We start from the raw sequence: 55325 nt of genomic DNA, 5'->3' as shown, positions 1-55325 counted from the left end.
CGGTGGCAGCGTCATGGCCTCGAGCTCTTCGCGAATGCCGTCGAACGCCTGGGCGGCGGTATAGCCCTCGGCGGGGTCGGCCCCGACGGTCAGCGTGCGCACCCGGTTGCGGCGTTGAATCAGCGCTTCCTCGCTATCGGTATCGAAGGAGGAGACCACCTGGCTGATGGGCACGAAGCGCTGCTGCGCGGCGCTCCACACGTTGCGGTTTTCCAGCAGCGCCACATCGTCCCGTTCGGCCGCCGGTGGGCGGGCGACGATGGGCAGCAGGTGCTCGCCCTCACGGTAGGTGCCTGCCCGAATGCCCGACGAGGCAAACTGCAGGGTCTGGGTGATGTCTTCACGGCTGACCCCGGCAATGCGGGCGCGCTCCTCGTTGATGCGCGGCCGCACCACCAACTCCTGCTGACGCCAGTCGGTGCGCGGGTCGATCAGGTAGGGGCTGTCGGCCATGATGCGCTGGGCCTGGTCGGCCAGCGAGCGCAGCACTTCCGGGGAGGGCCCCTGAAAGCGCGCCTCGATGTCCGCACCATCGCCTGGGCCGAACTGTAGCCGCTGGGTGCGTACCTGCGCGCTGGGAAACGCTTCGTTCAGCTCTCGGTAGAAGCGCTGGTCCAGCGCGGGAATGGCGTCCAGGTCTTCGGTGCGCACGATGAACTGGGCATAGGCGGTGTTGGGCTGCTCCGGGGCGTAGGTGAGCATGAAGCGGGTAGCGCCCTGGCCGATGAAGCTGGCCACCGATACCACGTCCTCCTGCTCCAGGATATACGCCTCGATATCGGCGGCGTAGTCGGCGGTCGAGCGAATGTCGGTGCCCTGGGGCAGCTCCACATTGACGAAGAACAGCGGCGTGTTGGAGTCCGGAAAGAACGACTGTGGTATCAGGCTGAAGGCCCACAGGCACACGGCGGTGATCAGCACCAGCGCGCTGACGGTGACGATGCGTATGCGCAGTGCCAACAGCAGCACCCGGCGATAGGCGCGATAGAGCAAGCCGCCGTACAGCTCGCGCTTGCTGGGCTCGTCGTCGTTCTCCTCGTTCTCCTCGTTCTCGTGCTGGTGCTCGCCTGCTTGCTGCTCGTCAGCGGACTGATCCTCGTCGTCGCCTTTTTGGCGCAGCAGGTAGTAGCCAAACAGCGGGGTGACGGTGATCGCCAGCAGCCAGCTCAGCATCAGGGACACCAGAATGACCATGAACAGCGAGTAGAGAAATTCGCCGGTGACATCGTCCGACAGGCCAATACCGGCAAAGGCCATGATGCCGATCACCGTGGCGCCCAGCAGCGGCAGCTGGGCACGCTTGGCGGCGCTGCCTGCAGCCTCCTTGGCGCGCTGGCCGCGCTTGATGTTGGTGACCATGCCTTCGGCGACCACGATGGCGTTATCCACCAGCATGCCCATGGCGATGATCAGCGCCCCCAGCGAGATACGCTCCATCTCGATATTTAACAGCCCCATGAACAGCAGGGTGCCCAGCACGGTGAGCAGCAGGGTACTGCCGACCACCACGCCGATGCGCCAGCCCATGGCCAGGCACAGCACCCCGATCACGATGGCCACCGACATGGCCAGGTTGAGCAGGAAGTCGTTGATGGCATCGTTGACCACATGGTGCTGTTCGTAGAGAGGATGCAGCTCTACGCCCAGCGGCAGGCGGCTTTTCAGCTCTTCCATGCGGGCTTCGACGGCTTCGCCCACTTCGATGATGTTGTCGTTGGCGGCGCCCGCAATGCCGAGCGTGAAGGCATCCTCGCCGTTATAGCGAATCAGCTGGTTGGGCTGGTCGCTGGGCTCGCGGTAGACGGTGGCGATATCCATCAGCGACACCTGTTCGGTGGTGCCGGGGCGGCCGATGCGGATGGCTTCGATCAGCGCGGTGCTGTCGATGTCGCTACGCGCCACCAGCCGCACCTGGCGTTCCCCTACCCGCAGGCTGCCCGCGTTTTCCACAGCGTTTTCGGTCTGGATGGTGTTGATGACCTGATTGATGGGAATGCCCAGGGTGGTCAGGCGCTCGTTGGAGATGTCGATGTAGATGGTCTCTTCCCGCTCGCCTGCGGTGGTCACCCTGGCCACGCCGGGTACTGCCAGCAGCTCGCGCTGAAGAAACGTCGAAATGTCGCGGATCTCCCGCGTGGTGAGCCCATCGGCCGTGACCGCATAGAAAAGGCCGTACACTTCACCGAAATCGTCGTTGACCTGGGAGCCCAGCACCCCCTCGGGCAGGTCGCCCTGGGCATCGTTGATCTTGTTGCGCAGCTCATCCCAGATTTGCGGCAGTTCGTGGCTGCGGTAGCTGGAGTGGACTTCCACCTGGATTTCCGAGCGCCCAGGTAGCGACTTCGACTTGATGACGTCGATCTGCTCCATCTCCTGGATGGCGCGCTCCAGACGTTCGGTGACCTCCTCTTCCACTTCCACGGCGGTGGCGCCGGGGTAGGGCGTATTGATGATGGCGTTGGGGATGGTGAAGGCGGGGTCTTCGAGTTTGCCCACCGTATTGAATCCCCAGATACCGCCCAACAGGCAGATCACCACGATCAGCCAGGTATTGAGAGGCCGTTCGATGGACAGCTTGGCGATGTTCATGGCGGCTCCTAGAGGGCGTTATCCAGCGGTTTGACGCGCATGCCGTCGCGCAGCAGGTGTACCCCGGCCGCCGCAATCGACTCGCCAGGCTGAACGCCTGCCACCAGCATCACGGCGTCGTCGCTCAGCTCACCCACGGTGACCTCCCGGGGCGATACCGTGCCCTCGTCGGGGTCGTAGACCCACACGCGAAAATCACCGCTCTCGGTGGTGTCCAGGGCGCTGGCTGGAATCATCATCACCCCGGACACCAGCCGCTCGGCGGGCTCGATGAACACGGTGGCCGTGGTGCCGGGCAGCGCCACCAGGTGCTCGCCTTGGGCGGGCGCGAACTCCACCTGATAGGTCTGGGCGACCTCGTCGGGCTCGGTGATGTGTTCGCGGTACTCCAGCGCAATGCGCTCGCCGGGCAGCGTGGCGATCTCGGCTTCGGCGTTGAAACCGTGTTCGCCATCGAGATGCTGCATCAGCGCTTCGGGCACGTTGATGCGAATGCGCAGCTCCGAGATGTCCTGAATACGGACGACTTCGGCATTGGGCGGCAGCGTGGTGTGGTTTTCCACCAGGCGGCGGGCAATCAGCGCATCAAAGGGCGCGTACAATGAGGTGTAGGCCAGCTCCTGGCGGGCGCTCTCCAGCTGGGTAGCGGCCAGCTCGGCATCAGTGCGGGCCGCTTCCAGCACCGAGGCGGAGACGGCGTTATGGCGATACAGATTTTCCTGCCGCTGCAGATGCTGACGGGCCTGGGTCAATTCCGCTTCCGCGGCGCGCACCTGCAAGGCGTAATCGGTTTGATCGAGCTGGGCGATCAGCTCGCCTTTGGCCAGCGTGGTGCCCTGTACGGCTGGAAAGGTGGTCAGGCGCCCGCCCACCTGAAAGGCCAGATTGACGGTGCTCACGGCATCGACGCGACCCACGAAACGACGGCCCGAAAAGGCCTGCTGCTGGCCGGTCTCAAACAGTTTGACCACCTGAGCCGGAGGCTCGGGGGGCTCTTCGGCGTCTCTGCAACCTGCCAATAACGTCACGCATGCCAGCAACCCGGCCAGAGTGGGTAGCCACTTCCCCTTGCGGATGAACCTCATTCAATGCCTCCCTGCAAGTCAATGGGGGATCACGGTGGTGTGATGTATCCCCTGTTTCGTTAGTCTCCTATAATAGGTACTCTTAGCCACTTCGAACAGGTGTTTGGTTAAACGCCGCCCTAAATCGGTATTCACCCGAACTGCAAGGATGATCAGCGTGCACAGGAATCGCCCGTGGGGCCCCCGCCTCAAACCGTTCACCACTGCCTCAGCGCTGGCCTTGCTGCTGGCAGGCTGTGCGGTCGGCCCGGAGTATCAAACGCCCGACATCGAGCTGCCGGAGAGTTGGCCTGCCCATATCACTCTGGAGCAGCAGGCCCGTGACGACTGGCACCGTTGGTGGCAGCGCTTCGAAGACCCGGCGCTGAACCGGCTGGTCGAGCGCGCCAGCGAAGACAATCTCGAACTGGCGATTCAGTTGGCGCGCATTCGCGAGGCCCGGGCCCAGCTGGGGTTTGCCGATGCCGAGCGCTTTCCCACCGTGGGCTATCAGGCCGAAGCCAACCGTGAGCGCACCCCGGGGGCGGCGCTGCCCATCGATGTTCAGCCCGTGCAGGAGCTGCTGACCTCCACCAATAATCAGTACTCCCTGGCCGCCAGCCTGGAGTATGAAATCGACCTGTGGGGGCGGCTGGCCAACCAGCGCGCGGCGGCCATGGCCGCCCTGCAGGAGAGCCTGTTTGCCAGAGACGCCGCCGAGCTGGGCGTGATCGGTGACGTGGTCACCACCTACGTCAGCCTGAAAAGTGCCGAAGCCCAGCAAGCGCTGATGGAAGAGACCCTGGCCGCGTACCAGGAGACCTATCGCCTTCAGGCGCTGCGCTTCGAGCATGGCGACATCAGCGAACTGGAACTGCGCCAGGCCGAAGCCGAGTGGCGCAACCTGCAGGCAGAGCTGCCGTCGCTCAAGCAGCAGGTGGAAACCCTGCGCGGGGCCCTGGGCACGCTGGTGGGCATGTCCCCTGATGAGCTGCTGACTACCCTGGACACCGGCACGTCGCGGCTGGATGACCTGGCCCAGCCGGTGGGCATACCTGCCGTGATGCCGTCGGCGATGCTCCAGCGCAGGCCCGATATTCGCTCGGCAGAAGCGGCGCTGATTGCGGCCACCGCCCAGATCGGCGTGGCCGAGGCCAACCGCCTGCCGTCGCTCAATCTCAGCTCCTTTTTGGGCACTGCGGCCGCCAGCACCAGTGATCTGTTCAGCGATGTGGCCCGCACCTGGGGCGTCGGGGCCTCGGTGATGGGGCCGCTGTTCGACTTCGGTCGTAGCCAGTCCGGGGTGGAAAGCGCCGAAGCGCTGGCCGAACAGGCCGAAGCGCAGTATCGCCTGACCGTGCTGACCGCCTTCAACGAAGTGCGCGATGCGCTCTACAGCTACGACTTCAGCGAGCGACGGCTGGCCGCCATCGACGAACAGCTGGAGGCCGTTGCCCGCACCCGGGAGCTGGCCGTGCTGATGTACGACCAGGGGCAGGTAAGCCAGCTGGAGCGCCTGGAGGCCGAACGCAACCTGCTCTCGGCCCGTTTGGCCCAGGCCGATGCGCGCCGTGAGCAGCTGGCAGCCACGGCGACGCTGTTCAAGGCGCTGGGCGGTGGCTGGCAGGAAACCCCCGTTTACTGATTGCCGGTACGGTAACCACAGCCCGGGCGGCTCCGCTGGCCGCCCGCATCTGTTACCATGCTGCGCTTGCGATCACTTCATCTCTGGTTTTGCTGCCACTGGAGCTGCCATGCCTCCCTGCGCGTCCTCTGCTGCCGCTTCTGATTCCCTTGCCGCTTACCCCTGGCTGCCCGACATCGGCCCCGTCGATGCCGCCGCCGCTGAGCGCACCCGTGCCTACCTCGACACTTTGACCAAGCCGCCCGGCAGCCTGGGCAGGCTCGAAGCGCTGGCGATTCAGCTCAGCGCCATCACGGGCAGCGCCCGCCCTCGGGTGGATAGCCCCGCCGTGGTGGTGTTTGCCGCCGACCACGGCGTGGCCGCTGAAAGCGTGTCGGCGTTTCCCCAGGAGGTGACCGCGCAGATGGTCGCCAACTTCGTTCAGCAGGGCGCGGCCATCAACGTGTTTGCCCGCCAGCTGGGCGCTCGGGTGGACGTGGTGGATGTCGGGGTGGCGTCGCCGCGACCGCTGCCGGGAGCCACCGATGCCCGCGTGCGTTCGGGCACGGCCAACATGCTGCACCACGACGCCATGCCGCTGGACGACGCGCGCCAGGCCATGCAGGCCGGCATGGCAGCGGTCGAGCGGGCCGTACAGGCGGGGGCCAATGGGCTCATCGTGGGCGAAATGGGCATAGCCAACACCACCGCCAGCAGCGCCATGCTGGCGGCCTTGCTAGGGGTGCCTGCCGCCCAGGTGGTGGGGGCGGGCACCGGCATCGACAGCACCCAGCAGGCCCACAAGGCGGCGGTCATCGAACGGGCGCTGGCCAATCGCCAGGCGAATCCTGATGACCCTCTGGAGGTGTTGTGCAAGCTGGGCGGCCTGGAAATCGCCGCCATGGCGGGCGCGTACCTGGCGGCGGCGGCCTACCGCCTGCCCGCCGTGGTGGATGGCTTCATTGCTACGGTGGCGGCCCTGACCGCCTGCCGCATGGCCCCGGCACTGCGCGACTACCTGGTGTTTGGCCACCGTTCGGCGGAGCCGGGCCACGCCCTGGCGCTGGAAGCCCTGGCGGCGCAGCCGCTGCTGGCCCTGGAAATGCGCCTGGGCGAGGGCAGTGGGGCGGCGCTGGCTTACCCGCTGCTACAGGCTGCTGCCGCCATGCTCAGTGACATGGCCACGTTCTCCCAGGCGGGGGTGAGTGGCAAGGCACCATGAGCATCGACTTGCTGAGCCTGCCCGCTCTGGCCGGATGGGTCGCGCTGGCCATCGTCATCGATTTGATCGTGGGGGACCCGCGCGCGCTGCCCCACCCGGTGGTGATCATCGGCAAGGCGATTAGCGCCCTGGAGCACCGCTGGAACAAAGGCAGCCCCCGGCGGCGGCGCCTGTTGGGCGGGTGCCTTACCCTGGTGGTGGTGCTGGGCACCTTTTCGGTGGCCTGGCTGGGGCTTGCGCTGTTGTCGTGGGTGCACCCCTGGCTGGGGCTGGCCGCCGAGCTTTGGCTGCTGGCCACCACGCTGGCCATCAAGGGGCTGGCGGATGCCGGGCGGGCCATTGCCGCCCCGTTGCGGCAGGGCGACTTGCCCGGCGCGCGGCAGGCGCTTTCCAGAGTGGTGGGGCGTGATACCCAGGCTCTGGATGAAGCCGAGATTACCCGAGGCGCGGTGGAAACCGTGGCGGAAAACACCGTCGATGGCATTACCTCGCCGCTGCTGTTTGCGCTGCTGGGGGGCGCGCCGCTGGCGCTGGCCTACAAGGCCGTCAATACGCTGGACTCCATGGTGGGCTACCGGAACGAACGCTACGGCGACTTCGGCTACGCCTCGGCCAGGCTGGACGACCTGGCCAACTGGCTGCCTGCCCGGCTGACCGCCCTGTGCCTGTGGCTGGCGGGCGTGCTGTATGGGGTGTTTCACCGCTCACCTCTGCGCTGGCGAGGCGCCCTGGCGGCCACCTGGCGCGAGGCACCCCGCCACCCAAGCCCCAACGCGGGCTGGCCCGAGGCGATGGTGGCGAATTTGCTGGGCGTCCAGTTGGGCGGCACCAACGTCTACCAGGGGCAAGTATCACACCGGGCCACGCTGGGCACCGCCCATGATTTACTGAAAGCCAGCCACATCACTACCACGATTTGGCTGATGCACGGGGCCTGGTTAATGTTCTTCCTGCTGCTGTTCTTCCTGCAGCTGTGCCTCGTGATGGCGACGGTGGCCGGGTGATGCGCGACCAGCCCGGCAACCTTCCCCTCGACCATTGGCCAAGCCACGGTGGCCAGGCCGCCGCGCTGCTGCAGCGCTTTGGCCTGCCTGCCGACCACCCGCTGGAAGATATCAGCGCCAACCTGAACCCGCTGGGCCCGCCCGACTGGGTAACCGGCTACCTGGCCCAGCGCTTGGCTGGGCTGGGCCGCTACCCCGAACCGGACTACCGCGCCGCCAGGCAGGCGATTGCCGAACACGCAGGCGTGGAGCCGGGGCAGGTACTGCTCACCAATGGTGGCGCGGAAGCCATCTTTCTGGCGGCGGCGCACCACGCTGGCCAGCAGGCGCTGATCGTCACCCCCACCTTTGGCGAGTACGCCCGGGCCTGCAACGCCCACGGTGTGCGCATCAGCGAGCTTGGCCTGTTGCCGGGCACCTTCGACCCGCCCGCGGCCGCGTTGCTGCAGGCGGCGGCCAGCGCTGATGTTGTGTTCGTTTGCCGCCCCAACAACCCCACCGGCACGCTGCTGCCCGTGGCGCTTATCGAGGCGCTGCTGGACGCCTTGAAACCGGGGGCCTCGCTGGTGGTGGATGAAGCCTTTATTGACCTTGCATTGGAGGCTGCACCGCTGACTCCGCTGCTCCAACGCTACCCGGCGTTGATCCTGCTGCGCTCCATGACCAAATTCTTTACCCTGCCGGGCCTGCGGCTGGGCTACGTGCTGGCCGATGAGGGGCGTATCGGCCAGCTTCAGGCGCAGCAACCGCCCTGGAGCGTCAATCATCTGGCCGCCGAACTGGTGCCGCCGCTGCTGGCGGATGAGGACTTTGCTCGGCGTACCCACCAGTGGTTGGCCCGTGAGCAGCCGCGCATGGGCGCTGCCCTGGCCGCGCTGGGGCTGGAGGTGGTGCCCAGCCACAGCTGCTTTCATCTGGTGCGGCCTGGGGCCGCCCAGCGGCAGCGGGGCATTTCCAGTATCGTGCTGCTTGAACGCCTGCTTCACCAAGGTATGCTGGCGCGACATACCCATGGTTTTGCTGGCCTGAAGGGTGGTTGGCTAAGGCTGGCACTGCGCGATGGTGTGACCAATGATCGGTTGTCAAAGGTGCTGAATGATTGTCTTTGTTAGTGGAGGGGCTCGGTCGGGCAAGAGCCTGGTGGCGGAGCAGTGTGTTCAGCAGTACGCCGACGGCAAGACGTGTTACTACGTGGCCACCGCCGACATCTACGACAGCGAAATGGCCGAACGGGTAGGCCATCATCAGGCCCGCCGCGCCAACCACTGGGTCACCCTGGAAGCTCCGCTCAACATCGAACAGGCCGTCGCCCAGGTGCCCAACGGCCATGCCGCCCTGTTGGACTGCCTGACCCTCTGGGCCAGCCAGGTGATGTTCAATACCCAGGAGGGCGCCGCCCCGGTCAGTGAAACGGAAGCCTTTGCACTGTTGGTGCGTGCGCTTCACGATGCCCGCCGCCGGGGGGTGACGCTGGTGGTGGTCTCCAACGATCTCAACGAAGCGCCCCTGCCTGCCTCGGCAGAGGTGTGGCGCTACGTGGAATTCCTGCAAAGGTTGCACCGCTGGCTGGCGGCCCAGGCCGACCGGGTGGTGGAGGTGGTGGCCGGGCAGTCCATCGAATGGAAGGCGGCTGGCGCACCATGAAACACGCTCTGTACGGCATGCTGCTGGCGCTGCAGTTTCTGACGCGCCTGCCGATCCCCGTTGCCTGCCCCTGGACACAGGCCACCCGGCGCTGGGCCATTCGCGCCTACCCGCTGGTGGGCCTGATGGTGGGAGCGCTGCTGGCCTGTGTCGCCCTGCTGTTGGGCCAGTGGCAAACCCCATCGCCCATCACGGCGCTGGTACTGCTTAGCCTGTGGGTGGCCATTTCCGGTGGCCTGCACCTGGATGGCGTGATGGACCTGGCCGATGCGCTGGGCAGCAACCAGCCCGTGGCCCGCCGATGGGAGATCATGAAAGACCCGGTGGTGGGCAGTTTTGGCATGCTGGCGCTGGTGTTTCTGCTGGCCTGGAAAGGGGTGCTGCTATGGGCGCTGGTGCACTATCAGGCGCCGCTTGGCTGGCTGGTGGTGGCCCCCGCGCTGGGTCGGCTGGCGGGGGTGGCCCTGCTGGTGTTGACGCCCTGTGCCCAGCCCAGCGGTCTGGCCTTTAGCTGGCAGCAGTCGCTGGGCCGAAGAGACGTGGTGCTGGCCCTGCTGCCGCTGCTGGTCGGGGCACTGTTCATGCCGGGGCTGTGGGTCTGGCTGGTGGCCACGGCCTTGTGGGTCGTGCTGGTGCGTCAGGCGCTGCTGCGCTTATTTCACGGCATCAACGGTGACATGGTGGGTGCCACTATCGAAGGAGGAGAGCTTTGGCTACTGGTCTTGATGTGGAGCTGGTGGCAGTTCGCCACGGTATAACGTCCTGGAATCTGGAGCGTCGGTACCAGGGGCAGCGCGATATCCCGCTGCTGTTCCCGGACGCGGAAGCGGGCCTGCTGGCCCTGCGTGACGCTTTGGCAAGCGAGCGTTTCGATGCCATTCATGCCAGTGACCTGGGCCGCTGCCAGGAAACCCTGGCGTGGTCACAGGCGGCCAAGCCCGGCATGCCGGTGTACCGGGAGCCGCGCTTGCGAGAGCTGGATTTTGGCGAGTACGAAGGAAAGGTTTACGATGAACTCAAGGAGCTGCCGCACTACCGCGCCTGGATAGACAGCGCGGGCGAGCTGCAGATACCCGGCGGTGAGTCGTCTGGCCAGCTGCGCGAGCGCCTCGATGGCTGGCTGGAAGAGGTGGCGCAACAGGCGCGCGAACAGGGCCATCGCAAGGTGCTGGTGGTGACCCACGGCGGGGTGATTCGTGAGCTGCGCCGCCGGTTCGAAACGCTGGATTTCTGGGCGGGCATCGTCCATCAGGCCCAGGGCCGTCGCTGGCAGCTGACCTATCAGCCCAACGATGCAGGCAAAGGAGAGTGGCAATGCAACTGTTCATCGGCGGTGCCAGCGCAGGCAAGCGAGACGCAGTAAAACAGCGCTTTCCCGGCGCGGTGTGGTGGCGCCTGGCGCCGGGCCAGCGCTTGCAAGAAGTGTCCCACGTCATGCACCCCGGCACTCCGCTGGTGCTGCATGGCCTGTTCGAATGGCTCTCGGCGGCCATTCACTCCGACTTCAGCAGCGACGAATGGCGCGCCCACTGGCGCGAAGATCTGCAGCGCCTGGACGAGGCAGCGGCAGGCCAGCACGCCACCCTGGTGGTGATTGCCAACGAGCTGGGCCGAGGCCTGGTGCCCATGGCCCGGGACCAGCGCCGCCTGAGGGACCTCAGCGGTTGGTTCACCCAGGACGCCGCCGCCCAGGCAAGCCAGGTGTGGTACGTGCGCCATGGGCTCGTGCAAGCGCTGAAAAGCACGTCATAAAGTCCGACATAGTGCAGCATGCCCCGCCTGGCCAAAATTGACCTGATTAGCGCAAGTTGCTAGTTTACGCGCACTCTTAGGTGCTGATGGCGACCCTTCGCCCTCAGTTAAACGGGAAGTTGGTAAACGCGACTGCGTCAATCCAACGCTGCCCCCGCAACGGTGATCGAGACAAGAACGGCCAGGACGCCACTGTGCTCAGGCATGGGAAGGTGGTCGTTCGGAAAGGGTCGGCGCTTGAAAAAAGCGCCTCCTTTCGCTCGTCAGCCCGGAGACCGGCCCAGGAGTGACGGCTGAAAAAGCCACGGATTACCGGCATGCGGTGGGCATGTGCAGGGCGAATACCAGAGGCGTTCAGCCGATGCTTTCCCTTGTGTGCCCCTGCCCGGTCACTAAAAACACGCTGTGCGGGTGAGCACAGTGCGCAAGGGGTCCATCATGCAACGTTTATCTTCTACCGTCACGTTGGCGGCATTTGCCATGGCCGCCGTGCCCATGGCCGTTCATGCGCAGGCGCAGCAGCAGGCCTCGGCCAGTCACGATACGCTCAATCCTGTCGTCGTGACGGCGGCGTTGGCACCGCGTACCGCCAATGAAAGTCTCTCTTCGGTCACCGTTCTGGATGAAGCGACGCTTCGCCGCCAGGACCCGGTGAGCATCACGGACCTGCTGCGCGGCCAGCCGGGGGTCGATGTCACTTCCAATGGCAGTTTCGGCAAGAGCGGTGGCGTCTATATCCGTGGTACCGGTAATGACGCAACGACACTAATGATCGACGGTATTCGCCTGCGCTCGGCCACCGCGGGTGGCGCTGCCTGGCAGTACCTCGATCCACGCATGTTCCAGCGTGCCGAGATCGTGCGCGGCCCGCGTGGCAGTCTCTATGGCGCCGACGCGATGGGTGGTGTGGTACAGCTGTTTACGCACGATGGCGAAGAGGGTGGCCCCTACCCACGCTTCTCGTTTGGCGGCGGCTCCTTCGATACCCAGCGCTATAGTGCCGGCCTTTCCGGCAGCAGCGGCGGTACCCGCTATAGCTTTGCCGCCAGCCATTTCGATACCAATGGTGAGCCGGTGCGTCGTGGTGGTGAGGATATGGGCTACGACAACACCACGGCGCTGGCGCGCATGTCGCATACTTTCGGTAATGGCGCGGAAGTGGGGTTTCTGGCACTGAGGGCGCGCGGTACCACTGAGTATGATGAAAGTGGTAGCTTGGCTACGACGGACTATATACAGCAGGTGGCGGGAATTTACGGTGAGCTACCGATCACGGATAACTGGCGCAGCCGCTTGACGCTTAGCGAAGCGCGTGATGAGAGCGTCAACCATGCCTATGACTCCATCCTCGACACCCAGACACGCACGGCTCGCTGGGAGAATACCTTGAGTGCCGGTGTGCATGAGCTGATTATTGGCGCGGAGTACATGAACGATAGTGTGGCCGGCAGTAGTACAGGGAGCGGGCCGTTTGGAGGACCCTATGATGTCGAGGATCGCGATAACAAGGCTGTCTTCGGTCAGGCGCTGCTGGATTTCGCGCCGTTCGCCGTTCAGGCCGGCCTGCGCTATGACGACAATGAAGCTTATGGCGATGAAGTGACCGGCAGCCTGGCGCTCGGTTATGACCTGGATGCCCACCACACGCTACGTGCCAGCTATGGCACGGCGTTCAAGGCGCCGACGTTCAACGATTTATATTGGCCGGGTTATGCTAATCCTGATCTGGAGGCGGAAACCTCAGAAACCATGGAGTTTGGGGTGCGAGGTCAATATGCGCGTTGGTTTTGGGACGCGGCGCTCTATCAGACTGAGATCGACAATCTGATTGACTGGCAAAGAGGCGGCACGACAACGAATATTCCCACCACGCGCATTCGCGGTGTGGAGCTGAGTGCTGGCGCTGAGATCAATGACTGGACGCTGCAGGCAGCACTGACCTATATCGATCCCGAGGATCGAGAAAATAATCGGCGCTTAAATCGCCGAGCGAGCCAGAGCATACGCGTGGATATCGACAAGCAATTGAATGATTGGTCTTTAGGCGGCTCCTGGGTGGCTCAAAACCACCGCTATGAGCATGATGATTACAACAATGAGACTACCCGTTTGGGTGGCTTTGGGCTGGTCAATCTACGTGCCGGCTGGCAGTTCGCTCCCATGTGGTCAGCGCGCCTGACGGTGGAAAATGCCTTCGACAAGGAGTACGAAACCGCGCGTGACTACCTCAACGCCGGCCGTGCGGCCTTTGTCAGTGTTCATTTTGGCCAGTAGTGGCCAGTTCAGCGGGGCCCTTGGCCCCGCTACCATCTTCTGGGCTTCGCTCGGCCTGGCCCTGGCGGGGCTGGGTACGAGCGAGGCGCGCGCCGATGCGCCATGCGCCGTCGACGATACCGACAGGGAAGTGTGCCTGGCGGCTCCGGCGCAGCGTATCGCTACGCTCTCGCCGGGAGCCACTGAGTTGGTCTATGCCGCCGGGGCCGGCAATCAGGTTGTGGCGGTGGTGGCCTTCAGCGACTATCCGCCCGAGGCCAGGGATGTGGCTTCGGTGGGCAACCTGGGCCGGATTGATCTGGAGCGCTTGGTGACGTTGCAGCCCGATCTGGTGATCGGCTGGGTCACTGGTAACCCCAGCGAACAGCTCGAAACCATCGAGGCGTTGGGCATACCGGTGTTCTACATCGAGCCGCGTGACATCGAGGGCGTGGCCTCGGCGATCGAACGCTTGGCGCAGCTGGCCGGCAGCGAAGAAGAAGGCTATCGCGTCGCTGATGATTTTCGTGACGGCATGGCCGAGCTCGCCGCACGCTACGCCGAAGCAGAGCCGGTCTCGGTGTTCTATCAGGTGTGGGATGAGCCACTGATGAGTGTCAATGATGACCACCTGATCGGGCAGATGGTGGCGCTGTGCGGTGGGACCAATGTCTTCGGTGAGCTTCCCCGGCTGGTACCACGCCTCGATGACGAAGCAGTACTGGCTGTTGATCCGGAGGCGATCATCGCCGGCGGCATGGGCGAGGAGAATCGCGACTGGCTAACGCACTGGGAGCAGTACCCGAGCCTGACCGCAGTGGAGCGCGACAATCTATTCTTCGTGCCGCCTTCGCTGATTCAACGGCCGACACCGAGACTGCTTGAGGGGACACGTATTCTGTGTGAAAAACTTGAGGTGGCGCGTGGGCGTCGCTGAAGCAGGCATGCGTAGCATGCAGCGGCCACGGCATCTGCTCGTACCGCTTGCTGTGCTTGCCGGGGCGGGGCTTGCCGCACTGGCTCTGTCGCTGATAGTGGGCAGCGCTGACGTCACCCTCCAGGCGCTGTGGGCGGTACTACGTGGCGAGGGCGATGTCCTGTCGCGCACGTTAATCCTTGAGCTGCGCTTGCCGCGCTCACTGTCGGCATTTGCGGTGGGTGGCTTGCTGGCCGTGGCCGGCGCGCTAATGCAGGTGTTGCTGCGTAATCCGCTGGCCGACCCTTATGTGCTGGGGCTTTCCGGTGGTGCGGCGGTAGGGGCGCTTGCCGCCATGCTGGCGGGGGTTGGCGGTACAGTCATCACCGGCTCGGCTTTTGCCGGCGCTTTTCTTTCAACGCTGCTGGTATTTGGCCTGGCCCACGGCACCGGCAGCTGGACCCCTTCGCGGCTGCTGCTCACCGGCGTGGTGGTGGCTGCCGGCTGGGGCGCGGTGGTCACCCTGATGCTGGCGATCAGCCCCGCCGAGCGCCTGCCCGGCATGCTCTACTGGCTGATGGGCGATCTCTCCTATTCACGTACCCCCTGGCCGTCGCTGACGGTGCTGCTGGTGGTCTGCCTGTTGATCGTACCGTTGGGGCGTAGCCTCAACGTCATGGCGCGCGGGCCGCTGCAGGCCGCAGCGCTGGGGGTCAATGTGCGCCCGCTGGAGTGGAGCATCTACATCGCCGCCAGCCTGCTCACGGCCGCCGCCGTGACCAGCGCGGGCAGCATCGGCTTCGTGGGGCTGATCGTGCCGCACATGCTGCGCCTGGTGCTGGGCAACGACCAGCGGCTGATTCTGCCCGCCTGCGCCCTGGCCGGGGGCACGCTGCTGGTGCTGGCCGACACCCTGGCCCGCACCTTGATTGCTCCGGAACAGCTGCCCGTGGGGGTAATCACCGCGCTGCTGGGCGTGCCCACGTTCCTCTTTCTGCTCTACCGGAGCCGCTGATGACCCGCTTGGCCACCCAGGAGTTGATCATTGACGTGCCGGGGCGCCGTTCAGGCACCGCGCTGAACCTCACCATCGAGCCGGGGCAGGTGTGGGGCGTGCTGGGCCCCAACGGCGCGGGCAAGACCACGCTGCTGCACACTTTGGCCGGGCTTCACGCCCCCCGCTCGGGGCAGGTGCTGCTGGGCGACACGCCGCTTGGCCAGCTGCGCAGGCGACAAGTGGCCCAGCGGCTGGGGCTGGTGTTTCAGGAGCGGCTGGACGGCTTTCCCGCCACGGTACTGGAGACCGCGCTGATAGGCCGCCACCCCTACCTTTCCCTGTGGCAGCGGGAAGGTGCCGACGACTACGCCCGCGCCGAAGCCGCGCTGGCCGCGCTGGACGTGGCCCACCTGCGCGACCGCCTGGTGAATACGCTTTCCGGCGGCGAACGCCAGCGGGTGGCCGTGGCCACGGTACTGACCCAGGCCCCCAGCCTCTGGCTGGCCGATGAACCCACCAATCATCTGGATTTACACCATCAAAGTGCGGTGATGGCGCTGATGGCCGAACAGGCCGCCCAGGGCAGCGCGGTGATGATGTGCCTGCACGATCTCAACCTGGCCGCCCGCTGGTGCGACCACATTCTGCTGCTTTACCCCAGCGGCGAAGCCTGCTGGGGCCCCCGGGACACCATGCTGGTGCCCAGCGCGCTGGAGCGGCTCTACCGCCAGCGGCTGGCCACGGTAGTGGTGGACGGCGCGCCGGTGTTCGTGCCTATCAGTGGCTAGGCAGTCGTGCTCCTGAATCGCATGATCTGTCGGCCATCCGAGGGGTCTTCGATGAGATGCGCGTGTACGCCAAAGGTGTGGTGCAGCCTGCTCGGGGTCAGCACCTCATGAGGAGCGCCGCTATCGATCAGGCGGCCACCCTCCATGACGCCGATGCGATCACACTCCATGGCTTGGTTGAGGTCGTGTAGTGAGATGATGACCGTGATCGGTAGCCCTCGAACCAGTTGCAGTATCGATAGCTGGTGACGAATATCGAGATGATTAGTGGGCTCATCCAGTAGCAGTATTCTGGGCTGTTGAGCCAGCGCTCTTGCAATATGGATGCGCTGTCGCTCGCCACCCGAGAGGGTATGCCAAAGCCGATCGCCCATATGGGCCATGTCCACATCGAACAACGCTTTAGCCACGATGTGATCGTCTTCCATGGACCATGGACGCAGCGCCGAGAGAAACGGCGTGCGTCCCAGTGAAACCACCTGGCGTGCGGTGATCCGGTCAGTGGTTTCCGCCTGCTGTTCTACCAGCGCAATGGACTGGGCAATGGCACGCTGCCTGAGGGAGTGCATGGGCTGGCTGTCGAGCAATACCCTCCCGGACCTGGGTTTATTCAGGCCCGCTAGCAGACGCAGCAGGGAGGTTTTTCCCGAGCCGTTCGGGCCCACCAGGCCAAAGGTTTGGCTTGGTTCCACGGTGAGGTTGATGTCCCTCAGCAGCGGTGTACCATGCACCGCCCAATCTAGCCGTTCGGCCATCAAGCGCATCAGTACCTCCTGCCGCGAATGAGGATAAGTGCAAATGCCGGGGCGCCCACCAGCGAGGTAATCACGCCTATAGGTAGCACTTGGCCGGGTATCAGAATGCGCGATAGAATATCCGAGCCAATCAAAAATACTGCGCCCGCAAGCGCCGTGGCGGGTACCAAGCGGGTGTGTTGGCTACCCACAATAAAGCGCATGGCATGGGGAATCACCAAGCCGACAAAGCCAATCGCCCCCACAATAGATACCATCACCGCCGTCACCAGCGCCATGGCAATGATCAGCATCCCGCGCACCGGGCGCACCGCGATGCCCATGGAGGCGGCGCTGTCGGCACCAAAGGTAAACGCATCCAATGAGCGGCGGTGCCACAGGCAAACCAGCAGCCCAAAAAGGGCGGCTGGCACAGCCAGTGTCGCATCGGCCCAGCGAACTCCAGAGAGATTGCCCATTAGCCAGAACATGATGCCCCTTGCCTGCTCGGCACTTGCCGATTTGGTGATGATGAAGGCCGTCAATGCATTGAAGAGTTGCGAACCGGCGATGCCCGCCAGAATGATGGCACCCGCTGCCTGGACGCCACGTCCGCCACCCACGCCGCTGTTGGCTGCGTGGGCAAGCAGGACCACGATGCCAAAGGCGAGCAGGGCGCCGGTAAAGGCCCCCAGAGAGAGCGAAAGCACCCCGGCGCCCAATCCAGCCACTGCCACGGCAACCGCGCCGGTAGAGGCGCCAGCGGAAATACCCATCAGGTAAGGGTCGGCCAGGGGGTTGCGCAGCAAGGCCTGCAATACCACCCCCGCCAAGGCCAGGCTGGTGCCACAGCAGGCGGCCACGACGGCGCGGCTAAGACGATAATTCCAGATAATGCCCTCATCGATCCGGTCGACTGCGTAATCAGCCCCCAACAGCTGGTTGGCGAGTACTTTCAGGATGGTATCCACTGGAATGGCGGTTTCGCCGATGGCTGTGCCCGCGATCAGAGCCGTCACAAGCACGAGCGGGGTTATCCATAGCCAGCGCACCTCGAAACCCGCCGTCGATAGCCGCGTTAACGCGATGCTCATTCGTCAAATGCCATCGTCGCCAGCGCCTCGGCCAGAGTTTCAAGGCCGTAAATAGTGCGCATCGTGGCGCTCATGGCATGGGCATCCATCTCTACGATGCGATTATTCTGGACCGCGTTCATCTCACGGGTGACCGGGTCACGACGCAGAAACTCACGCTTGGCTTCAATATCGTCGGCAGGAAAGCGACGGCGATCCATTCGAGCGATCACGAGCACATCGGGATCCGCTCTGGCGATACTCTCCCAACCGACAGTGGGCCACTCCTCATCGGACTCGATCACATTGTGAATACCAAGCTTGTCCATCATATAGCCCGGTGCGCCGAGCTGGCCCGCCACGAAGGGGCTAACCCCCAGGTCTGTCGATGAAAACCAGAATGCCGCCGACAGGTCTTCCGGTAGGTCAAGGCTGCTCGCCAGCTCAATTGCACGCGCTTCGCGGTCAATAAGATCGGCTACCAAGGTTTCTCCAGCGTCTTGCACATCATAAATTTGGGCTAGCTCGGTAATGCCTTTATAGATTGAATCCGTCGAGAAGGCGGCGGTGCGGGTACCATCACCGCCGGTGGAGTTATCCTTGGTGTCGCAATCGGCGGGCATGACATAGGTGTCAATACCCAGCTCATGAAACTGCTCACGGGTAGCGACACTGCCGGTGGGGCCTACGTGCCACTCATACTGCGCTACCACCAGCTCAGGCCGTTTATTGACCACGGCCTCAAAGCTCGGGTCGTCGTTGGCGATCCGCTCGATCCCTTCATTGACCTCAGAAAACTGTGGCAACACCGGATTAAACCAAACCGACGTGCCATTCACTCGGTCAGCGAGCCCCAGCGAATAGAGGATCTCCGTGGCTGATTGGCCCACGGTCACCGTTTGCTCCGGGGCCGACGCTACACTGATCTCTACGCCGCAGTTGGTCAGCGTCAGCGGATAGTCGGTGGCGGCGTGTGCCACCTGAACGAGGCCGATGGCGCCTGCGGCCATGGCCATGGTCAATCTCAACATCATGTACCCTTCCGTGCATGATGAGCTCAGCCCTGGCCGTGACCTGCTGGCCAGACTGCTTTGCTCGAGGTAAGTAGTGGATCGGCAGTTCTCCTGACTGACGGGTCATGGCTAGCTCGCCTTCCCAGACGTGATGTCCAGTGGCATCGATGAGCGTCGCTCGCCGCCTACAGTTGCGGGGGCAGTTCCGTTTCGTGGCACGCCACGGCGGATTCTCTATTAAGTTCCGTTGGGAACACCGACGCTGGCCATTCTAGGGGGCGGGTAGGTGGCGAACAACTGAAAGGCCAGAAGCCTGTGCTGCCTGTGCTGGATTGATATGTTATATCATAATGTTTTTGAGCGTGTCATCGGCAGTTGATCATCTGCGCTGATGGTCATGCGGTTCTTCCCGCTCCATGGGCCGTCCGGGTTGGCCTCACGGCCAAGGTTTCCTCTATACTAAGCGACTTTTGTATAGCCACTTTTTCATGAATGTCATTCATGGGTGACGCTCTCTGTCTCGGTGGCGAGATGATGACCCCCAACGGGCATGGCCAGCACAGGAGGTGCCAGTGGATGAGTTTCCCTTTGTGTCGGTGATCGGCCAGGAATCGCTGAAAACCGCGCTGTTGCTCAATGCCATCAACCCGCGCATTGGCGGGGTGCTGATCAGCGGGCCACGCGGCAGTGCGAAATCGACCTTGGCGCGGGCCCTGGCCGCCCTCTTGCCCGGCGATGGCCAGCGTCCGCAGGCGCCTTTCGTTACGCTGCCGTTGGGCGCCAGCGAAGATAGGCTGGTCGGCAGCCTGGACCTGCAAAAGGTACTGTCGGCGGGGGAAGCCACTTTTCACCCTGGGCTGCTCGCCAACGCCCACGGCGGTGTTCTTTATGTGGATGAAGTCAATCTGCTGCCGGATACCCTGGTGGACCTGCTGCTGGACGTGGCGGCCAGTGGTACCAATATCGTCGAGCGTGACGGGATCAGCCACACGCATCCAGCGCGTTTCAGCCTGATTGGCACCATGAACCCGGACGAGGGTGAGCTGCGCCCTCAACTGCTGGATCGCTTTGGCCTCTGTCTTGAGCAGGCGGGCGCCATGAGTATCGACGAGCGGATCGCCATCGTGCAACAGCGGGAAGCCTTTGACCGCGACCCCATTGGCACTCTCGCACGGGTAGAGGATGCCCAGGCCGCCCTGTCCGAGCGGATTGCCCAAGCGCAGCGCTTGCTCGATGAGATCACCACCGAGCCTTGGGGTTACCGCATCATTGCCACCCGTTGCGAAGCCGCCGGGGTCGAAGGCCTGCGCGCCGATGTCACCTGGCATCGCGCCGCCCAGGCCCACGCGGCTTGGCGGGGTGTGGCTAGCGTGGAGCAGCAGGATATCGACACCGTGGAGCCCTGGGTGTTGGCACATCGGCGTACCCAATCGCCTGAGCAGAGCCCGCCGTCTCCCCCGCCTGAGCAGATGCCCTCAAAGGGCGAGGGCGGTTCATCCCATCCCCACAGTAAACAGGGCCAGTGGGGAGCTATGCCTCCCGTGGCCCAGGCATCGATTCGCCAGCCTGCGGTGAGCCTGCCCGATAGCGAGGCGCTGTTTCAGCGGGCTAAACGCACCGACACCGGCGCTAGCGCGGGTCTCGGCGCTGCATTGGACCAGGGGCGATCCCGAGTGGCGACTTCACGGCTGGACGGCTTTGCGACCATTGTTGCCAATCGCGGCCAGTGGCCCTGGCGGCAGTTGACGATGCGCAAGGCCCGAGCGGGGCAGGCGACGGCGCACCTGGTGCTGCTGGACACCTCCGGCTCGACCCTGGGCCAGCGCCTGTTGGGGCAGGCGAAAGGGCTGGTGGAAGCGCTGGTGACCCAAGCCTACGCCACGCGGGAGCAGGTAGCGGTACTGGGATTTGGTAATGGCGGGGTGATGCCGATCCTGTCCCGCCGCCGTGCACCCAAAAACGTCCGAGGCACGCTCGATAACGCCAAAGGCGGTGGGGGAACCCCCCTGCGGGAAGCGATCATTGAAGCCAAGCGGCTGATTCGTCAGTGGCAGCGACGCGAACCCGGGCTGCGGGTGCGCACTTACCTGATTACCGACGGCCGTACCCGGGAACACGTGGACGACCTTGCCCCCCTGGAAGAGTGCCTGCTGATCGACACCGAACAGTCCCGTGTCAAACGCGGGCAGGGCAAGCGGATTGCCTTGCAGCTGGGCGCGCGTTACTGGCCCGCTCCGTTTAGCCCACTACTGCCAGGGAGCCCCACCTGATGACCATGCCAACCGCCCACTGTCCCGCGCTGTTTATCGCTGCCCCGGCCTCAGGCCAGGGCAAAACCACCGTCACGGCGGGCTTGGCACGTCTGCTACGCAACCAGGGCAAGGTGGTGCGGGTGTTCAAGACCGGCCCGGACTACTTGGATCCGCAGATACTTGCCCAGGCCTCTGGCCAGCCAGTGGATCAGCTGGATCTATGGATGGCAGGCGAAGCCTACTGCCGCCAGCGTTTTCATGACGCCGCTTTTGAGGCTGACTTAATCCTGGTGGAAGGTGCCATGGGGCTGTTTGACGGCGAACCCTCCAGCGCGGATCTGGCAGCACTGTTCGGCATTCCCCTAGCCATCGTCATGGATGTCAAAGGCATGGCCCAAACCGCCGCCGCGCTGGTATCGGGGTTGGCCAGTTTTCGTGACGATATCCATATTGCCGGGCTAGTGGCCAATGCCTGTGGCTCGGCGCGCCATCGCGAGCTGATCGAAGAGGCGCTGCCACCTTCGATCCCGTTGCTGGCGGCCGTGCCACGTGACCCCGGCCTGTCGCTTCCCGAGCGTCACCTAGGGTTGGTCCAGGCGGCGGAAATTCGCGAAGATCTGGAAATCCGCTTCGAGGCAGCTGCCCAGGCGCTGGAGGCGGCGGGCTTGCTGGAGGCGCTCTCGACGCTGGCTCCGGTGACGTTTGCCGCTCCTCAGAAAAGTCGAACGTCCACCGCGCCGCTGCTCGAAGGCCACACCATTGGCGTGGCCCGAGACGCTGCCTTCAGTTTCATCTACCAGGCCAATGTGGATGTGTTGGAGCAGATGGGTGCCACACTGCGCTTTTTCTCGCCGCTAACGGATAGCCACCTGCCCGAGTGCGATGCCCTGTGGCTGCCGGGGGGGTATCCGGAGCTGCACGCCGAAACCCTTGCCGATAACAGCGCCATGCGCGGGGCCATTCAGGCGTTTTTTAATGCCGAAAAACCTATCCTGGCCGAGTGCGGTGGCCTGCTGTACTGCCTGGAAACCCTGACCGACTACGCCGATGCTACCCACACCATGTTGGGCCTGTTGCCTGGGCAAGGCGCCATGCGCGGTCGCCGGGGCTGCCAGGGCATGCAGACCGCTGAACTGCCGGAAGGGCCAGTGCGCGGCCATGCCCACCACCGCTCCATGGCGGAGGGCACGCCGGAGCCGATTGCCCACGGCCGCCGTCAGCGCCACCCGGCGCCGGGTGAGGCGATTTATCGGCAGAAGCGCCTGACGGCGACCTATCTACATCTGTTTTTTCCCAACAACCCTGAGGCCGTGGGCCGCTTGTTTGCGGCAAACCCGGCACAGGGCGAACCGTCCCACCGCGAGGCATTTACCCATGCAATTGAATAAGATTCCTGCCACCGTCGTGACCGGTTTTCTGGGTAGCGGCAAAACCACGTTGCTGGCCAATATTCTGCGTCAGGTGACCGGCAAGCGGATCGCCGTGATCGTCAATGAGTTCGGCGAACAGGATATCGACTCCAGCCTGCTGCGCAGCTGCGCGCTGGGGTGTGAAGAGGGTAGCGAAGGCGGGCAGCTAGACGGCGAAGACGGCAGCATCTATGAGCTGGCCAACGGCTGTATCTGCTGCACGGTGGAAGAGGAGTTTCTGCCGGTGATGAATAAGCTGGTCGCCCGCCGCAATGATATCGACCACATTCTCATCGAAACCAGCGGCCTGGCGCTGCCCAAGCCGCTGGTGCAGGCGTTCAACTGGCCCGAGGTACGTCAGCACTGCACCGTGGATGCCATCATCACCGTGATCGATGGGCCTGCCGTGGCCGCTGGGCGCTATGCCAGCGATGTCGATAAAGTAGAGGCCCAGCGCCGTGCCGACGACAGCCTCGACCACGATCCCAGCCTGCGCGAGTTGCTCGACGACCAGCTCAGCGCGGCGGATCTGGTGCTGGTCAGCAAGGCGGATTTACTCAGCCCGGAAGCGCGTTCGCGAGTGGAAACGGTCATCCAGGCGCGGGTCAACGACTCGGTGAAAACGCTGTTCATCGATCAGACCCAAGTGACCGATACCGCTCGGTTGGAAGCACTCATGGGGATTGGCGCCGCCAGCGAAGCACACATCGATAGCATCACCAACCACCACGACAAGCATCACGCCGAAGGTGTTCACCACGACCACGCTCACGATCATTTCGACTCTTGTGTGATCACCCTGGGCGACGTGGATGGCGATGCCCTGGCCAGCCAGTTGCAGCAGTTGCTGAAAGACCATGAGATCTATCGCGCCAAAGGCTTTGCGGCAATTCCCGGCAAGCCCATGCGGCGGGTCATTCAAGCGGTGGGCGAGCGCCTGGAAGGCTATTTCGACCGGCTCTGGGCCCCTGGGGAAGCCCGCCAAACCCAATTGGTGATCATTGGCAAGCACCTGGATAGCGCCGCGCTCCGCGAAGCGTTGGCAACGGCAGAGGTCCAGACGGCCAACTGATGCACTTATTTGCCGCCAAGCCAGGAGGCTTCGTCGATGATGAGGGCATCATCGACCTGCAACAGAGCCCCGCCGAGATCGTGATCCTGTCCGCCGCCGACAGCAACCTGTCGGCGCTGGCCCAGGCGGTGGAGCGACTGGGGGAGCCTTGCCCCTCGGTGCGGCTGGCCAACTGGATGAACCTGGTCAAGCCCGCTGCCTACGACCTGTACGAAGACAGGGTGCTGGAGCACGCTCAACTGGTGATCGTGTCGCTACTGGGGGGCAAGACCTACTGGCCTTATGGGCACGAACGTCTGCTGGCCTGGGCCCAGAAGCCCGGCCGCCAGTTGATCATGGTGCCCGGTTGCGATGCCCCGGACGATGCGCTGCTGGAAGACTCCAGCGTGGCGTTCGATGACGCTTACCGGGTGTGGCGCTACCTGCGCGAGGGGGGGGTGGATAACGCCGAGCAGCTGCTGCGCTTTGTTGCCAGCGAGTATCGGCAGACCCACCTGGGCGCGTGGCAGGAGCCCAAGGTCATCCCGTCTGCGGTGATATATGCGCCGGCAGCGCAGCAGGTCTCCAGCCTGAGCGAATGGCGGGCACGCCAGGCGCCGGGGCGGCCCGTCTGCCTGCTGCTGTTTTATCGCAGCCACCTGCAAGGGGCCAATACCGCAGTGCCCGATGGCATGATCGCGGCGCTTGAGGAGCAGGGGCTGGCGCCGCTGGCGGTTGCCGTGGCGTCGTTGAAAGCAGGGCCATGCATCGATTTCATCAACCATCTGATCGAGCAGACCGGTGCCCTGCTGGTGATCAACACCACCAGCTTCGCGGTGAATCGCAGCGCCGACGGCCTGGATGCCCTGGGGGATGCGCTACCTGACGAGCTGTTCGTGGGCCGTCCGGTCGTGCTCCAGGCGATTCTCGCCAGCAGCACTCTGGAAGATTGGCAAGCCATGGCGGCCGGGCTGCATAGCCGCGATGTAGCCATGCAGGTGGTGCTGCCGGAAATGGATGGCCGCATCATTACCCGGCCGGTGGGCTTCAAGGCCGAAGCCCACTATGACCCGCGTTGCCAGCTGGCGGTGACCCACCATGTCATCCAACCGGAGCGCGCCGTTTTCGTGGCCGAGCTGGCGCGGCGCATGTCTGCCCTGCGATTGACCCCCAATGCGCAAAAGCGGGTGGCGCTGGTGATGGCCAACTATCCCAACCGTGATGGGCGTATCGGCAACGGGGTAGGGTTGGACACCCCGGCGTCGACGCTGAAGATTCTGCAGGCGCTGGCCGAGGCGGGCTATCCGCTCAGCGAGCTACCTGACAGCGGCGACACCTTGATTCGCCAGCTCCAGGGCGCGGTGACCAACGACCACGCCAGCCTCGACCAGCGCGCCTGCTGGCAGAGCATCAGCGTGGAGGATTACCTGGCCTGGTTCCACACCTTGCCTGCCGAACTGCAGGAAGTCGTCTGGGCCCGCTGGGGAGCCCCCCAGGATGACCCCAAGTGTCGTCAGGGGCGGCTGATGATTGCCGGTATCCGGCTAGGCGATACCTTCGTGGGGATCCAGCCCGAGCGGGACTTCATCGATGACCTCACCCAGTCCTACCACGATATGCAGCTGGCGCCGCCGCATAGCTACCTGGCCTTCTATGTCTGGCTGCGCGAACAGTATCAAGTCGATGCGGTTATCCACGTAGGCAAGCACGGCAATCTGGAGTGGCTGCCGGGGAAAAGTACTGCCCTGAGCGCCGACTGCTGGCCGGATATTGCCCTGGGGCCGCTGCCGCACTTTTACCCCTTCATCGTCAACGACCCCGGTGAAGGCGCCCAGGCCAAGCGGCGCAGCCATGCGGTGATCATAGACCATCTGATGCCACCCCTTTCCCGGGCCGAACTGTACGGCGCCATGGCCGAACTCGAAGCGCTCACCGACGAGTATTATCAGGCGCTGGACATGGACCCGCGCCGGGAGGCGCTGATCCGCGGCCAGATACTGGCCCACCTGCGGGATACCGGCATCGACCAGGAGTTGGCCCACAGCAGCGACGACACCGAACTGCTCAACGAGCTGGATACCTTTCTGTGCGATATCAAGGAGGCCCAGATTCGCCACGGCCTCCATGTGCTTGGCGACCTGCCGCCAGCAGACAAGCGGGCGGGCACTCTGGTGGCGCTGTTGCGGCTGCCCAGAGGGGAGGCCGTAGCCCAACGCGGCCTGCTGCATAACCTGGCCCAGGACCTCGGATTGAGCGCCCCCGATGAGGGCGCGGCTTTCGACCCCCTGGCCGCGGGCAGCGAGCCCTGGCAAGGGCCCACGCCTGGCATCCTGCTCGCACAGCTCGATGCCCCCTGGCGTACCGCTGCCGACACCCGGGAGCGTCTGGAGCTGCTTGCCGAACGCTGGGTGAGTGACTACGTGCTCGCGCCGGGCTGCCTGGAGACCCTGGCCCAGTGCTACCCCGCCACGGCGGAACAGTTGCACTACGCCCGGGAACACCTGTGGGTGGCCATGCAGCGGGGTGCCCGCATGGAAATTCAATCACTGTTGGATGGCCTGGCGGGCCGCTTCGTGCCTGCCGGGCCCAGTGGGGCTCCCAGCCGAGGCCGCCTGGACACGCTGCCCACCGGGCGCAACTTTTTCAGCGTGGATAACCGCTCGATTCCATCGCCAGCCGCCTGGGCGCTGGGTGAAAAGTCCGCCCAGGCGTTCGTCGAGCGCTACCTGCAGGATCATGGCGACTACCCAAGGCGGCTGGGGTTGTCGATCTGGGGCACCGCCACCATGCGCACCGGTGGCGACGACATTGCCCAGGCCCTGGCGCTCATGGGCGTGCGGCCCAGGTGGTCGCTGGGGGCGCAGCGGGTCACCGATTTCGATGTCATCCCTGCCATGCTGCTCAATCGCCCTCGGGTAGATGTGACCCTGCGCGTCTCCGGGTTTTTCCGCGATGCGTTTCCCAACGTGATTCGTCTGTTCGATGCCGCCGTGCAGGCCGTGGCAAGCTACGAGGAGCCCGGTAACAGCAACACAATTCGGCAGGCGGTGCTGGCTCGCCAGCAAGCCCTGGAGGCACAGGGCATGCCCTCGGACATGGCGGCCCAGCAGGCAAGCTACCGTATCTTCGGCAGCAAGCCTGGCGAGTATGGCACGGGCCTCAATCGGCTGATCGACAACCGCGCCTGGGAGAGCGCCGATGATCTGGCCGAGGCGTATCTGGACGCAGGGGCTTACGCCTATGGCCAGTTCAAGGGCTCGGGGGCTCCCGCACGGGCAGCGTTCGAGCAGCAGCTCCAGGGGCTCGATGCCGTCATGCAGAATCAGGACAACCGCGAGCACGATATTCTCGACTCCAACAGCTATTACGTCTTCCAGGGGGGGATGGCCAACGCCAGCCGAGCGCTGAGCGGCATCGCTCCGGAGATTTACCACGCCGATCACGCCAACCCGGCGGCGCCCAGAATCCGCACCTTGAAGGAAGAGTTGAATCGGGTGCTGCGCGCTCGGGTATTGAACCCCAAATGGATCGACGCCATGCGCGAGCACGGTTACAAGGGTGCTTTCGAAATGGCCGCCACGGTGGACTATCTGTTTGCCTACGACGCCACCACCGACCTGGTCGCCGACTACCAGTATGCTCAGGTCAGCGATGCCCTGGTGCTCGATGCTGCCAATCAGCAGTTTCTGCGTCAGCACAATCCGGCAGCCCTGGAAGAGATGGCCGAGCGGCTGCTGGAAGCCGCCCAGCGAGGCATGTGGCATTCCCCTGGCGAGCATGGCGAAGCGCTGCAGGAGCTACTGCTGGCACTGGACGAAGCCAGGGAGGCCAATGGCCATGTTGTCTAGCCCGCGTATCAAGGGTTGGTGCCCTGGTGCCTGGCGCCCCATGGCCACCGGAGACGGCCTGTTGGTCAGGGTGCGCCCGCCCATGGGAGAGCTTTCGCGAGCGCAGCTGCTGGCGCTCTGCGATGCCGCCGAAACCTTCGGCAGTGGTTTGATCGAGCTGACCCGGCGCGCCAATATCCAGCTACGCGGGGTGAGCCATGCTAGCTGGCCGCCGCTGATGGACTTTTTGCTTCGGCACCAGCTGGTGAGCGCCGACCCCGAAACGGAGCGCCAGCCGCCGCTGATGCTGGCGCCCGACTGGCAAGCGGGGGAAGACTCGCCTACCATGGCTCGCCTGCTGCAGGCCAGGGGCGCTGAAGTGGCCGCCTTGCCCGGCAAGGTGGGCATCGCCATCGATGCGGGCGACGCCCCGGTGCTGGGTGAGGAGGCCGCCGATTTTCGCATCGAGCGCTCCGAGTGTGGCGGTCTGCTGGTACGGGCCGATGGCCATCCGGCAGGTACCGCCGTGGAAGATGTGGACACCGCTGTGGCACTGCTCATCCGCCTGACCCACTGGTTCATGGAGAGCGGTGGCGGGCAGTCTGGCCGCATGCGGCGCCATATGGCGCCGCTGCCTGCCTGGGCACCCGAGGACACGCTGCCCGCGCCTGCGGGCCCCCGGCTGGCGCTGGGTCGCCATCCGGCTGGATGGGTGGTGGGGCTACCCCTGGGGCGTACCACTGCGGCCACGCTGCGGGAGTGGATAGCGCCCGCCACGGTGACGGCAGGCCGGGTGACCCCCTGGCGGCGGTTGCTGCTGAAAGGGGCATTCGAGGCCGCCAACGACGGCTTGATCCTGGATGACGCCGACCCGCGGTTGTCCCTGGATGCTTGCCCTGGCGCGCCCTACTGCGAGCAGGCCAGTGTCGAGACCCAGCGCCTTGCCGAGCGGCTGAGCGGCGTGAACAGCAGCAGTGTACATATTTCCGGCTGTGCGAAAGGGTGCGCCCGACGCGCTGCGGCCGATCTGTGTCTGGTGGGGCAGTCGGGCCGGTTCCATCTTATCGTCAATGGCAGTGCCGACAGCACGCCGGTGAAGTCAGATCTCACGGAGAGTGAGGTGATCGCCTACTTGGAGAGTTTGGGTGCCTTATCAGTATGAAACCAGTGGCCCGGCGATATACCGGGAATCCTTCGCCATCATTCGCCGCGAGGCGGAACTTGGCCGCTTTTCAGCGGAAGAAGAGACGGTTGCAGTACGCATGATTCACGCCGCTGGCCTGGTGGAATTGGCCGGGCATATTCACTTTCGAAACGATGTGGTGCACAAGGCCCGCACCGCCCTGGAGCAGGGCGCGCCGATTCTGTGTGATGCCCGGATGGTTTCGGAAGGCATCACTCGCAAGCGTCTGCCAGCCGACAATCAGGTCATCTGCACCCTTAACGATGAGCGCACGCCCACGCTCGCCCGGGAAATGGCCAATACCCGCTCGGCGGCGGCGCTGGAGCTGTGGCGCCCGCGTCTGGCAGGCGCCGTGGTCGCCATTGGCAACGCGCCCACCGCGCTGTTTCATCTGCTCAACATGCTCGAAGACCCGGCCTGCCCACGCCCGGCGGCGATCATCGGCTGCCCGGTGGGCTTCGTGGGAGCGGCGGAATCCAAGGAAGCGCTGCTGGCCCATTCGGCACTGCCCAGCTGTGTCGTTCGTGGTCGGCTGGGCGGCAGCGCCGTGACGGTGGCTGCCATCAACGCCATGGCGGATCGCATCGAATGACCCAGGGAGCCATCGTCGGAGTGGGCCTGGGGCCCGGCAGCCAGGACTTGATGAGCGTGCGCGCCGACCGCCTGATACGCGGGGCGACCCACGTGGCCTATTTTCGCAAGAAGGGCCGCTGCGGCCATGCTCGCACCATTGTGGAAGGACTGATAAGCCCTGGGGCAATCGAGCTGCCCATGGAGTATCCGGTGACCACGGAGATTCCCTTTGATGACCCCCGCTACAACGAGCTGTTGTCAGCCTTCTATGAACGCAGCGTGGCCCAGCTAACTGAGATGGCCGAGGCAGGCTGCGATGTGGTGGTGCTGTGCGAAGGCGACCCGTTCTTCTACGGCTCCTTCATGCACCTCTACACGCGGTTGTTGAACCGGGTGCCGGTCTCGGTGGTGCCGGGCATTACCGGCATGTCGGCGGCATGGACAGCCACCGGCCAGCCGATCACCTGGGGCGATGACATCATGACCGTACTGATGGCCACGCTACCCGAAGCGGCGCTGGCCGAACGTATCGCCCAGACCGACGCGCTGGTGGTGATGAAGATTGGCCGCAACCTGGCCAAATTGCGCCGGGCGCTGGTGCACGCTGGCCGAGAAGAGGATGCCTGGCTGATCGAGTACGCCGCCATGCCTCAGCAACGGGTATTGCCGCTGGCCGACGTTGGCGAGAGCGTACCGTACTTCTCGATCGTGCTGATTCACGGCAACGGGCGGCGCCCATGAGCGGCTGGCTGAAAATCGTCGGCCTGGGGCCTGGGGCCGAAACGATGATCACCCCGGAAGTGACGGCTGCGCTGCAGCAGGCCACCGATGTGGTGGGCTACGTACCCTACGTCAACCGGGTCGCGCCTAGAGCCGGGTTGATTCGCCATGGCTCGGATAATCGCCAAGAGATTCGCCGGGCAGAGCATGCGCTGCAGCTGGCGCTTGAGGGGCACCGGGTAGTGGTGGTGTCTTCTGGTGACCCCGGCGTGTTTGCCATGGCGGCGGCGGTGTTCGAGGCGCTGGAAGCCGGGAACGTCCAGTGGCGTACCCTGGATATCCAGGTGCTGCCGGGCATTTCCGCCATGCTGGCCGCCAGCGCCAGTGTCGGCGCGCCGCTGGGTCACGACTTCTGCTGCATTAATCTTTCTGACAACCTCAAGCCCTGGGCGCTCATCGAAAAACGCCTGCGTTTGGCCGCCGAGGCCGATTTTGCCATGGCGTTCTACAACCCTCGCTCCAAAGCGCGGCCCGAGGGTTTTGCGCGCACCCTGCAGGTACTGAGGGAAGCCTGCGGCCCGGACCGATTGATCATCTTCGCCCGCGCGGTTTCTACCCCCGAGGAATCGGTTCGCGTCACGACGCTAGGCGGGGCTGAACCTGAAATGGCCGATATGCGCACGCTGGTGATCGTCGGTTCCCAGCAGACGCGGCTGATCGAGCGGGAGGGCGTGCCGCTGGTGTATACGCCACGTTCTGCCGATTAACAGTGGTATCTTAACAGTGGTCATCAAGCCAGCTCATCACGTCATCGATACTATGCAACTCATGGCGGGAAGGCAGCTCCGGCCGCTCGATCATTACCACCGGCAGGCCGAGCCTACGGGCAGCGGTGAGTTTGGCCGCCGCGCCTTCGCCGCCGGAGTTTTTACATACGATGCGCTCGATACGCAGGGTCTCCAGCAGAGCCAAGTCGCCTTCCAGGGTAAACGGGCCTCTATCGATCACGGTGCTATAATCCACGAGCGGCGGCGGGCTGTTAGGCTGATCGACCAGACGCAGAACGTAATGGTGCTGGGGCTGGGGGGCAAAGGCAGCCAGGTGCATGCGGCCAATGGCCAGTAGTACACGCTGGGGTGGGCCAGCCAGCGCGCTAACCGCCTCATCGACCGTTGCCACGCTCTGCCACTGGTCGCCATCAATGGGTCGCCAGGCAGGCCGGGTAAGGGCAGTGGCCTTAACCCCACACTGAGCCGCAGCGGCGACAACATGAGTGCTCATCTGGGTAGCAAAAGGGTGGGTGGCATCAACAACATGGGTAATGCGCTGCTGGGCTAAAAAAGCGACTAGCCCACTGACGCCGCCAAAACCGCCAATGCGGGTAGGTAGCGGCTGGGGTTTGGGCGCGTTCACCCGCCCAGCATAGCTGAACACAGCAGGAAGGCCGCGCTTGGCGACGGCGCTGGCCAGGGCGCTGGCTTCAGAGGTTCCCCCAAGAATTAGGATGTTGATCATGGCTGAAATTTCTCACGCTCCAGTGGGTCAGGCTCCCTGGCTGACGCTATTAGGATGGGGGGAGAGTGGCATAGCGGGGCTAACCCCGACAAGCCGTGAAGCGCTGGAGAATGCCCAGGTAGTCTTCGGTGCGCGCCGCCACTTACGCCTGCTGCCACCCCTGAATGCTGACCTGAACATGGAGATGCATGAATGGCCGGTGCCCTTTGCCGATGGCATTCCCATGCTGTTAGCGCAGCGCGGCCGTCGGGTCGTTATGCTGGTCTCCGGCGACCCCTTCTGGTTTGGGGCAGGCACTTCCATATCACGTCACCTGGCGGCAGAGGAGTGGCAGGCGCTGCCATCGCCCTCCACCTTTAGCCTGGCGGCTTCCCGTTTAGGCTGGCCGCTGGAGCGCTGCACTTGCCTGGGCCTGCATGCCAAACCGCTAACGCGCATTCGCCCCTATCTGCATGCGGGCAGGCGTTTATTAGTGCTGGTAAGAGACGGCGAGGCGGTGGCCGAGTTAGCGGCACTGGTGAACCGCTTCGGCTTTGGTGATTCCCAGCTAACGCTGCTGGAATCCCTGGGCGGTGCCGAAGAGCGCATTCGCCATTGTCGTATTGGGGCCGAGTTACCCGAGGATATCGCCCACCCCGTCGCGGTAGGGCTCAACATTGCCGGGGCTGGCCCCGCCTTGCCGCTTACCCCCGGCCTGCCAGATAGCCTCTTTGAGCATGACGGCCAGATCACCAAGCAGGCCGTTCGCGCAATCACTCTATCCGCCTTGGCCCCCATGCCCGGTGAGCGGCTATGGGATATCGGCACCGGGTCGGGCTCCATCGCCATTGAGTGGCTGCTCGCTCACCCGGATAATCAGGCCATCGGCTTTGAGCGCCACCCTGAACGGGCTGCTAGGGCACGCGCCAACGCAGCCAGCCTGGGCGTTGACTGGCTAGCGGTCAAAGAGGGCAGTGCGGTTGACAGGCTCAACGAGACACCGCTACCGAATGCGGTGTTTATCGGCGGCGGGTTATCCCAAACGCTGTTAGAGGCCTTATGGCAATGCCTACCCCAAGGCGTGCGCATCGTCGCCAATGCGGTCACCCTGGAGTCGGAAGCATTGCTGGCCCATTGGCACCAGCAGGCAGGCGGTGAGCTGCTGCGCCTGGAGCTGGCCAGCGCGGCCCCCATCGGCACCCGCCGGGGCTGGAAGGCCAACTACCCGATTGTGCAGTGGCGGGGCGTTCGATGAACGATGTTGACGATACACCGATAGCGCACGCGATGAAGGTGCAAAGGATAAAAGTAGCGGGGTTTGGCTTTCGCAGCGAAGCGCCGCTGACGTCTCTTGGTCAAGCGCTGGATCAACTGATCGAGCAGTATGGCACCATCGACCAACTGGCATCGGCCCACTCCATGCTGCCGTTGGTTCAACAACTGGGCCAACTGCGCAGTCTGGAGGTAATCGCCGTGGCAGACGCCGAGCTCTCTTCAGCCTCAACGCTCACCCACTCGGTTCGCAGCATGCAGGCCCGTGGTACGGGCAGCGTCGCCGAAGCCGTGGCGCTACTGGGGGCCGGGCCAGGGGCAAGGCTGCTAGGGCCCAGAATCATCTCAGCGGATCGACAGGCCACCGCCGCGCTGGCGTTGGCAGAAGGAAATCGATAATGACCGTACATTTCATTGGCGCAGGCCCCGGCGCGCCGGATCTGCTTACCCTGCGCGGGCGTGACCTGATCGCCGCCTGCCCGGTGTGCCTCTATGCGGGCTCGTTAGTGCCGGAGCAGATTCTGCAACACTGCCCGCCAGGGGCCAGGGTGATCAACACCGCGCCGCTATCGCTAGACGAGATACTTCACGAAGTTCAAACCGCCCACGCGGCAGGCTTGGACATCGCCCGCCTGCACTCGGGGGATCTCTCGGTATGGTCGGCCATGGGCGAGCAGCTGCGCCGCCTGCGTGAGTTGAAGATTCCTTACAGCATCACCCCCGGTGTGCCCTCCTTTGCCGCCGCAGCAGCGACCCTGGGCCAGGAGTTGACGCTGCCCGGCGTGGCCCAGTCGGTGGTGCTCACCCGTACACCTGGGCGGGCCAGTGCCATGCCCAGCGAAGAGACCCTGGCCAACTTTGCCCGCACTGGCGCCACCCTGGCCATTCACCTCTCCATTCACAATCTTGCCCAGGTGGTGGAAAGCCTGACCCCACATTATGGAGCGCAGTGCCCGGTGGCGGTGGTATGGCGAGCAAGCTGGCCCGATGAGCGGGTAGTGCGTGGGCGGCTAGCCACGATAGAAACGAAGATCGATGACACCATGCAGCGCACCGCGCTAATTCTGGTGGGGCCGGTATTGGAGTGCGAAGACTTCCAGGAGAGCAGCCTCTACGCGATAGGCTATGACCGCCGTTTTCGTCCCCAGTCGGCGGATTCTCCCTTTGCGGCCCCAGCGGGGGAGAGCGAGCCATGATTACGTTATCGTTGATCGGTATTGGCACCGGCAACCCTGACCACGTCACCCTGGCCGCCGTGCGCGCCCTCAATGATGCCGATCTGATACTGCTGCCCCGCAAAGGCGCGTCCAAGTCGGATCTCATCGACCTGCGCCGCCTGCTCTGCGAACGCCTGCTGGAAGCGCCGATGACGCCCAGGGTGGTCGAGTTCGACCTGCCTCAGCGGGCCAACGGCCACGACTACCTGGGGGCGGTGGACGACTGGCACGCCGCCATCGCCCGCACATGGGCACAGCACATCGATGCTCACCTGCCCAACGGCGGGCGGGTGGGCATGCTGGTGTGGGGAGACCCTTCGCTGTACGACAGCAGCCTGCGGATTACCCAGCGCCTGAGCGCCGCGGGCAGGGCGATGAACGTACAGGTCATCCCGGGCATTACCAGCCTGCAAGTGCTGACCGCCGAACACAGAATCCCGCTCAACGCCCTGGCCGAGCCGGTACACATCACCACCGGCCGTCGCCTGCGCGAACGCGGCTGGCCAGGCGATGCCGCCACGGTGGCTGTCATGCTGGACAGCGGCGGTGCCTTCACCACGCTACCGCCCCAGGACACCTACATCTGGTGGGGTGCCTACCTGGGCATGGACAAGCAGTGCTTGATCGAAGGGCAACTGAGCGACGTGGCCGATACCATTCTTCAGCGGCGCGGTGAGTTGCGTGACGCCCATGGCTGGATCATGGACATTTACCTGCTGGCCCAGCAGCCTTTGCACTAACACGGGTATGAATATGGAATGTCTTTCCATAGAATGGACGCATATACCCTCGGCAAATCGCAAGGAGCCACCATGAGCTTTTACGTCTACCTTTCCGGCGAGATCCACACCGACTGGCGCGAAGAGATCCAGCGCGGCGCAGAAGCCGCAGGCCTGGACGTGGTCTTCACCGCCCCGGTGACCGACCACGACGCCTCCGATGCCGCTGGCGACCACCTGGGCAAGCCGGACAACGGCTTCTGGCGCGACCACCAGTCCTCCAAAGTGAACGCCATCCGCACCCGCACCCTGATCGAACAAGCCGATCTGGTGGTGGTGCGCTTCGGCGACAAGTACAAGCAGTGGAACGCCGCCTTCGATGCAGGCTACTGCGCAGCCCTGGCCAAGCCCTACATCACGCTGCACAGCGAAGAGATCGTTCACCCGCTGAAAGAAGTCGACGCCCAGGCCCAAGCCTGGTGCACCACCACCGATCAGGTCGTGGAAACCCTGCGCTACGTACTGAAAGCGTAAAACACGCCAAGGAGCCCCCATGCGCGAAAATGCCAAAACCCCGGAACGCCATGCCCAGCGCATGGCGGCCAAGCAAAAAATCATGAACGAGCGCATCGCCCGCGCCGACAAAGAGCAGGGCATTTTGCTGGTGCTCACCGGCCCCGGCAAAGGTAAAAGCAGCTCCGGTTTTGGCATGCTCGCCCGCGCCCTGGGCCACGGCATGAAAGTAGGCGTGGTGCAGTTCATCAAGGGCGCGTTCAGCACCGGCGAAGAAGCCTTCTTCCGCAACCTGCCCAACGTGGACTACCACGTCATGGGCGAAGGCTACACCTGGGACACCCAGGACCGCGAACGCGACGTCGCTGCCGCCAACGCCGCCTGGGCACAAGCCAAGCGCATGCTGCAAGACGAAAGCTACCACATGGTACTGCTCGACGAACTCAACATCGCCCTGCGCTACGAGTACCTCGACATGGACCAGGTCCTCGACGACCTGCAAGCCCGCCCCCCCATGCAACACGCCATCGTCACCGGCCGCTACGCCCCCCAACCCCTCATCGACCTCGCCGACACCGTCACCGAAATGAAAGTCGTCAAACACGCCTTCAAAGACCAAGGCATCAAAGCCCAAAAAGGCATCGAGCTTTGAAGTGAGGAGAAAAATGGAAGGGGAGAGGAGTGGCTGGGGACCCGTGAGTGTTAGACGTTCGGCCCCCGTAGCGCGGCGTAACGCCCGAGCGAGAGCAACGAGCGAGGAAGGCACCCGCGAAGGCGGCCCCCCAGCCGCCCCGAACCCGCCATTGTGGCAGGGAGCTTCAGCTCACGACGATCAAGCCACCAAACCTCACCCCACCCGTAGCGCGGCGTAACGCCCGAGCGAGAGCAACGAGCGAGGAAGGCACCCGCAGCGGCGGCCCGGCGCGAAGGCGGCGCCCAGCCGCCCCGACCCCGCCACATCCCCTCACCCACACTCCTCAAACCACCCCATCCTTTGACCCAACGCAATTTTTCAAAAAATCTGCGTGACCAAAGCCAAATTTATCAATAGAGTATGATTAAACCGTAAAAAGCGGCGGTCACGCGAATTTTGGTTATGCTGCCATGAGTCAGACATAGCCTATTAGAAACAGTGGTTTATGATTTTTTGAGTGGCGATATAACATCAATAATCATGCTGGCGCGTTCAATAATGTTATGTGGAAGGGCGTATAATCACTGTTATGCACTAGGAGAGTAAATGGCAGTCTATGGCGTGGGTTCTAACTGGGATGGTGTAGAAGTATCAGGCCTCTTTTTTGAAAGAGGTCAATTCATACTAGGGTGGAATGAGGAGAGCGCTGAAGACCTCTACTCATTTATTTCCGGTTTAAAGGTCGGGGATATTCTCTATATAAAGGCCAATCGGCCAGGCTCCAGAAGTATTAGGGTAAAAGGTATCGGCGTTGTTAGTAAGAACTTAATGTCTTGCATACTTGGTGGTGATCTAGGTTTTGGATCAATTAAAGATTGGAACTCGTTATTTGTTAAAGTTTCGTGGGTGGTGCAAGAAGAATTTATTCTTGAGATACCTGAGCGCCAAGGGCGCTTGACGAATGTTAGAGCTGCTACCCTTTATGAAGAGCACTTGCCTTTTGTACAAGAAGCTATTGTAGAGCGGTTGCTTGGTGCATAACAATGCCAGTCACGGCGACGTCTACTGCATTGCGGCTTCGCCTCCATTTCGTAGCCGCGCGTGCTGGCGGCGTTAGGTGTGATGGTGAAGTCCGCCGCAAATTTAAGAGGTCATGGATGGATAGTGATTTACTAGAAATGTCCCAGGAACAACTTGTGGCAGAGGTCATAAAACTTCGCCAAGGTATCCGCGAACACCGAGACACCACTGGCCATGATCTGTGCTGGCACCATCCGGCTCTGTGGGCGCTCCTGCCCGAGAAGGTTGATCCCAAAATTGCTGTGCCAGCGTGGCCTCATTTCATGCGTGGCTGCATCAAGTACCGCGAGTCGCTAGACAAGCAAGCGCCTGACGCTCCTCGTACAGATGAGCCGTTCCGTGGCTAACATCACACCTAACAATTCATTCAAGCCGACGCCGCTTCGCGGCGCGGCTTAACTCAGGCGTTAACCCTTCTAGCCGCCTACCTTGCAAAACTCCGTCAATGACGTATATTTGTCAGTATGTTTACCATCATCGAAACCCCTACATTTGAAGCGGACGCCAGGAAAATTTGGACTGAAGAGGAGCGGAGCTCTTTCTTCGCTTGGCTGGCAGCCAATCCGGAAATAGGTGATCCCATTCCCGGTAGTGGTGGATGTAGAAAGGTTCGTTGGTCGGTTGCGGGTTCAGGGAAGCGGGGTGGAGTGCGAGTTATCTACTTCACCAGGTTGGCAAATGGCGAGATCTGGCTGTTGGTGATCTACAAAAAGGCCGTCAAGGACAACATACCCGCGCATATCCTGAAGTCGATTCGTGAGGTATTGGAAAATGAGTAACGAGACCCTGAGTGCTGAGGAGCTTGGCAACAAGCTACTCCAGTCCGTCAAAGAAATGAAAGCGGGCAAAGCCGCACGAGTCAGTCGTGTGGAGCCTAACGAGGTGGCAGAGGCACGCGGTAAAACCGGCCTGACCCAGAGGGAGTTTGCTGAGGTACTGCATATTTCTCCGCGTACGTTGCAGGAATGGGAGCAAGGTCGACGTAAACCCTCAGGGCCGGCAAAGGCACTCATCGAGATTGCTTTCCGTCATCCGGAGGTTATTCGGGAAGACCTCGAACTCCGGGGCTAACGGTATGCTGGAAGGCCGGGCAGTTGAGAGCCTGCATTGCCTCAAGTCGGCAGGTATCCGCCTCAGTCTTGACGATTTCGGCACCGGTTACGCGGGGTTCGCCCACCTGGAGGCGGTACCGGTAGACAAGCTCAAGATTGACCGAAGCCTGATTAACCGCATCTCAAACAGCCATGATGACAGTCCGATCGTGCGGTGTCCTCTACCATTATTCTGGCCAAGCGCATGGCGCTCAAAGTGGTGGCCGAGGGCGTGGAAACCCGTGAGCAGCTGGTTCACCTGAAAGTCGCCGGCTGTGACATTGCACAGGGCTATCACCTGGGGCGCCCCATGCCAGCGGAGAAGATTCCTGAGTTCCTGAGAACCTTCGCAGAAGAGGAAGCCAGAGCATGAGGTTGCTGACGTTAATTCTCGCGTTCGCATCGCTCGCCTTTGCATCGTTTTATAGTTGGGGAGCCGTCCGAGAGGTCAAAAACTGCAACATGAACAGATTGACCTTCACGATGATCCCAAAAAAAGATATCGACCAGCAGGCCTCTGAATATCAGCCGTTGATTACGCTGCTAGAGCAGGGGCTTGGGATGCCGGTAGAACTGGTTAGAGCCACCTCTTACGAGAGCGTGATGGACGGTGTACTCTCGGGCGGTGTCGACCTGGCCGTTATGGGGCCGGCATCCTATGTTATCGCCCATCGAACAGACCCGGGTCTGGATGCCTTCGCTTCTCTAACCACCGAGGCCGGGCTCTTTACACCCGAGGGGAGTTTCTATTATTCGTTACTGGTAGTTCCAACGGCAGCGGGGATAAACAGCATTGAGGACCTGAGAAATACCAGGATACTGCTGACAGATTCTTCCAGTACATCAGGGGCTCTCATTCCCAAAAACGAGTTTGCAACCACGATCGGCGAGCCATTCTCCGATTTCTTTGGAGCCAACATATACGCGGGTAGCCATGACAAGGCATTGATGGCGTTGCTGGACAACAAGGCGGAGGCTGCCTTTGTCTCCAGCTCAAGAGCAGATGAAGCGCTCAGGCGCGGCATGATTGCAGAGGACACCCTAACGGTTCTCTGGCGTTCGGTACCGTTACACTATGACCCTTTTGTATTCCGCAGTGGAATTTGCGAGGACGTTCGGAGCCGGGTCATTAATCTACTGACAACCCCTTCGCCAATGCTCTCGGAATACCTGAATACTCAGCGAGCGGTGGGAATAAACCTCGTGACCTATGATGATTACCGGGCGATTGAGGCTGTTCTAAACAACTAGGTTGGCATTATCCAGCGCTCTGATTTCAGTGATCCGATCTATAGTGCCTATATCCATCCAAGTGACGTTGCCTCTCGCTCAAGATGATCTTGAAATTCAGGAGATGCAATTTGGATGAGGGCTCTGGCTCTTTGAGGGATAGAGAGGCCTTTAAGGTTTACGCAGCCATACTCAGTCACTACGAATTGCACATCATTCCGGGGGTCTGTGACGGCACCGCCGAGTAGACGCGGGACGATACGGCTTACAGAGCCCGATTGAGCGGTTGACCTTAATGCAATGAAGGAGCGCCCGTTTCTTGCGGCGTAAGCACCACGAACAAAATCGAGTTGGCCACCGGTGCCTGAAAAGGGGCGATCGCCAATTTGTTCAGAATTGATCTGGCCAGTCAGATCTATTTCGAGTGCTGAATTTACAGACACCATGTTGTCGTTTAGCCGAATGATGTCGGGGTTGTTTACCCAGGAAGCGGGGTATCCAACGATAGCAGGGTTATCGTCAAGGAACTCGTAGAGCGCACGGTCTCCGAGAGCGAAGGTGAAAATGTGCTTGTGTTGCATCCATGTCTTGCGTCGACCATTCAAGATCCCGGCCTGAATCAGGGGAACCATTGCCGGGGAGAACAGTTCGCTGTGTAGCCCCAGATCTTTGTGCTGCTTCAACCCCGAGAGCACGGCATTTGGTACTCCGCCCACTCCGATCTGTAAGGTGTCCCCATCTTCAATCCGTTCGATGATCTGTTGCGCAATCTTTCTATCGACCTCTGTGGGCGCCTTGGGGATTGCCTCTACCAGCGGTTGATCGTGCTCAACGATGTGGTCTATTTCTGAAATATGGACGGAACATTCACCAAAGGTTCGAGGCATATACCGGTTGACCTCGACAATGACTTTCCTTGCTTTTCGGATCACCGACGCTCCGTAATCAGCGTTGGTGCCGAGGCTGAAATATCCATGGCGATCCATCGGCGATACGGTCACAAAAAAACATTCCGGATCTATGTGCTCTGTCAGCAGGCGGCCGGCCTGGTGGAGCATTGCGGGTACGAATTCAATCCAATTTGTAGAGTTGGATTGTGCAATGGCAGCCCTGTCTGAATGGCTTAGAAAGAGTGGACGAGGTGTTACGAGATCAATGAGATCTGGAGCTAAAAGAGTTTGCTGAAGATGTTCCGTACCATGCAGATAATAGACGTTTAACGGACCAATCAATCGATCTCTGAGGGCATCTGCAGTGGCTGCCATCAATGCCGGCGGTTGCGCGGCGCTCATTCCGAGAATCAGGTTTCTGCAGCCTGAAATGGTCTCGACCGCTTCATGGGCAGACAACTTCCGTTTTAGATAGCTGGCTAGCAATCCTTCATCGGTATCCACTTGTTACCGTCCGTTCTGGGCCAATCTCAGTGCCCTGAGTAGTGCCCTTTTTTTGGTTTGATGCTGTTCCATGCGCTTGAGAATGCTGTCGAGCACACCAAGCGCTTCGATAACGTGCGTCCCTTTGTTCAGCATGACGCACTCTGGAGTTATTGTCAAATCTGGTGTATGACCATCAGGCAGCGTTCCTGTCAGATTGATCTTCCACCTGTATTCCATCCTGAAACTGTACGTTATCCACGACCAGCTTCAGTTGGTCGAACCCCTTGATCCGCTTCCAGCGTTTCTGGGCGGATTGGAGCAGTTTGAACACCATCGATAACGTGGTGTCCCGGTTGCCACAGGAGCGGCTCCGCTTGGTTCTTAGCCTCACCGTGGCAAACGTGGATTCAATCGGATTGGTGGTCCGCAAGTGAATCCAGTGAGTCGCCGGAAAATCGTAGAAGGCCAGCAGCTCATCCCGGTCCTTCTCCAGGTTTTCCATGGCCTTCGGGTACTTGTCTCGGAATCGTCTCAAGGTGCTGTCGAACGCCTTGTGGGCGCTGTCTCGGGTCTCCGCCAGGTAGATTTCATGCAAGGCTGACTTCACCTTCGGTTGTACCGACTTGGGCAGCTTGTCCAACACGTTGGCGGTCTTATGCACCCAGCACCGCTGATGCCGGGTGTCCGGAAACACCTTGCTCAGAGCCTTCCAGAAGCCCAGTGCGCCGTCGCCAACAGCCAGCTTGGGCGAGGGCTCCAAGCCACGTTCCCGCAAATCCGTGAGTAGCTCTCGCCAGCTGGCTTCGGACTCCCGGTGGCCGTCCTCCACAGCCACCAGCTCCTTGTGACCATGCTCGGTCACGCCGATGATCACCAGCAGGCAGAGCCGGTCATCCAGACGGACGTTGCTGTACACGCCGTCAGCCCACCAGTACACATAGCGTTTCTGACTCAGGTCCCGTCGCTGCCAGCCCTTGTGCTCATCAAGCCACTTCGACTTGAGCCGGGAGACCGTGTTCGCCGACAGGCCATTGGCCTGCTCGCCGACCAGCGCGCTCAGGGCCTCCTGGAAGTCACCGGAGGAAACGCCACGCAGGTAGAGCCAGGGAATCAGCCTGAATCCGTGAAGCCGGCGCCGACACTTTCCCTATCACCGCCAGCGAGCACTTTTTGATCATTCGCCCCGTGCAAGTTGGCTTTCGCAAGCCCGTTATTGCCAAAACCCACCGTGCTGATCGGTGCTGACGGCCCGTTTTGTCATGCCTTTCCACCCGCCAGGCACGACATATCTGGCGATCGCGTGTCGCTTGGAACTGCTTGTGGATAGAGTGTCGCCGATTGACGGTCAGCATGGCGTTCCTCGTGGATAACGCAGTCGGCTCCGCAGCGTCTTGAGCACCGTCATGCGCCCGATATCCTGCCCGAAGTCGAGGATGATCTGCCGTGCCTTGTGAATCACGAGAGCCGCACGGTGCACCAACTCTTGTAGCACGGTGCGCAGCCGGCGCCGCTTGGCCGGGTGGCGAACCGGGCTCAGCTCGCCGGTCATGCCTAGCTGTCCCATCAGGCGCAGGATGTTGTAGGCCAACTGGGCGAGATGCAGGATCAGATCGTTGGTGGCGAACTTGCCGGACGGCAAGCGCTCCAGGTCGAGATCGGTCTTGATCTCGCTGTGAAACTGCTCATGGGTGGCATGCGCCTGGTAGCGCTTGATCACCGCCTCCGGCGCCTCGTCCAGGCTGGTCCACCAGCCTTCCAACTCATAGTCCGGTTCGAGCAGCAACTGGCCATCGCGATCGGCGGTGCGCTCTACCAGGCGCATCACGCGTTGGACGACGTATTCGGTCTTGTTGTCGTCGTGGATCGAGACGGTCTGCGGCCACAGCGCCTGGCGCTTGCCAGGACGCAGCTCTTCCCAGTAGTCCGCCGCCACCGCCAGCCAGGTATCTCGATCAGCCGTGGCCGAGCCGCGCGGGTTCCATTTGACGACATAGTCGAGCCGGCGCCCCTCGTCGGCAAAGACCTGGCGTTGCTGTTCGAGAAGCGCCAGGTGCGCCTGGCTGTCGAAGCCGCTGTCCTCGCGTAACAGGATCGGTTGCCTGGTCAGGCATTGGGCGCGAGGCAGTACCCGCTCCAGGAAGGCGTTGCTCTCCTTCATGGTGTGCTGCTTGCCAGGCCGCAGTTCCAGACCCAGGCACCACCCTTCGTTGCCCAGATAGGCGGCGATCGGGGTGTAGCCATCGACCTTCTGGTAGGTCCGCGAGACGCCTTCCTTCTTCGAGTTGCTGTTGTCCATGACGAAGGTGTCGATGTCCAGGCAGACGTGCGTCGTCTCGGCGGTGATCGGTGCTTCGATCAGTGACAGCAGGGTCGTGGACCAGGTGGCGGTGCGCGCCTGCAGGTCGTTGGCGGCAAGTTTCTCCAGCCGCTGTCGCAACGTCGCCGCGCTCGGCACCTTCTGCAGGGTCAGCAGTTGTTGGAAGGGCTTGTCGCGGCGGAAGTTCTCGACAGCGTCATAGTCGCTCATGCCCAGACACAGCAGGCCCAGGTAGCTCTTGATCACGTCACTGGTGCGCATGCCCAGCGTGGTGGGGAAGCGGCTGTCGATGCTGTCGACGCCAGCGATCTCGAAGCATTGCCCGATGATGGACAGCCCGGCGTGGCTGGTGAGGGTGCGGCGACTGGCGCGGAACTTTATGTTGGGCATGGCACTGTCTGGGTGAATGGCGATAATGGCTATATTGCCATGCAGGTCAGTGGGTTAGAAGTGCTTCCGAGGGCCGGTCTCACGGATTCAGGGTACTGTCAATAAGGCCGCCGGAAAAGTGAAGGAAGCAGCTGGCAAAGTAACCGGCAGTAGTAAAACAGAATCTAAGGGTAAAGCCCAACAAGTAAAGGGCGAGCTGCAGAAAGGTAAAGGTAAGGCCAAAGAGAAGGCTAAGAAATAGCGCCTAGCCAGGGCATTTCAATGCCAACAGAGGTCAATAACCTCTGTTGGCTTTTAGGTGGTAACTCAGTAGTGGCCAAGCAGCTTCCACCATAAACCACCAACGACTACCCAAATGAGCAGGTTCACCACGCTCATAATGAAACCTGCTTTCCACCACTCTCCCAGCGTCAGGTAGCCTGAGCCAAAGATGACTGGTGAGGTGCCTGTGGCGTAATGGGTTAAGGTCATCATAATCGAAGATGTGGCCGCCATAATCAGCACAAAAGGCATAGGTGGGGCGCCGAGGCTTAAGCCAACGGTGAGAAATGCTGCCATCATCGCGGTGATGTGTGCAGTCGTGCTGGCGAAAAAGTAATGGGTATAAAGAAAGGTGAGTACCAAGAGTGCAGAGGCTCCCGCCCAACCAATCCCCATCGTGGTAATCCAGCTCTGCATATTCGCTGAAAACCAACTAATAAGGCCTGTTTCGTTAAGTTGGCTAGCCATCATGATAAGAGCACCAAACCACAACAGCGTATCCCACGCATTTTTTTCTTTCAGCACATCTTCCCAGGTCAAAACACCTGTTAGCAGGAGTAGCGACAAGCCAATAAACGCAGACGTGGTGGTATTAAGCGTGACCGCATCCCCCAGGAAAATCGCTGGGATATCCGCCCAAAGCAAAAGCAGCACTAAGAAAACGAACAGCATGATGCCTTCGTTTCGGCTTAGTTTTCCTAGTTCGGCAAGTTTGTCTCTCGCCAATTGAGTGGCATTCGGGGTTTCTTTAATTTCCGGTGGGTAAAGCAGGTACAGAATGTACGGCATCGCCAGGATGGCGACCAAGCCCGGCAGCAGCATGGCGATCGCCCAGGTTAACCAGCTCAGCTGTATTTCCGCCCCAGTGGCGGACGAGATAAGTTGAACGGTTAATGGGTTAGGAGCGGTGGCGGTGATGAACATAGCCGAGGTGATGGGGTTGCTGTGGTAATTCACCAGCGCTAGATATTTGCCGATTTTGCCCGACGTGTTGTCTTCAGGATGTGAGTCAAAGCTGTGAGCGATAGAGCGCATAATGGGGTGGATAATACCGCCACCTCGCGCCGTATTACTCGGGGTAACTGGTGCAATTGTTAGCTCTGAAAAGGCGAGGCCATAGCCGATCCCCAGCGTACGTTTGCCGAAAATAGAAATGAAATAGTAACCAATGCGCGCGCCTAAACCGGTTTTGATTAACCCTCGCGAAATCATAATCGCAATGGCAATTAACCAAATAAGTGGGTTGGCATAACTGCTTAAGGCGACATTGATGGCCTCGCTTGGCGTGTCGCCGGTCACGCCACTTGCCGCGACAATAGAAATCGCAACCACAGAGATCGCCCCAATAGGCATGGCTTTGCCGATGATAGCGACAATAGTGCCGACAAATATTGCCAGCATGAGCCAAGCGTTTGGCGTCAGCCCTTCTGGCAAAGGAATCACCAGCCAAATCAATAGAGTGGTGGCCACAGCAATTGCGGCCGACCAGGGGTTGAAAGGTAGTGTCGACATAATGGGTACCTATAGATTAAAAAAAGCTCTTTAACTCTTGATTTAGTTTATATTTTTGGACGTTAGATAACTTGCGCTACGTCAATTGTTGGCTCAATAGAGATGATTTTATAGTGTAGTTGTTTTTTATGTGACGATCTGTAAGTCATCCTGAATCCGTGAAGCCGGCGCCGACACTTTCCCTATCACCGCCAGCGAGCACTTTTTGATCATTCGCCCCGTGCAAGTTGGCTTTCGCAAGCCCGTTATTGCCAAAACCCACCGTGCTGATCGGTGCTGACGGCCCGTTTTGTCATGCCTTTCCACCCGCCAGGCACGACATATCTGGCGATCGCGTGTCGCTTGGAACTGCTTGTGGATAGAGTGTCGCCGATTGACGGTCAGCATGGCGTTCCTCGTGGATAACGCAGTCGGCTCCGCAGCGTCTTGAGCACCGTCATGCGCCCGATATCCTGCCCGAAGTCGAGGATGATCTGCCGTGCCTTGTGAATCACGAGAGCCGCACGGTGCACCAACTCTTGTAGCACGGTGCGCAGCCGGCGCCGCTTGGCCGGGTGGCGAACCGGGCTCAGCTCGCCGGTCATGCCTAGCTGTCCCATCAGGCGCAGGATGTTGTAGGCCAACTGGGCGAGATGCAGGATCAGATCGTTGGTGGCGAACTTGCCGGACGGCAAGCGCTCCAGGTCGAGATCGGTCTTGATCTCGCTGTGAAACTGCTCATGGGTGGCATGCGCCTGGTAGCGCTTGATCACCGCCTCCGGCGCCTCGTCCAGGCTGGTCCACCAGCCTTCCAACTCATAGTCCGGTTCGAGCAGCAACTGGCCATCGCGATCGGCGGTGCGCTCTACCAGGCGCATCACGCGTTGGACGACGTATTCGGTCTTGTTGTCGTCGTGGATCGAGACGGTCTGCGGCCACAGCGCCTGGCGCTTGCCAGGACGCAGCTCTTCCCAGTAGTCCGCCGCCACCGCCAGCCAGGTATCTCGATCAGCCGTGGCCGAGCCGCGCGGGTTCCATTTGACGACATAGTCGAGCCGGCGCCCCTCGTCGGCAAAGACCTGGCGTTGCTGTTCGAGAAGCGCCAGGTGCGCCTGGCTGTCGAAGCCGCTGTCCTCGCGTAACAGGATCGGTTGCCTGGTCAGGCATTGGGCGCGAGGCAGTACCCGCTCCAGGAAGGCGTTGCTCTCCTTCATGGTGTGCTGCTTGCCAGGCCGCAGTTCCAGACCCAGGCACCACCCTTCGTTGCCCAGATAGGCGGCGATCGGGGTGTAGCCATCGACCTTCTGGTAGGTCCGCGAGACGCCTTCCTTCTTCGAGTTGCTGTTGTCCATGACGAAGGTGTCGATGTCCAGGCAGACGTGCGTCGTCTCGGCGGTGATCGGTGCTTCGATCAGTGACAGGCGGGGTCGTGGACCAGGTGGCGGTGCGCGCCTGCAGGTCGTTGGCGGCAAGTTTTTCCAGCCGCTGTCGCAGCGTCGCCGCGCTCGGCACCTTCTGCAGGGTCAGCAGTTGTTGGAAGGGCTTGTCGCGGCGGAAGTTCTCGACAGCGTCATAGTCGCTCATGCCCAGACACAGCAGGCCCAGGTAGCTCTTGATCACGTCACTGGTGCGCATGCCCAGCGTGGTGGGGAAGCGGCTGTCGATGCTGTCGACGCCAGCGATCTCGAAGCATTGCCCGATGATGGACAGCCCGGCGTGGCTGGTGAGGGTGCGGCGACTGGCGCGGAACTTGACGTTGGGCATGGCACTGTCTGGGTGAATGGCGATATTCGCTATATTGCCATGCAGTTCAGTAGGTTAGAAGCATTCCTGGGGGCCGGTCTCACGGATTCAGGTGAACTTTTTGTACCCTGGCTTTATGTCATCCGCATCGCGCCCAATATCAGGTTGGCGGGCGAGCAGCTTGAAAGCATCGTCAAGCTGCCTGAGGTATGTATCGCGTTGGCGCTTTCCCCACTTTTCGGTGGTGAAGCGGCCTATCTCGACAACGTCTTTTCGGGCAGAGGCAGTGAGCAGGTATGGACGCATCAGTGAGCTTCGTTGTCCAGTTCTGTAATAACGCTTTCAAGGGAATACTCTGCGATTCCACTCTGCTCGCCTTCATCCAGGAGGCGTTGGAGCCGTTCAAGCTTACTTTCCGTTTCTTCAAGCAGACGCAGTCCGGCACGTACCACCTCGCTCACCGAGCCATAGCGGCCCTTTTCAACCTGAGTGGCTATAAACTCGTCAAAGTGGGGGCCGAGTGTAATGCTGGTATTTCTAGCCATGGGGAAACTCCTGTACCAAATATTGGTATATCATGGCAAAGCACCCATAACAAGGCAAGGCAGGCCGACGCGATAGAGTCGCGCCGCTGCGAAGCTGGCCTCCCGCGGCCTCAAACCAAAAGCGCAGGAACGGCTAGCGCTGGTAGCCGAAGACCCATACCGCAAGCCGCCCCCGTTTGAGAAGCTCGTGGGTGATCTTGCGGAGGCCTATTCACGCCGCATCAATATTCAGCATCGCCTGGTCTATCAAGTGCTCGATGATGAGCGAGTGGTGAAAGTTCTCAGGCTCTGGAGCCACTACGAATAATGCATCACCAACGGCTGTTGCGGATGTATTAGCCTTGATTCACGGCCCGACGTCGCCGAGATAGAGCGCACGGTTCGTGCGACGACCTGAAATACGCCAGCAGTGGTGACGGTGATGGCATGCCAATGGGTGCAAGAGGGAACGGTGGCGCTTTTGGAACAGCGCATCAGTGTATCGACCGCAGCTCCCTTTTCAACGGCAGCCCAGGTGCCCCATGCCATCCGTCTTGCGCTAGCATCGGTAGATATTCAGCAGCTTGAAAAAGCACTGTGTGCCGTCAGGGAGGTCGTTGAATACCATGCCTACGTTTAACATCCGCCGTCGAGTCACCACGAACACGGCCAACCACGAACCCTCACTTTGACAAGACGGCTCCAACCATGACCCGCAAAACCCTAAGCCTCAAAACGAAACGGCCCCCAGAGGCCAAGCCCGCCGAGACAGTGGCCGATTCCTCACCCGAAGAGCAATCACACACCGACCCCGAAAAGCGCTTTCTCAACGGCACCGCCATTCATCCTTCCCCGCGCCTTTATCTGGCCAATGGCGTTCGTGAGCACAGCGTGCGGGCGATGGATTTGATCACGCCCATTGGCATGGGGCAGCGCGGGCTGATCGTGGCGCCGCCGGGGGCGGGGAAAACCACGCTGTTGAAGCATATCTGCCAGGCCGTGGCGGCGGCGTATCCCGAGATCAAGCTGTATGCCCTGCTGATCGACGAGCGCCCGGAGGAAGTGACCGATTTCAAGCGCAGCGTGACCGCCGAGGTGCACGCTTCGTCGTCTGACGAAAGCTACGCCCACCATGCGCGCGTGGCCGATAGCCTGTTGCAAACGGCGCGCAGGCAAGCCGGTGAGGGGCACGATGTGATGATCGTGATCGACTCATTGACGCGGCTTTCCCGGGTGCACAACGCGGGGCAGCGGGGCAGTGGCCGTACCATGTCGGGCGGGTTGGATACCCGGGCGCTGGAAATCCCCCGCAAACTGTTCGGGGCGGCACGGAACATCGAAAACGGCGGCTCGCTGACCATTCTGGCCACCGTGCTGGTGGAGACGGGAAGCCGCATGGATCAGGTGATCTTCGAGGAGTTCAAGGGCACCGGCAACATGGAGCTGGTGCTGTCGCGGGAGGTGGCCAGCCAACGCATCTTCCCGGCGCTCGATATTGCCAAAAGCAGTACCCGCCGCGAAGAGCTGTTGATCGAGGCCCACGAGATCGAAAAGGTACGCAGCTTGCGCAGAGCCTTGACGCCGCTCAAGCCAACCGACGGCGCGCAGAAGCTGCTGGCGCTGATGGAGAAGTACCCCACCAACGCCGAACTGCTGGCGGCGTTTTCACCCGTTCAGGGGTAAGGCCTGCCGCCTGCCTGCGGGCCATCACTCGCCGATGTTGCCTACAACGCCTAGCGGCTGCCTTTCTTCACATGCTTCAGGTTGGAGGCCGGGACGGCCTTCTTGACCGGAAATTCCGCCACTTCCCGGCGCTCGATGAGCTGGTTCATGCGCCGTTCGATGGCACACAGGTTCTTGAAGTCGCTGATATCCACCAGCGAGATGGCTTCCCCGGAGGCCCCGGCGCGGCCGGTGCGGCCAATGCGGTGGATGTACTCTTCCGGCTGGAAGGGTAGGTCGTAGTTCACCACTCGGCTCAGTTCGCCGATATCCAGCCCCCGCGCGGCGACGCCGGTGGCCACCAGGTACTTGAGCTCACCGGTTTTGAACTGGGCCAGAATCTTTTCGCGCATGGCCTGGCTTCGGCCACCATGGATGGAGTCCGCGACGATGCCGCGTTTCTCCAACTGGGCCACCAGCTTGGCCGCGCTGTGCTTTTTCTCGACGAAGATCAGCGCCTGGTCCCAGGCCTGTTCGTTGATCAGGTGGCTGAGCAGGGCGGATTTGGTGTCCTTATCGACCGTGATCAGCCACTGTTCGATGGTGTCGGCGGCGCGAACGTTGGGGGTGATCGCGATGTTGGCGGCCAGGTCGGTCATCTTGCTGTCTGAAAAGCTGCGGGCGAGGGCGCGAACGTCCTGGGTCATGGTGGCCGTGAACAGCAGGTTCTGGCGCTGTTCCGGCAGGCGCACGATGATCTTGTGAATATCATCCACAAAGCCCATGTCGACCATTCTGTCCGCTTCGTCCAGCACCATGACCTGAAGCTCGTCGAAGTGCAGGGCGCGCTGATGGGCCAGGTCCAGCAGCCTGCCCGGTGTGGCCACCAGAATGTCCACGCCTTCGATCAAACGCTCCTTTTGGGGCGCGGTATCCACACCGCCATACGCGGCCATCGAGGTGAGCTGGGTATGCTTGGCGTATTGCGCCACGCTGGCGTTGACCTGTACCGCCAGCTCGCGAGTGGGCACCAGAATCAGCGCGCGGATGCGCTTGGCCCGCAGCGCTTCTGCCTTGCTGAAGCGCTCCAGCAGCGGCAGCACGAAAGCGGCGGTTTTGCCGGTGCCGGTTTGGGCGGTGGCGATGAGGTCTTTCCCCGAGAGAATGGCGGGAATGGCCTGTTCCTGGATGGGCGTGGGCGTCTGGTAACCGAGTTCGGTGATCGCCTGAACGAGGGGAGTGGATAAACCGAGTGTAGAAAAAGGCATAAGGGGCCCTGACAGCGAGTCGTAGGTGGGTCGAACGTAAAAAGTGGTGCAGCATAGCGTAAAATCGGCCCGCCGTTGCTCGAATATTGCCCGCCGCGTCACCGTACCCCGCCTCACACAAGGTATAATGCCCCCTTCCCGGCGAAGCCTGTGTGCTTTAGCCTGCTGTTTTACGTCGATAAGGTCGTGGTTTGATGATCAACACCAAAATTTACAAGGCGGTGTACGAGCTGGCCGAAAAGCTGATGAAGGCCGCGTCCAGGGATGATCGCGCCACCTTTGAAGCGCTTTACGCCGAGCTGCAGGCGATCTGCACCGAGCATGAGAATACCGAGAAAGACCACCCCGAGCAGTGGGAAACCCTGGCCGACTTCACCGAAGAGCTGGAAGACGCGCTGCCGATCTACCAAAAGGCGCTGGACAAGGCAGTGGCCAAGCAGTCGAACGACCATCTGGCCTCGATTGGCTTTTCCATGGCCACCCTGCAGGTGGAGCTGGGCGAGCCCCAGGCCGCCATCGAAAGCTTGCAACGCGCCCAGGCCAGCGCCCAAACGATTGAAGACAACGAGCTGAAAGCAGAGATCGACGAGCTGCTGGCCACGCTTACCAACGGTTAGGAGTCCCCTTGACCAATAACGATATTTTTCGCCGTATTCGCTATGCCTTCGATTTGAAGGAGGCCACCATCGTCAATATCTTCGCCCTGGCAGAGGTGGACGTGACGCCTGCCCAGGTAACGGCCTGGCTGAAGAAGGATGAGGATGAAGCGCTGGTGCCCATGAAGAATCGTGAGCTGGCGGCGTTTTTGAATGGCTTCATCAGCTTCAAGCGCGGCAAGCGCGAAGGCCCGGTGCCTGCGCCGGAAACCCAGCTGAACAACAACATGGTGTTCCAGAAGCTGCGTATTGCGCTGAACATGAAGGCCGAAGACGTGCTGGCGGTATTCGAGCAGGTGGGGCTACCGCTCAGCCCCCACGAGCTGAGCGCGTTCTTCCGCAAGCCAAGCCACAAGAATTACCGCGAGTGCAAGGACCAGATGCTGCGCAACTTCCTGATGGGCGTGCAGCAACAGCAGCGCCCCAGCCAGGAGAGCTGACGGCTAAGGTGATACCTTAGCCGTCGCGCTTCACGCACACGAAGATGGCATTGCCAGACGCGTTGTCCCACGGGGTGATGGTCTGGTAGTCGTGTTCGAACACGTGCACCTCGAAGTAGGGCGTCAGCAGGGCGATGAGTTCGCCAAAGCTGACCGCCACCATGGGGTGCTCGTCATTCCATACCTGGGTGACCGCAGGCGTGCTCTTTTCGATACTGAGCCGCAGCGTTTGCCGTTCCCCTTGCCCCGCATAGTGCCAACCCGAACGAAACGTGAAGCGATCCTCGCCCTGCTGGGCGGTGTGCTTGACGAACAGCGCGTTGTCGATGCGCTCTTTGTCCACGCTGTTGAAGCACAGTACGCCGCCGGTGCGCAGGGCGCGGTGGGCGCTGGCGATGCAGGCGCTCAGCTTTTCCAGGTTGGCGTTGTAGTGGATGGAGTATAAAAAGCAGGTGATCAAATCCACCGGCTCATCCACCTGGAATTGGCCCATGTCTTGCAGCGAAAAGTGAGCTTCCGGGCAGCGGGTGGCTGCCAGGTCCAGCATCGGCTGGTGAATGTCCAGCCCGCTGCTGGTGTAACCCACATCCAGAAAATGGCGCACGTGGGGGCCGGTGCCGCAGGCCAGGTCCAGGTGCTGGCTGCCCGCGTTGCCAAACAGCTGATGCAGGCGATGAATGGCGTTACTTTGCGCGCGGTAGTCGATGTCGACGCACATCAGATCGTAATAGCCGGAAAGGTCGGTGTAGAGCGCGTTGACGGACATGGTGGCCTAACGGTGAACGCTAAAGGAAAGAGGTGGCGCATGGTATACGAGCGCTTCGTATTTGAGAAGCCGGGTTTGGCTAGCCAACGGAGAGGGCGATGATACATATCGGAATTGAAACGCTGGAAGCGCAGGATGTGGTGGCGCTATTGGAAGAGCACTTGTCTGACATGCACGCCACCTCGCCGCCGGAAAGCGTGCATGCGCTGGACGTGACCGCGCTCAAGGCAGCCAATATCACCTTTTACAGCGCCCGCCAGAACGGCCAGCTGTTGGGCTGTGCGGCAATCAAGGCGCTGGGGGAGGGCCAGGCGGAGCTGAAGTCCATGCGTACCACGCCTGCTGCCCGCCAGCAGGGCGTGGGTGCCCGGCTGTTGACGCACGTGCTGGAAGAGGCCCGCGCTCGGGGCTATCACACCGTCTATCTGGAAACGGGCTCGATGGCTTTCTTCGAGCCCGCCCGCCGTTTATATGCCCGGTTCGGGTTCGAGTATTGCGGGCCGTTCGGCAGCTACTGGCTTGATCCCAATAGCTGTTTCATGCGGCTATGCCTGACGGAGGGCTAAAGAATCCTGGCGATTTTCCGATAATAGAAAGGTACGTCTTTTCTTAGCCACTAACGAGTCTGCCATGCCCAAATTACGTGCTCTGTTGTTGTCCGCTGCCCTGTTGATGCTTACCGCAACGGCTCAGGCATCTGTGCAGGCGGCAGAGGAGGCGGCGCTGGCGTGGTTGGTGAAGATCGATAACAGCGAGTATGAACAGGCATGGGAAGCCGCTTCGCCACTGCTGAGCACACCGCTTTCTGCTGCCATGCTTGAACGCACCGTTGCGCTGTCGCGCAAGGACTTTGGCTCGGTGCAATCGCGCCGCCGAGTGCGCGTTTCGCAGTACACCTCCATGCCCGGCGCTCAGCGGGGTGACTTCAAGGTCGTCACTTTCCAGACCCAGTTTGCCAACCGCCCGCGGGTGGTGGAAGTGGTGACCCCGCATCTGGAAGAGGGTACCTGGCGGGTCAGCGGTTACTATATCGAGTGAGGGCTGGGCCAATCAGCCGCTAGCGCATCACACGATCATTCCCGCCAATGCCTGCATTATCAACACGATGACCAGCACCGCGCTGCCCAGTGCGAGGCTGGTCATCAGCGCATGGCGCTTCCACAGAGTTTCAACCCGTTTGCCATAGCGTTTCACCAGCCAGGCCAGCCCGTAGTAGCGTAGCCCGCGTGAGAGCAGCGCTGCCAGCACGAATAGCAGGATAGGGTAACCGGAAAGCCCGGCGGTAATCATGGCCACCTGGAAGGGGATGGGAAGAATGCCGATGGCCAGAATCGCGGCAAACCCGTAGCGGTTGAAGAAGCTCTGAAACGCCTGATAGCTCTCCTCCATGCCCATGAACTCGATAAACCAGGTCCCCAGCGATTGATAGAGCACCATGCCCACGCTATAGCCCACCAGCGACGCCACCAAGCAGCCCAGCGTGGTGGCCGTGGCAATCGCCCAGATCCGCTGTTTGTTCACCGCCATCAACGGGATCAGTACCAGCTCGATGGGCACGGGCAGGATGATGGTTTCCAGAAACGAGAGGGTGGCGATCAGCCAGAGCATGTGTTTGGAGCCGTTCAAACGCTCCAGCCAGTGCTGGGTACGGGTAGAGATCAGCGCCATCGTGTCCTCCTGACGTAAATGGCATGGCCGACTGGCGGCGGCGCACATGATGAATGTGCGGGGTTGTCGTGTAGAGTAGACTGTTGCGTACTCATTGGGTGGATATTTTGCTCACGCAATGAGGACTCAATCACCGAATCGTGACAACGCCTCCCAAGGCAATCCCTGCGGGCGATTCAACGGCATGTGTAATGCGCGAGGTTCGATGAAAATGGCTGAATCGCTTCCTGTATTTTGGCGTGATGAGCGTATGCCTCACGTTGAGTTACGCAAGATAAGCGATGCGCGGCAGGTGTGTTACGCACTCCATAGCCATGCGCACTGGTCGGTGGGGGTGGTGACCTCGGGTGTCAGTACATTCCTGTATCGTGGTGCCTCGCATCAGATCAGCGCCGGTGACCTGGTCATGATGAACCCTCATTGGGTGCATGCCTGTAACCCCATCGCGGATCAGCCTTGGGCGTATTTGATGCTCTATGTAGATGCCTGTTGGTTGAGCAAGTTGCGCTACAGGATCGGCTTGCTACCCTCGGCTCAGTGGCAGGACATTGCCACGGCGGTCGTCCGCCAGCCCTCTCTCTATGCGCACTATTGTGATATGGCCGACTGCCTGCTCGATGAGCACTCATCTATTGCACGTAAAACGCAGGTGCTGGAGACGTTTTTGACGACGTTAATGCGTCTGCTTGCGCAGGAAACGCCCTTGTCGCCAACGCCCATGCCTGACACCTTAGCGCATGTGGCAAGCTACTTACGCGAACACTGTGCCCGCGATATTTCTCTGGATGAGCTAACCCGGCAAACGGGATACAGTGCAGGGCATTTGATTCGTGCCTTCAAGCAGCACTATGGCTTAACGCCCCATGCTTATCTGATTGACCAGCGTATTCAGCTGGGGCAGGCGGTATTGAGGCAGGGCCAGCCAATTGTCGAAGCGGCGCTGGCGGCGGGGTTCAACGATCAGCCCCACTTCCAGCGCACGTTCAAGCGGCTGGTAGCGGCCACGCCAAATCAATACCGTGTGCCGTCAATCAAAAAGTAAAAAGAGCGCACTGGCGACCAGACCCACCGCCAGGCAGCGATTGATCGTTAGCAACACGATGGGGCGCTGCATATAGCGTTTAAGAAACACCCCTGCGTAGACCCAACTGGCCAATGACAGCCAGCAGATCGGTAGATACAGGGCGGCAAACAGGGCAATCAGATACGGATCGTTGCCATGGGTATACGCCCCGATGCCCGCCGCCGAGGCCAACCACGCCTTGGGGTTTAGCCACTGCATGGCAGCCCCGGTAACAAAGCCAGGTGCTTTGTTTGGGTTGTGTTCCCCCAGATGACCATCATGTCGAAGTAGTCGAGCGCTCAAATAGAGCAAGAAAAGGATGCCTGCCCACTTGAGGGCTTCTTCCAGCCACGGCATCACTTGAAGCAGTGAGTAGAGGCCCATGCCAATACCCAGGAACAACACTAGAAAGCCTGTCGTTGCGCCTGTGACGAATATCAGCCCTTTACGAATGGGGTAGTGGGTGCCGCTGCTCAAGCAAACGATATTGACGGGGCCCGGTGAGATAGAGGCTGCCAAGGCAAACGCCGACATGGGTAAGAGTAACGCCGTGTTCATGTTTATCCTCCTGAAGGGAGGCGACAGTGTGTAAGGCGGCGCAGTGAGCGTATTGCACAAAATTGATATGTGCCTTGCGCAAGATTCGGGTAGGTGTCGGGCCTTTCACTGGGTAAGCTTTAGCGAGCATCAGCCTCTTTTTGCCCCTTTGCCCGTGAGATGGACGCGATGAACGACTACGCCCGTATCGAAAAAGCCATGGCC

Annotated in this window: 56 protein-coding genes, 2 pseudogenes and 2 riboswitches (2 of these 60 running past the window's edge); of the genes and pseudogenes, 41 read left to right on the top strand and 17 right to left on the bottom strand. The window is 61.7% G+C overall.

Translation table 11 applies throughout. The annotated features are described in order from the left end of the window. Together HSS18214_RS0104940 and HSS18214_RS0104935 are read right to left on the bottom strand one after the other, a co-directional pair. Positions 1 to 2589, bottom strand: the 5' portion of a protein-coding gene (locus HSS18214_RS0104940) for an efflux RND transporter permease subunit (protein ID WP_016914194.1). The gene continues 543 nt to the left of window position 1, outside the view; only the first 2589 of its 3132 coding nucleotides appear in the window; the start codon lies at positions 2587 to 2589; its stop codon lies off the left edge, out of view. A gap of 8 nt (positions 2590 to 2597) precedes the next feature. Further along, entirely contained in the window at positions 2598 to 3674 is a 1077-nt protein-coding gene (locus tag HSS18214_RS0104935; RefSeq protein WP_016914193.1) for an efflux RND transporter periplasmic adaptor subunit, read from the bottom strand. 157 nt (positions 3675 to 3831) lie between these two features. Here HSS18214_RS0104935 and HSS18214_RS0104930 point away from each other — a divergent pair, with 157 nt between their 5' ends. The 12 genes from HSS18214_RS0104930 to HSS18214_RS0104875 all read left to right on the top strand — a co-directional run bounded on the left by HSS18214_RS0104930 (position 3832) and on the right by HSS18214_RS0104875 (position 15853). Further along, positions 3832 to 5298, top strand: a complete 1467-nt coding sequence (locus tag HSS18214_RS0104930; protein ID WP_016914192.1) for an efflux transporter outer membrane subunit — start codon at positions 3832 to 3834, stop codon at positions 5296 to 5298. Positions 5299 to 5407: 109 nt separating this feature from the next. Further along, complete coding sequence (cobT, locus tag HSS18214_RS0104925) at positions 5408 to 6499, top strand: nicotinate-nucleotide--dimethylbenzimidazole phosphoribosyltransferase (RefSeq protein WP_016914191.1); 1092 nt, start codon at positions 5408 to 5410, stop codon at positions 6497 to 6499. Then, positions 6496 to 7503, top strand: coding sequence for an adenosylcobinamide-phosphate synthase CbiB (cbiB, locus tag HSS18214_RS0104920; RefSeq protein ID WP_016914190.1), 1008 nt, complete (start codon positions 6496 to 6498; stop codon positions 7501 to 7503). Before cobT ends, cbiB begins: the two co-directional genes overlap by 4 nt. After that, positions 7503 to 8615 carry a threonine-phosphate decarboxylase CobD gene (gene cobD / locus HSS18214_RS0104915; RefSeq protein WP_016914189.1) on the top strand — a complete coding sequence of 371 codons (1113 nt, stop codon included), beginning with the start codon at positions 7503 to 7505 and terminating at the stop codon, positions 8613 to 8615. The genes cbiB and cobD overlap by 1 nt, the downstream gene beginning before the upstream one ends. Beyond that, positions 8599 to 9147: a bifunctional adenosylcobinamide kinase/adenosylcobinamide-phosphate guanylyltransferase gene (locus tag HSS18214_RS0104910; protein WP_026001733.1), complete on the top strand. Its 549-nt coding sequence runs from the start codon at positions 8599 to 8601 to the stop codon at positions 9145 to 9147. Before cobD ends, HSS18214_RS0104910 begins: the two co-directional genes overlap by 17 nt. Beyond that, positions 9144 to 9905, top strand: a complete 762-nt coding sequence (locus HSS18214_RS0104905; protein WP_026001732.1) for an adenosylcobinamide-GDP ribazoletransferase — start codon at positions 9144 to 9146, stop codon at positions 9903 to 9905. The genes HSS18214_RS0104910 and HSS18214_RS0104905 overlap by 4 nt, the downstream gene beginning before the upstream one ends. Next, entirely contained in the window at positions 9857 to 10510 is a 654-nt protein-coding gene (locus HSS18214_RS0104900; RefSeq protein WP_040460809.1) for a histidine phosphatase family protein, read from the top strand. The genes HSS18214_RS0104905 and HSS18214_RS0104900 overlap by 49 nt, the downstream gene beginning before the upstream one ends. Continuing rightward, the gene (locus HSS18214_RS0104895) at positions 10462 to 10899 is read left to right on the top strand and encodes a bifunctional adenosylcobinamide kinase/adenosylcobinamide-phosphate guanylyltransferase (protein ID WP_016914185.1); all 438 of its coding nucleotides are present in this window, start codon (positions 10462 to 10464) and stop codon (positions 10897 to 10899) included. The genes HSS18214_RS0104900 and HSS18214_RS0104895 overlap by 49 nt, the downstream gene beginning before the upstream one ends. A 61-nt stretch (positions 10900 to 10960) precedes the next feature. After that, a riboswitch (cobalamin riboswitch) is annotated at positions 10961 to 11197 on the top strand. Between the two features lie 140 nt (positions 11198 to 11337). Then, on the top strand, positions 11338 to 13173 hold the full coding sequence (locus HSS18214_RS0104890) for a TonB-dependent receptor domain-containing protein (protein ID WP_016914184.1): 1836 nt from the start codon (positions 11338 to 11340) through the stop codon (positions 13171 to 13173). A gap of 55 nt (positions 13174 to 13228) precedes the next feature. Next, complete coding sequence (locus HSS18214_RS0104885; protein WP_371827788.1) at positions 13229 to 14089, top strand: cobalamin-binding protein; 861 nt, start codon at positions 13229 to 13231, stop codon at positions 14087 to 14089. Positions 14090 to 14105: 16 nt separating this feature from the next. Continuing rightward, positions 14106 to 15083: a FecCD family ABC transporter permease gene (locus HSS18214_RS0104880; protein WP_026001730.1), complete on the top strand. Its 978-nt coding sequence runs from the start codon at positions 14106 to 14108 to the stop codon at positions 15081 to 15083. Then, positions 15083 to 15853, top strand: coding sequence for an ABC transporter ATP-binding protein (locus HSS18214_RS0104875; protein ID WP_016914181.1), 771 nt, complete (start codon positions 15083 to 15085; stop codon positions 15851 to 15853). Before HSS18214_RS0104880 ends, HSS18214_RS0104875 begins: the two co-directional genes overlap by 1 nt. Here the strand turns inward: HSS18214_RS0104875 and HSS18214_RS0104870 are convergent. From HSS18214_RS0104870 to HSS18214_RS0104860, 3 genes are read right to left on the bottom strand one after another with little or no spacing between them, the layout of a single operon-like run. Continuing rightward, complete coding sequence (locus HSS18214_RS0104870; RefSeq protein WP_016914180.1) at positions 15850 to 16617, bottom strand: ABC transporter ATP-binding protein; 768 nt, start codon at positions 16615 to 16617, stop codon at positions 15850 to 15852. The two genes, HSS18214_RS0104875 and HSS18214_RS0104870, sit on opposite strands and share 4 nt — an antisense overlap. Further along, positions 16617 to 17681, bottom strand: a complete 1065-nt coding sequence (locus tag HSS18214_RS0104865) for a FecCD family ABC transporter permease (RefSeq protein WP_016914179.1) — start codon at positions 17679 to 17681, stop codon at positions 16617 to 16619. The genes HSS18214_RS0104870 and HSS18214_RS0104865 overlap by 1 nt, the downstream gene beginning before the upstream one ends. Next, on the bottom strand, positions 17678 to 18694 hold the full coding sequence (locus tag HSS18214_RS0104860; RefSeq protein WP_016914178.1) for an ABC transporter substrate-binding protein: 1017 nt from the start codon (positions 18692 to 18694) through the stop codon (positions 17678 to 17680). The genes HSS18214_RS0104865 and HSS18214_RS0104860 overlap by 4 nt, the downstream gene beginning before the upstream one ends. 63 nt (positions 18695 to 18757) lie before the next feature. Continuing rightward, positions 18758 to 18949, bottom strand: a riboswitch (cobalamin riboswitch). 296 nt (positions 18950 to 19245) lie between these two features. On the opposite strand from HSS18214_RS0104860, the gene HSS18214_RS0104855 reads away from it, so the two are divergent. The 8 genes from HSS18214_RS0104855 to cobJ are packed head-to-tail and all read left to right on the top strand — an operon-like array spanning position 19246 to position 30455. After that, positions 19246 to 20943 (top strand): ATP-binding protein, encoded by a 1698-nt coding sequence (locus HSS18214_RS0104855; RefSeq protein ID WP_016914177.1) that lies wholly within the window; start codon positions 19246 to 19248, stop codon positions 20941 to 20943. Further along, on the top strand, positions 20943 to 22313 hold the full coding sequence (locus tag HSS18214_RS0104850) for a cobyrinic acid a,c-diamide synthase CobB (protein ID WP_016914176.1): 1371 nt from the start codon (positions 20943 to 20945) through the stop codon (positions 22311 to 22313). Before HSS18214_RS0104855 ends, HSS18214_RS0104850 begins: the two co-directional genes overlap by 1 nt. After that, a complete protein-coding gene (gene cobW, locus HSS18214_RS0104845) occupies positions 22300 to 23406 on the top strand; it encodes a cobalamin biosynthesis protein CobW (protein WP_016914175.1) in 1107 nt (368 codons plus the stop codon). The genes HSS18214_RS0104850 and cobW overlap by 14 nt, the downstream gene beginning before the upstream one ends. Beyond that, the gene (cobN, locus tag HSS18214_RS0104840; protein WP_016914174.1) at positions 23406 to 27233 is read left to right on the top strand and encodes a cobaltochelatase subunit CobN; all 3828 of its coding nucleotides are present in this window, start codon (positions 23406 to 23408) and stop codon (positions 27231 to 27233) included. The genes cobW and cobN overlap by 1 nt, the downstream gene beginning before the upstream one ends. Beyond that, the gene (locus HSS18214_RS0104835) at positions 27223 to 28374 is read left to right on the top strand and encodes a ferredoxin-like domain-containing protein (protein WP_040460823.1); all 1152 of its coding nucleotides are present in this window, start codon (positions 27223 to 27225) and stop codon (positions 28372 to 28374) included. The genes cobN and HSS18214_RS0104835 overlap by 11 nt, the downstream gene beginning before the upstream one ends. Next, a complete protein-coding gene (locus HSS18214_RS0104830; protein WP_016914172.1) occupies positions 28358 to 28987 on the top strand; it encodes a precorrin-8X methylmutase in 630 nt (209 codons plus the stop codon). Before HSS18214_RS0104835 ends, HSS18214_RS0104830 begins: the two co-directional genes overlap by 17 nt. Continuing rightward, the gene (locus tag HSS18214_RS0104825; RefSeq protein WP_016914171.1) at positions 28984 to 29709 is read left to right on the top strand and encodes a precorrin-2 C(20)-methyltransferase; all 726 of its coding nucleotides are present in this window, start codon (positions 28984 to 28986) and stop codon (positions 29707 to 29709) included. Before HSS18214_RS0104830 ends, HSS18214_RS0104825 begins: the two co-directional genes overlap by 4 nt. After that, positions 29706 to 30455 (top strand): precorrin-3B C(17)-methyltransferase, encoded by a 750-nt coding sequence (cobJ, locus tag HSS18214_RS0104820; protein ID WP_016914170.1) that lies wholly within the window; start codon positions 29706 to 29708, stop codon positions 30453 to 30455. The genes HSS18214_RS0104825 and cobJ overlap by 4 nt, the downstream gene beginning before the upstream one ends. Positions 30456 to 30465: 10 nt before the next feature. Here cobJ and HSS18214_RS0104815 read toward each other — a convergent pair whose 3' ends face one another. Then, positions 30466 to 31203, bottom strand: a complete 738-nt coding sequence (locus tag HSS18214_RS0104815) for a cobalt-precorrin-6A reductase (protein ID WP_016914169.1) — start codon at positions 31201 to 31203, stop codon at positions 30466 to 30468. On the opposite strand from HSS18214_RS0104815, the gene HSS18214_RS0104810 reads away from it, so the two are divergent. The 12 genes from HSS18214_RS0104810 (at position 31202) to HSS18214_RS0104755 (ending at position 38959) form a co-directional block, all read left to right on the top strand. Continuing rightward, positions 31202 to 32437, top strand: coding sequence for a bifunctional cobalt-precorrin-7 (C(5))-methyltransferase/cobalt-precorrin-6B (C(15))-methyltransferase (locus HSS18214_RS0104810; protein ID WP_016914168.1), 1236 nt, complete (start codon positions 31202 to 31204; stop codon positions 32435 to 32437). The genes HSS18214_RS0104815 and HSS18214_RS0104810 overlap by 2 nt on opposite strands. Positions 32438 to 32469: 32 nt before the next feature. After that, complete coding sequence (locus HSS18214_RS0104805; RefSeq protein ID WP_016914167.1) at positions 32470 to 32853, top strand: cobalamin biosynthesis protein; 384 nt, start codon at positions 32470 to 32472, stop codon at positions 32851 to 32853. After that, on the top strand, positions 32853 to 33650 hold the full coding sequence (gene cobM, locus HSS18214_RS0104800; RefSeq protein ID WP_016914166.1) for a precorrin-4 C(11)-methyltransferase: 798 nt from the start codon (positions 32853 to 32855) through the stop codon (positions 33648 to 33650). Before HSS18214_RS0104805 ends, cobM begins: the two co-directional genes overlap by 1 nt. Beyond that, a complete protein-coding gene (gene cobF, locus HSS18214_RS0104795; RefSeq protein WP_016914165.1) occupies positions 33647 to 34411 on the top strand; it encodes a precorrin-6A synthase (deacetylating) in 765 nt (254 codons plus the stop codon). Before cobM ends, cobF begins: the two co-directional genes overlap by 4 nt. A gap of 72 nt (positions 34412 to 34483) precedes the next feature. Further along, positions 34484 to 34924: a YtoQ family protein gene (locus HSS18214_RS0104790; RefSeq protein WP_016914164.1), complete on the top strand. Its 441-nt coding sequence runs from the start codon at positions 34484 to 34486 to the stop codon at positions 34922 to 34924. A gap of 19 nt (positions 34925 to 34943) precedes the next feature. Then, positions 34944 to 35555: a cob(I)yrinic acid a,c-diamide adenosyltransferase gene (gene cobO / locus HSS18214_RS0104785; protein ID WP_016914163.1), complete on the top strand. Its 612-nt coding sequence runs from the start codon at positions 34944 to 34946 to the stop codon at positions 35553 to 35555. 588 nt (positions 35556 to 36143) lie between these two features. Next, entirely contained in the window at positions 36144 to 36578 is a 435-nt protein-coding gene (locus HSS18214_RS0104780; RefSeq protein WP_016914162.1) for a hypothetical protein, read from the top strand. Between the two features lie 503 nt (positions 36579 to 37081). After that, entirely contained in the window at positions 37082 to 37396 is a 315-nt protein-coding gene (locus HSS18214_RS0104770; protein WP_016914160.1) for a transcriptional regulator, read from the top strand. Continuing rightward, positions 37389 to 37688 (top strand): helix-turn-helix domain-containing protein, encoded by a 300-nt coding sequence (locus tag HSS18214_RS0104765; RefSeq protein ID WP_016914159.1) that lies wholly within the window; start codon positions 37389 to 37391, stop codon positions 37686 to 37688. Before HSS18214_RS0104770 ends, HSS18214_RS0104765 begins: the two co-directional genes overlap by 8 nt. A gap of 4 nt (positions 37689 to 37692) precedes the next feature. Next, positions 37693 to 37971: an EAL domain-containing protein gene (locus tag HSS18214_RS19770; protein ID WP_198517519.1), complete on the top strand. Its 279-nt coding sequence runs from the start codon at positions 37693 to 37695 to the stop codon at positions 37969 to 37971. Beyond that, complete coding sequence (locus HSS18214_RS19335; protein WP_016914158.1) at positions 37884 to 38081, top strand: EAL domain-containing protein; 198 nt, start codon at positions 37884 to 37886, stop codon at positions 38079 to 38081. The genes HSS18214_RS19770 and HSS18214_RS19335 overlap by 88 nt, the downstream gene beginning before the upstream one ends. Continuing rightward, positions 38078 to 38959 (top strand): phosphate/phosphite/phosphonate ABC transporter substrate-binding protein, encoded by an 882-nt coding sequence (locus HSS18214_RS0104755; protein ID WP_016914157.1) that lies wholly within the window; start codon positions 38078 to 38080, stop codon positions 38957 to 38959. Before HSS18214_RS19335 ends, HSS18214_RS0104755 begins: the two co-directional genes overlap by 4 nt. A 47-nt stretch (positions 38960 to 39006) precedes the next feature. On the opposite strand, the gene HSS18214_RS0104750 is transcribed toward HSS18214_RS0104755, so the two are convergent. The 3 genes and pseudogenes from HSS18214_RS0104750 to HSS18214_RS0104735 all read right to left on the bottom strand — a co-directional run bounded on the left by HSS18214_RS0104750 (position 39007) and on the right by HSS18214_RS0104735 (position 43021). Continuing rightward, positions 39007 to 40332: an acetyl-CoA hydrolase/transferase family protein gene (locus tag HSS18214_RS0104750; protein ID WP_050980289.1), complete on the bottom strand. Its 1326-nt coding sequence runs from the start codon at positions 40330 to 40332 to the stop codon at positions 39007 to 39009. Positions 40333 to 40507: 175 nt separating this feature from the next. Then, a pseudogene (locus tag HSS18214_RS17850) lies at positions 40508 to 41428 on the bottom strand (IS256 family transposase); the annotation flags it as partial. 231 nt (positions 41429 to 41659) lie between these two features. Next, positions 41660 to 43021: an IS1380 family transposase gene (locus HSS18214_RS0104735; RefSeq protein WP_016913634.1), complete on the bottom strand. Its 1362-nt coding sequence runs from the start codon at positions 43019 to 43021 to the stop codon at positions 41660 to 41662. 85 nt (positions 43022 to 43106) lie between these two features. Here HSS18214_RS0104735 and HSS18214_RS18575 point away from each other — a divergent pair, with 85 nt between their 5' ends. Then, positions 43107 to 43262 (top strand): CsbD family protein, encoded by a 156-nt coding sequence (locus tag HSS18214_RS18575; RefSeq protein ID WP_083844153.1) that lies wholly within the window; start codon positions 43107 to 43109, stop codon positions 43260 to 43262. Between the two features lie 65 nt (positions 43263 to 43327). Here HSS18214_RS18575 and HSS18214_RS0104730 read toward each other — a convergent pair whose 3' ends face one another. The 4 genes and pseudogenes from HSS18214_RS0104730 to HSS18214_RS0104715 form a co-directional block, all read right to left on the bottom strand. After that, the gene (locus HSS18214_RS0104730; RefSeq protein ID WP_016914153.1) at positions 43328 to 44794 is read right to left on the bottom strand and encodes a DASS family sodium-coupled anion symporter; all 1467 of its coding nucleotides are present in this window, start codon (positions 44792 to 44794) and stop codon (positions 43328 to 43330) included. A gap of 380 nt (positions 44795 to 45174) precedes the next feature. Beyond that, a pseudogene (locus tag HSS18214_RS17845) lies at positions 45175 to 46537 on the bottom strand (IS1380 family transposase). A gap of 87 nt (positions 46538 to 46624) precedes the next feature. Then, a complete protein-coding gene (locus HSS18214_RS18570; RefSeq protein WP_083844152.1) occupies positions 46625 to 46822 on the bottom strand; it encodes a type II toxin-antitoxin system RelE/ParE family toxin in 198 nt (65 codons plus the stop codon). Next, positions 46822 to 47061 (bottom strand): type II toxin-antitoxin system ParD family antitoxin, encoded by a 240-nt coding sequence (locus HSS18214_RS0104715; protein ID WP_016914150.1) that lies wholly within the window; start codon positions 47059 to 47061, stop codon positions 46822 to 46824. The genes HSS18214_RS18570 and HSS18214_RS0104715 overlap by 1 nt, the downstream gene beginning before the upstream one ends. Positions 47062 to 47155: 94 nt before the next feature. On the opposite strand from HSS18214_RS0104715, the gene HSS18214_RS17840 reads away from it, so the two are divergent. Next, positions 47156 to 47368 carry a Txe/YoeB family addiction module toxin gene (locus HSS18214_RS17840; RefSeq protein ID WP_050980288.1) on the top strand — a complete coding sequence of 71 codons (213 nt, stop codon included), beginning with the start codon at positions 47156 to 47158 and terminating at the stop codon, positions 47366 to 47368. A 380-nt stretch (positions 47369 to 47748) separates the two neighbouring features. After that, positions 47749 to 48723, top strand: coding sequence for a transcription termination factor Rho (rho, locus tag HSS18214_RS17835; RefSeq protein WP_016914148.1), 975 nt, complete (start codon positions 47749 to 47751; stop codon positions 48721 to 48723). 50 nt (positions 48724 to 48773) lie between these two features. Here rho and HSS18214_RS0104700 read toward each other — a convergent pair whose 3' ends face one another. Then, a complete protein-coding gene (locus HSS18214_RS0104700) occupies positions 48774 to 49970 on the bottom strand; it encodes a DEAD/DEAH box helicase (protein WP_016914147.1) in 1197 nt (398 codons plus the stop codon). 194 nt (positions 49971 to 50164) lie between these two features. Between HSS18214_RS0104700 and HSS18214_RS0104695 the strand changes: the two genes are divergently transcribed. Continuing rightward, positions 50165 to 50587 (top strand): hypothetical protein, encoded by a 423-nt coding sequence (locus tag HSS18214_RS0104695; RefSeq protein WP_016914146.1) that lies wholly within the window; start codon positions 50165 to 50167, stop codon positions 50585 to 50587. Positions 50588 to 50595: 8 nt separating this feature from the next. Next, positions 50596 to 51066 (top strand): YehS family protein, encoded by a 471-nt coding sequence (locus tag HSS18214_RS0104690; RefSeq protein ID WP_016914145.1) that lies wholly within the window; start codon positions 50596 to 50598, stop codon positions 51064 to 51066. A 16-nt stretch (positions 51067 to 51082) separates the two neighbouring features. On the opposite strand, the gene HSS18214_RS0104685 is transcribed toward HSS18214_RS0104690, so the two are convergent. Continuing rightward, positions 51083 to 51832 (bottom strand): class I SAM-dependent DNA methyltransferase, encoded by a 750-nt coding sequence (locus HSS18214_RS0104685; protein ID WP_016914144.1) that lies wholly within the window; start codon positions 51830 to 51832, stop codon positions 51083 to 51085. 98 nt (positions 51833 to 51930) lie between these two features. On the opposite strand from HSS18214_RS0104685, the gene HSS18214_RS0104680 reads away from it, so the two are divergent. Next, entirely contained in the window at positions 51931 to 52398 is a 468-nt protein-coding gene (locus HSS18214_RS0104680; protein ID WP_016914143.1) for a GNAT family N-acetyltransferase, read from the top strand. Positions 52399 to 52462: 64 nt separating this feature from the next. Continuing rightward, positions 52463 to 52870 carry a DUF4019 domain-containing protein gene (locus HSS18214_RS0104675; protein WP_016914142.1) on the top strand — a complete coding sequence of 136 codons (408 nt, stop codon included), beginning with the start codon at positions 52463 to 52465 and terminating at the stop codon, positions 52868 to 52870. A gap of 27 nt (positions 52871 to 52897) precedes the next feature. Here the strand turns inward: HSS18214_RS0104675 and HSS18214_RS0104670 are convergent, their stop codons facing one another. Then, on the bottom strand, positions 52898 to 53500 hold the full coding sequence (locus HSS18214_RS0104670; RefSeq protein ID WP_016914141.1) for a YqaA family protein: 603 nt from the start codon (positions 53498 to 53500) through the stop codon (positions 52898 to 52900). A 250-nt stretch (positions 53501 to 53750) separates the two neighbouring features. On the opposite strand from HSS18214_RS0104670, the gene HSS18214_RS0104665 reads away from it, so the two are divergent. Beyond that, the gene (locus HSS18214_RS0104665; protein ID WP_156808469.1) at positions 53751 to 54542 is read left to right on the top strand and encodes an AraC family transcriptional regulator; all 792 of its coding nucleotides are present in this window, start codon (positions 53751 to 53753) and stop codon (positions 54540 to 54542) included. Here the strand turns inward: HSS18214_RS0104665 and HSS18214_RS0104660 are convergent. Continuing rightward, the gene (locus tag HSS18214_RS0104660) at positions 54528 to 55121 is read right to left on the bottom strand and encodes a LysE family translocator (protein WP_016914139.1); all 594 of its coding nucleotides are present in this window, start codon (positions 55119 to 55121) and stop codon (positions 54528 to 54530) included. The genes HSS18214_RS0104665 and HSS18214_RS0104660 overlap by 15 nt on opposite strands. Before the next feature lie 168 nt (positions 55122 to 55289). Here HSS18214_RS0104660 and HSS18214_RS0104655 point away from each other — a divergent pair, with 168 nt between their 5' ends. Then, positions 55290 to 55325, top strand: the 5' portion of a protein-coding gene (locus HSS18214_RS0104655; protein ID WP_016914138.1) for a methylated-DNA--[protein]-cysteine S-methyltransferase. Its footprint extends 813 nt past the window's final position; the window shows 36 of its 849 coding nt (coding positions 1-36); the start codon lies at positions 55290 to 55292; its stop codon lies off the right edge, out of view.

Origin of the sequence: Vreelandella stevensii S18214, from assembly GCF_000275725.1 — a bacterium.
In the GTDB taxonomy this organism is placed as follows: Bacteria; Pseudomonadota; Gammaproteobacteria; order Pseudomonadales; family Halomonadaceae; genus Vreelandella; species Vreelandella stevensii.
This window is presented reverse-complemented; position numbering and strand designations above follow the sequence as displayed.

Coding starts and splice junctions, on each gene's coding strand:
- HSS18214_RS0104780 (WP_016914162.1), top strand. CDS start 36,144: ATGGCAGTCTATGGCGTGGGTTCTAACTGGGATGGTGTAGAAGTATCA.
- HSS18214_RS0104895 (WP_016914185.1), top strand. CDS start 10,462: ATGCAACTGTTCATCGGCGGTGCCAGCGCAGGCAAGCGAGACGCAGTA.
- HSS18214_RS0104865 (WP_016914179.1), bottom strand. CDS start 17,681: ATGAGCATCGCGTTAACGCGGCTATCGACGGCGGGTTTCGAGGTGCGC.
- HSS18214_RS0104770 (WP_016914160.1), top strand. CDS start 37,082: ATGTTTACCATCATCGAAACCCCTACATTTGAAGCGGACGCCAGGAAA.
- HSS18214_RS0104815 (WP_016914169.1), bottom strand. CDS start 31,203: ATGATCAACATCCTAATTCTTGGGGGAACCTCTGAAGCCAGCGCCCTG.
- HSS18214_RS0104835 (WP_040460823.1), top strand. CDS start 27,223: ATGTTGTCTAGCCCGCGTATCAAGGGTTGGTGCCCTGGTGCCTGGCGC.
- HSS18214_RS19770 (WP_198517519.1), top strand. CDS start 37,693: ATGCTGGAAGGCCGGGCAGTTGAGAGCCTGCATTGCCTCAAGTCGGCA.
- HSS18214_RS0104735 (WP_016913634.1), bottom strand. CDS start 43,021: ATGCCCAACATAAAGTTCCGCGCCAGTCGCCGCACCCTCACCAGCCAC.
- cobO (WP_016914163.1), top strand. CDS start 34,944: ATGCGCGAAAATGCCAAAACCCCGGAACGCCATGCCCAGCGCATGGCG.
- HSS18214_RS0104680 (WP_016914143.1), top strand. CDS start 51,931: ATGATACATATCGGAATTGAAACGCTGGAAGCGCAGGATGTGGTGGCG.
- HSS18214_RS0104935 (WP_016914193.1), bottom strand. CDS start 3,674: ATGAGGTTCATCCGCAAGGGGAAGTGGCTACCCACTCTGGCCGGGTTG.
- HSS18214_RS0104875 (WP_016914181.1), top strand. CDS start 15,083: ATGACCCGCTTGGCCACCCAGGAGTTGATCATTGACGTGCCGGGGCGC.
- HSS18214_RS0104905 (WP_026001732.1), top strand. CDS start 9,144: ATGAAACACGCTCTGTACGGCATGCTGCTGGCGCTGCAGTTTCTGACG.
- HSS18214_RS0104870 (WP_016914180.1), bottom strand. CDS start 16,617: ATGCGCTTGATGGCCGAACGGCTAGATTGGGCGGTGCATGGTACACCG.
- cobM (WP_016914166.1), top strand. CDS start 32,853: ATGACCGTACATTTCATTGGCGCAGGCCCCGGCGCGCCGGATCTGCTT.
- HSS18214_RS0104700 (WP_016914147.1), bottom strand. CDS start 49,970: ATGCCTTTTTCTACACTCGGTTTATCCACTCCCCTCGTTCAGGCGATC.
- HSS18214_RS0104695 (WP_016914146.1), top strand. CDS start 50,165: ATGATCAACACCAAAATTTACAAGGCGGTGTACGAGCTGGCCGAAAAG.
- HSS18214_RS0104715 (WP_016914150.1), bottom strand. CDS start 47,061: ATGGCTAGAAATACCAGCATTACACTCGGCCCCCACTTTGACGAGTTT.
- HSS18214_RS0104790 (WP_016914164.1), top strand. CDS start 34,484: ATGAGCTTTTACGTCTACCTTTCCGGCGAGATCCACACCGACTGGCGC.
- HSS18214_RS0104825 (WP_016914171.1), top strand. CDS start 28,984: ATGACCCAGGGAGCCATCGTCGGAGTGGGCCTGGGGCCCGGCAGCCAG.
- HSS18214_RS0104685 (WP_016914144.1), bottom strand. CDS start 51,832: ATGTCCGTCAACGCGCTCTACACCGACCTTTCCGGCTATTACGATCTG.
- HSS18214_RS0104810 (WP_016914168.1), top strand. CDS start 31,202: ATGGCTGAAATTTCTCACGCTCCAGTGGGTCAGGCTCCCTGGCTGACG.
- cobN (WP_016914174.1), top strand. CDS start 23,406: ATGCACTTATTTGCCGCCAAGCCAGGAGGCTTCGTCGATGATGAGGGC.
- cobT (WP_016914191.1), top strand. CDS start 5,408: ATGCCTCCCTGCGCGTCCTCTGCTGCCGCTTCTGATTCCCTTGCCGCT.
- HSS18214_RS0104850 (WP_016914176.1), top strand. CDS start 20,943: ATGACCATGCCAACCGCCCACTGTCCCGCGCTGTTTATCGCTGCCCCG.
- HSS18214_RS0104660 (WP_016914139.1), bottom strand. CDS start 55,121: ATGAACACGGCGTTACTCTTACCCATGTCGGCGTTTGCCTTGGCAGCC.
- HSS18214_RS0104910 (WP_026001733.1), top strand. CDS start 8,599: ATGATTGTCTTTGTTAGTGGAGGGGCTCGGTCGGGCAAGAGCCTGGTG.
- HSS18214_RS18570 (WP_083844152.1), bottom strand. CDS start 46,822: ATGCGTCCATACCTGCTCACTGCCTCTGCCCGAAAAGACGTTGTCGAG.
- cobF (WP_016914165.1), top strand. CDS start 33,647: ATGATTACGTTATCGTTGATCGGTATTGGCACCGGCAACCCTGACCAC.
- cobJ (WP_016914170.1), top strand. CDS start 29,706: ATGAGCGGCTGGCTGAAAATCGTCGGCCTGGGGCCTGGGGCCGAAACG.
- HSS18214_RS0104765 (WP_016914159.1), top strand. CDS start 37,389: ATGAGTAACGAGACCCTGAGTGCTGAGGAGCTTGGCAACAAGCTACTC.
- HSS18214_RS0104755 (WP_016914157.1), top strand. CDS start 38,078: ATGAGGTTGCTGACGTTAATTCTCGCGTTCGCATCGCTCGCCTTTGCA.
- HSS18214_RS0104890 (WP_016914184.1), top strand. CDS start 11,338: ATGCAACGTTTATCTTCTACCGTCACGTTGGCGGCATTTGCCATGGCC.
- cobD (WP_016914189.1), top strand. CDS start 7,503: ATGCGCGACCAGCCCGGCAACCTTCCCCTCGACCATTGGCCAAGCCAC.
- rho (WP_016914148.1), top strand. CDS start 47,749: ATGACCCGCAAAACCCTAAGCCTCAAAACGAAACGGCCCCCAGAGGCC.
- HSS18214_RS0104670 (WP_016914141.1), bottom strand. CDS start 53,500: ATGGCGCTGATCTCTACCCGTACCCAGCACTGGCTGGAGCGTTTGAAC.
- HSS18214_RS0104860 (WP_016914178.1), bottom strand. CDS start 18,694: ATGATGTTGAGATTGACCATGGCCATGGCCGCAGGCGCCATCGGCCTC.
- cbiB (WP_016914190.1), top strand. CDS start 6,496: ATGAGCATCGACTTGCTGAGCCTGCCCGCTCTGGCCGGATGGGTCGCG.
- HSS18214_RS0104665 (WP_156808469.1), top strand. CDS start 53,751: ATGCCTCACGTTGAGTTACGCAAGATAAGCGATGCGCGGCAGGTGTGT.
- HSS18214_RS0104730 (WP_016914153.1), bottom strand. CDS start 44,794: ATGTCGACACTACCTTTCAACCCCTGGTCGGCCGCAATTGCTGTGGCC.
- HSS18214_RS0104675 (WP_016914142.1), top strand. CDS start 52,463: ATGCCCAAATTACGTGCTCTGTTGTTGTCCGCTGCCCTGTTGATGCTT.
- HSS18214_RS0104805 (WP_016914167.1), top strand. CDS start 32,470: ATGAAGGTGCAAAGGATAAAAGTAGCGGGGTTTGGCTTTCGCAGCGAA.
- HSS18214_RS0104880 (WP_026001730.1), top strand. CDS start 14,106: ATGCAGCGGCCACGGCATCTGCTCGTACCGCTTGCTGTGCTTGCCGGG.
- cobW (WP_016914175.1), top strand. CDS start 22,300: ATGCAATTGAATAAGATTCCTGCCACCGTCGTGACCGGTTTTCTGGGT.